The sequence below is a fragment of the Micromonospora sp. GCM10011541 genome (genome assembly GCF_042650725.1).
Taxonomy (GTDB): domain Bacteria; phylum Actinomycetota; class Actinomycetes; order Mycobacteriales; family Micromonosporaceae; genus Micromonospora; species Micromonospora sicca.
This window is the reverse complement of record NZ_JBHSBP010000009.1, coordinates 1-55,883: the sequence shown is the minus strand read 5'-3', so window position 1 is coordinate 55,883 and position 55,883 is coordinate 1. Positions and strand designations below refer to the sequence as shown.

The 55,883-nt window shown below is 75.4% G+C and carries 54 protein-coding genes and 1 pseudogene (1 of these 55 running past the window's edge); 38 read left to right on the top strand and 17 right to left on the bottom strand.

The window, feature by feature from the left end:
* The 12 genes and pseudogenes from ACFOYX_RS03145 to cobA all read left to right on the top strand — a co-directional run.
* Positions 1-1,903: pseudogene (locus tag ACFOYX_RS03145) on the top strand (VWA domain-containing protein) (its annotated part extends 344 nt beyond the left edge of the window); the annotation flags it as partial.
* A gap of 107 nt (positions 1,904-2,010) precedes the next feature.
* The gene (cobO, locus tag ACFOYX_RS03140; protein WP_322441932.1) at positions 2,011-2,622 is read left to right on the top strand and encodes a cob(I)yrinic acid a,c-diamide adenosyltransferase; all 612 of its coding nucleotides are present in this window, start codon (positions 2,011-2,013) and stop codon (positions 2,620-2,622) included.
* Positions 2,623-2,636: 14 nt separating this feature from the next.
* Positions 2,637-4,016, top strand: a complete 1,380-nt coding sequence (locus ACFOYX_RS03135) for a cobyrinate a,c-diamide synthase (RefSeq protein WP_377533816.1) — start codon at positions 2,637-2,639, stop codon at positions 4,014-4,016.
* A gap of 74 nt (positions 4,017-4,090) precedes the next feature.
* Complete coding sequence (gene cobI / locus ACFOYX_RS03130) at positions 4,091-4,831, top strand: precorrin-2 C(20)-methyltransferase (protein ID WP_322441977.1); 741 nt, start codon at positions 4,091-4,093, stop codon at positions 4,829-4,831.
* Positions 4,828-5,679: a precorrin-4 C(11)-methyltransferase gene (gene cobM, locus ACFOYX_RS03125; protein ID WP_322441931.1), complete on the top strand. Its 852-nt coding sequence runs from the start codon at positions 4,828-4,830 to the stop codon at positions 5,677-5,679. The genes cobI and cobM overlap by 4 nt, the downstream gene beginning before the upstream one ends.
* The gene (locus tag ACFOYX_RS03120; RefSeq protein WP_322441930.1) at positions 5,676-6,821 is read left to right on the top strand and encodes a cobalt-precorrin-5B (C(1))-methyltransferase; all 1,146 of its coding nucleotides are present in this window, start codon (positions 5,676-5,678) and stop codon (positions 6,819-6,821) included. The genes cobM and ACFOYX_RS03120 overlap by 4 nt, the downstream gene beginning before the upstream one ends.
* Positions 6,818-8,107 carry a precorrin-6y C5,15-methyltransferase (decarboxylating) subunit CbiE gene (gene cbiE / locus ACFOYX_RS03115; protein ID WP_322441929.1) on the top strand — a complete coding sequence of 430 codons (1,290 nt, stop codon included), beginning with the start codon at positions 6,818-6,820 and terminating at the stop codon, positions 8,105-8,107. The genes ACFOYX_RS03120 and cbiE overlap by 4 nt, the downstream gene beginning before the upstream one ends.
* 164 nt (positions 8,108-8,271) lie before the next feature.
* Entirely contained in the window at positions 8,272-10,068 is a 1,797-nt protein-coding gene (gene cobJ, locus ACFOYX_RS03110; RefSeq protein WP_322441976.1) for a precorrin-3B C(17)-methyltransferase, read from the top strand.
* Positions 10,065-10,307 carry a DUF362 domain-containing protein gene (locus tag ACFOYX_RS03105; protein ID WP_109800325.1) on the top strand — a complete coding sequence of 81 codons (243 nt, stop codon included), beginning with the start codon at positions 10,065-10,067 and terminating at the stop codon, positions 10,305-10,307. The genes cobJ and ACFOYX_RS03105 overlap by 4 nt, the downstream gene beginning before the upstream one ends.
* Positions 10,304-11,377 carry a HoxN/HupN/NixA family nickel/cobalt transporter gene (locus tag ACFOYX_RS03100; RefSeq protein WP_322441928.1) on the top strand — a complete coding sequence of 358 codons (1,074 nt, stop codon included), beginning with the start codon at positions 10,304-10,306 and terminating at the stop codon, positions 11,375-11,377. The genes ACFOYX_RS03105 and ACFOYX_RS03100 overlap by 4 nt, the downstream gene beginning before the upstream one ends.
* Positions 11,378-11,424: 47 nt before the next feature.
* Complete coding sequence (locus tag ACFOYX_RS03095; protein ID WP_322441927.1) at positions 11,425-12,021, top strand: precorrin-8X methylmutase; 597 nt, start codon at positions 11,425-11,427, stop codon at positions 12,019-12,021.
* The gene (gene cobA, locus ACFOYX_RS03090; protein WP_322441926.1) at positions 12,018-13,697 is read left to right on the top strand and encodes a uroporphyrinogen-III C-methyltransferase; all 1,680 of its coding nucleotides are present in this window, start codon (positions 12,018-12,020) and stop codon (positions 13,695-13,697) included. Before ACFOYX_RS03095 ends, cobA begins: the two co-directional genes overlap by 4 nt.
* Before the next feature lie 106 nt (positions 13,698-13,803).
* Here the strand turns inward: cobA and crcB are convergent, their stop codons facing one another.
* The 3 genes from crcB to ACFOYX_RS03075 all read right to left on the bottom strand — a co-directional run bounded on the left by crcB (position 13,804) and on the right by ACFOYX_RS03075 (position 15,993).
* Complete coding sequence (gene crcB / locus ACFOYX_RS03085) at positions 13,804-14,166, bottom strand: fluoride efflux transporter CrcB (RefSeq protein WP_377533783.1); 363 nt, start codon at positions 14,164-14,166, stop codon at positions 13,804-13,806.
* Positions 14,163-14,636: a CrcB family protein gene (locus tag ACFOYX_RS03080; protein ID WP_377533781.1), complete on the bottom strand. Its 474-nt coding sequence runs from the start codon at positions 14,634-14,636 to the stop codon at positions 14,163-14,165. Before ACFOYX_RS03080 ends, crcB begins: the two co-directional genes overlap by 4 nt.
* Positions 14,637-14,769: 133 nt before the next feature.
* On the bottom strand, positions 14,770-15,993 hold the full coding sequence (locus ACFOYX_RS03075) for an MFS transporter (RefSeq protein WP_322441924.1): 1,224 nt from the start codon (positions 15,991-15,993) through the stop codon (positions 14,770-14,772).
* A gap of 150 nt (positions 15,994-16,143) precedes the next feature.
* Between ACFOYX_RS03075 and ACFOYX_RS03070 the strand changes: the two genes are divergently transcribed.
* The 4 genes from ACFOYX_RS03070 (at position 16,144) to ACFOYX_RS03055 (ending at position 19,082) form a co-directional block, all read left to right on the top strand.
* Positions 16,144-16,593 (top strand): MarR family transcriptional regulator, encoded by a 450-nt coding sequence (locus ACFOYX_RS03070; RefSeq protein WP_322441923.1) that lies wholly within the window; start codon positions 16,144-16,146, stop codon positions 16,591-16,593.
* 119 nt (positions 16,594-16,712) lie between these two features.
* Positions 16,713-18,020: a phenylacetate--CoA ligase PaaK gene (paaK, locus tag ACFOYX_RS03065; RefSeq protein ID WP_322441922.1), complete on the top strand. Its 1,308-nt coding sequence runs from the start codon at positions 16,713-16,715 to the stop codon at positions 18,018-18,020.
* Between the two features lie 37 nt (positions 18,021-18,057).
* A complete protein-coding gene (paaI, locus tag ACFOYX_RS03060; protein ID WP_231929860.1) occupies positions 18,058-18,441 on the top strand; it encodes a hydroxyphenylacetyl-CoA thioesterase PaaI in 384 nt (127 codons plus the stop codon).
* A 74-nt stretch (positions 18,442-18,515) separates the two neighbouring features.
* Entirely contained in the window at positions 18,516-19,082 is a 567-nt protein-coding gene (locus ACFOYX_RS03055; RefSeq protein ID WP_322441921.1) for a dienelactone hydrolase family protein, read from the top strand.
* 28 nt (positions 19,083-19,110) lie between these two features.
* Here the strand turns inward: ACFOYX_RS03055 and ACFOYX_RS03050 are convergent, their stop codons facing one another.
* Entirely contained in the window at positions 19,111-21,372 is a 2,262-nt protein-coding gene (locus tag ACFOYX_RS03050; RefSeq protein ID WP_322441920.1) for an AAA family ATPase, read from the bottom strand.
* Between the two features lie 189 nt (positions 21,373-21,561).
* On the opposite strand from ACFOYX_RS03050, the gene ACFOYX_RS03045 reads away from it, so the two are divergent.
* The 3 genes from ACFOYX_RS03045 (at position 21,562) to ACFOYX_RS03035 (ending at position 25,764) form a co-directional block, all read left to right on the top strand.
* A complete protein-coding gene (locus tag ACFOYX_RS03045; protein WP_322441919.1) occupies positions 21,562-24,528 on the top strand; it encodes an AAA family ATPase in 2,967 nt (988 codons plus the stop codon).
* Positions 24,529-24,633: 105 nt separating this feature from the next.
* Complete coding sequence (locus ACFOYX_RS03040; RefSeq protein ID WP_322441918.1) at positions 24,634-25,404, top strand: DUF5995 family protein; 771 nt, start codon at positions 24,634-24,636, stop codon at positions 25,402-25,404.
* 54 nt (positions 25,405-25,458) lie between these two features.
* Positions 25,459-25,764 (top strand): hypothetical protein, encoded by a 306-nt coding sequence (locus tag ACFOYX_RS03035; protein WP_322441917.1) that lies wholly within the window; start codon positions 25,459-25,461, stop codon positions 25,762-25,764.
* Between the two features lie 4 nt (positions 25,765-25,768).
* Here ACFOYX_RS03035 and ACFOYX_RS03030 read toward each other — a convergent pair whose 3' ends face one another.
* Positions 25,769-26,317 carry a CGNR zinc finger domain-containing protein gene (locus ACFOYX_RS03030; RefSeq protein WP_322441916.1) on the bottom strand — a complete coding sequence of 183 codons (549 nt, stop codon included), beginning with the start codon at positions 26,315-26,317 and terminating at the stop codon, positions 25,769-25,771.
* 124 nt (positions 26,318-26,441) lie between these two features.
* Between ACFOYX_RS03030 and ACFOYX_RS03025 the strand changes: the two genes are divergently transcribed.
* The 3 genes from ACFOYX_RS03025 to ACFOYX_RS03015 all read left to right on the top strand — a co-directional run bounded on the left by ACFOYX_RS03025 (position 26,442) and on the right by ACFOYX_RS03015 (position 30,154).
* Entirely contained in the window at positions 26,442-27,305 is an 864-nt protein-coding gene (locus ACFOYX_RS03025) for a hypothetical protein (RefSeq protein WP_322441915.1), read from the top strand.
* A 175-nt stretch (positions 27,306-27,480) separates the two neighbouring features.
* Positions 27,481-27,927, top strand: coding sequence for a hypothetical protein (locus ACFOYX_RS03020; RefSeq protein WP_322441914.1), 447 nt, complete (start codon positions 27,481-27,483; stop codon positions 27,925-27,927).
* A gap of 124 nt (positions 27,928-28,051) precedes the next feature.
* On the top strand, positions 28,052-30,154 hold the full coding sequence (locus ACFOYX_RS03015) for an amino acid transporter (protein WP_322441913.1): 2,103 nt from the start codon (positions 28,052-28,054) through the stop codon (positions 30,152-30,154).
* A gap of 21 nt (positions 30,155-30,175) precedes the next feature.
* On the opposite strand, the gene ACFOYX_RS03010 is transcribed toward ACFOYX_RS03015, so the two are convergent.
* The 6 genes from ACFOYX_RS03010 to ACFOYX_RS02985 all read right to left on the bottom strand — a co-directional run bounded on the left by ACFOYX_RS03010 (position 30,176) and on the right by ACFOYX_RS02985 (position 35,550).
* Positions 30,176-31,135: a TIGR03557 family F420-dependent LLM class oxidoreductase gene (locus tag ACFOYX_RS03010; RefSeq protein ID WP_322441912.1), complete on the bottom strand. Its 960-nt coding sequence runs from the start codon at positions 31,133-31,135 to the stop codon at positions 30,176-30,178.
* 177 nt (positions 31,136-31,312) lie between these two features.
* Positions 31,313-31,519, bottom strand: coding sequence for a hypothetical protein (locus ACFOYX_RS03005; protein WP_109799819.1), 207 nt, complete (start codon positions 31,517-31,519; stop codon positions 31,313-31,315).
* A gap of 122 nt (positions 31,520-31,641) precedes the next feature.
* A complete protein-coding gene (locus ACFOYX_RS03000) occupies positions 31,642-32,847 on the bottom strand; it encodes a low temperature requirement protein A (protein WP_322441911.1) in 1,206 nt (401 codons plus the stop codon).
* 314 nt (positions 32,848-33,161) lie between these two features.
* Complete coding sequence (locus ACFOYX_RS02995; protein ID WP_322441910.1) at positions 33,162-34,100, bottom strand: hypothetical protein; 939 nt, start codon at positions 34,098-34,100, stop codon at positions 33,162-33,164.
* A 218-nt stretch (positions 34,101-34,318) separates the two neighbouring features.
* The gene (locus ACFOYX_RS02990; protein ID WP_322441909.1) at positions 34,319-34,666 is read right to left on the bottom strand and encodes a TcmI family type II polyketide cyclase; all 348 of its coding nucleotides are present in this window, start codon (positions 34,664-34,666) and stop codon (positions 34,319-34,321) included.
* Positions 34,667-34,749: 83 nt separating this feature from the next.
* Complete coding sequence (locus tag ACFOYX_RS02985) at positions 34,750-35,550, bottom strand: BTAD domain-containing putative transcriptional regulator (RefSeq protein WP_377533777.1); 801 nt, start codon at positions 35,548-35,550, stop codon at positions 34,750-34,752.
* Between the two features lie 416 nt (positions 35,551-35,966).
* Between ACFOYX_RS02985 and ACFOYX_RS02980 the strand changes: the two genes are divergently transcribed.
* Genes ACFOYX_RS02980 through ACFOYX_RS02945 form a run of 8 tightly spaced genes read left to right on the top strand, consistent with a single transcriptional unit; the run spans position 35,967 to position 43,611 of the window.
* Positions 35,967-36,299: a TcmI family type II polyketide cyclase gene (locus ACFOYX_RS02980; protein ID WP_109803333.1), complete on the top strand. Its 333-nt coding sequence runs from the start codon at positions 35,967-35,969 to the stop codon at positions 36,297-36,299.
* Entirely contained in the window at positions 36,296-38,071 is a 1,776-nt protein-coding gene (locus tag ACFOYX_RS02975; protein WP_322441908.1) for an acetyl-CoA carboxylase carboxyltransferase subunit alpha, read from the top strand. Before ACFOYX_RS02980 ends, ACFOYX_RS02975 begins: the two co-directional genes overlap by 4 nt.
* Positions 38,068-38,553, top strand: a complete 486-nt coding sequence (gene accB, locus ACFOYX_RS02970; RefSeq protein WP_322441907.1) for an acetyl-CoA carboxylase biotin carboxyl carrier protein — start codon at positions 38,068-38,070, stop codon at positions 38,551-38,553. The genes ACFOYX_RS02975 and accB overlap by 4 nt, the downstream gene beginning before the upstream one ends.
* The gene (locus ACFOYX_RS02965) at positions 38,553-39,989 is read left to right on the top strand and encodes an acetyl-CoA carboxylase biotin carboxylase subunit (protein WP_322441974.1); all 1,437 of its coding nucleotides are present in this window, start codon (positions 38,553-38,555) and stop codon (positions 39,987-39,989) included. Before accB ends, ACFOYX_RS02965 begins: the two co-directional genes overlap by 1 nt.
* Positions 39,986-40,699: an SRPBCC family protein gene (locus tag ACFOYX_RS02960; protein ID WP_322441905.1), complete on the top strand. Its 714-nt coding sequence runs from the start codon at positions 39,986-39,988 to the stop codon at positions 40,697-40,699. The genes ACFOYX_RS02965 and ACFOYX_RS02960 overlap by 4 nt, the downstream gene beginning before the upstream one ends.
* Positions 40,692-41,096, top strand: a complete 405-nt coding sequence (locus ACFOYX_RS02955; RefSeq protein WP_322441904.1) for a cupin domain-containing protein — start codon at positions 40,692-40,694, stop codon at positions 41,094-41,096. The genes ACFOYX_RS02960 and ACFOYX_RS02955 overlap by 8 nt, the downstream gene beginning before the upstream one ends.
* Positions 41,093-42,361, top strand: coding sequence for a beta-ketoacyl-[acyl-carrier-protein] synthase family protein (locus ACFOYX_RS02950; protein WP_322441903.1), 1,269 nt, complete (start codon positions 41,093-41,095; stop codon positions 42,359-42,361). Before ACFOYX_RS02955 ends, ACFOYX_RS02950 begins: the two co-directional genes overlap by 4 nt.
* A complete protein-coding gene (locus ACFOYX_RS02945) occupies positions 42,358-43,611 on the top strand; it encodes a beta-ketoacyl synthase N-terminal-like domain-containing protein (RefSeq protein ID WP_322441902.1) in 1,254 nt (417 codons plus the stop codon). The genes ACFOYX_RS02950 and ACFOYX_RS02945 overlap by 4 nt, the downstream gene beginning before the upstream one ends.
* On the opposite strand, the gene ACFOYX_RS02940 is transcribed toward ACFOYX_RS02945, so the two are convergent.
* Positions 43,550-43,912, bottom strand: a complete 363-nt coding sequence (locus ACFOYX_RS02940) for a DUF664 domain-containing protein (RefSeq protein ID WP_369292964.1) — start codon at positions 43,910-43,912, stop codon at positions 43,550-43,552. The genes ACFOYX_RS02945 and ACFOYX_RS02940 overlap by 62 nt on opposite strands.
* On the opposite strand from ACFOYX_RS02940, the gene ACFOYX_RS02935 reads away from it, so the two are divergent.
* Positions 43,853-44,329 carry a TIGR00725 family protein gene (locus ACFOYX_RS02935; RefSeq protein WP_161557870.1) on the top strand — a complete coding sequence of 159 codons (477 nt, stop codon included), beginning with the start codon at positions 43,853-43,855 and terminating at the stop codon, positions 44,327-44,329. The genes ACFOYX_RS02940 and ACFOYX_RS02935 overlap by 60 nt on opposite strands.
* Before the next feature lie 7 nt (positions 44,330-44,336).
* On the opposite strand, the gene ACFOYX_RS02930 is transcribed toward ACFOYX_RS02935, so the two are convergent.
* From ACFOYX_RS02930 to ACFOYX_RS02920, 3 genes are read right to left on the bottom strand one after another with little or no spacing between them, the layout of a single operon-like run.
* Positions 44,337-44,978 (bottom strand): HAD family hydrolase, encoded by a 642-nt coding sequence (locus ACFOYX_RS02930; RefSeq protein ID WP_322441901.1) that lies wholly within the window; start codon positions 44,976-44,978, stop codon positions 44,337-44,339.
* 56 nt (positions 44,979-45,034) lie between these two features.
* Complete coding sequence (locus tag ACFOYX_RS02925) at positions 45,035-45,427, bottom strand: MmcQ/YjbR family DNA-binding protein (RefSeq protein ID WP_322441900.1); 393 nt, start codon at positions 45,425-45,427, stop codon at positions 45,035-45,037.
* 51 nt (positions 45,428-45,478) lie between these two features.
* Complete coding sequence (locus ACFOYX_RS02920; RefSeq protein ID WP_322441899.1) at positions 45,479-45,946, bottom strand: nucleotidyltransferase domain-containing protein; 468 nt, start codon at positions 45,944-45,946, stop codon at positions 45,479-45,481.
* 50 nt (positions 45,947-45,996) lie between these two features.
* On the opposite strand from ACFOYX_RS02920, the gene ACFOYX_RS02915 reads away from it, so the two are divergent.
* Positions 45,997-46,413: a dihydrofolate reductase family protein gene (locus ACFOYX_RS02915; protein WP_322441897.1), complete on the top strand. Its 417-nt coding sequence runs from the start codon at positions 45,997-45,999 to the stop codon at positions 46,411-46,413.
* Positions 46,406-47,497 (top strand): alpha-hydroxy acid oxidase, encoded by a 1,092-nt coding sequence (locus ACFOYX_RS02910; protein ID WP_322441896.1) that lies wholly within the window; start codon positions 46,406-46,408, stop codon positions 47,495-47,497. Before ACFOYX_RS02915 ends, ACFOYX_RS02910 begins: the two co-directional genes overlap by 8 nt.
* 32 nt (positions 47,498-47,529) lie before the next feature.
* Here ACFOYX_RS02910 and ACFOYX_RS02905 read toward each other — a convergent pair whose 3' ends face one another.
* Positions 47,530-48,585, bottom strand: a complete 1,056-nt coding sequence (locus tag ACFOYX_RS02905; RefSeq protein ID WP_109802649.1) for a LacI family DNA-binding transcriptional regulator — start codon at positions 48,583-48,585, stop codon at positions 47,530-47,532.
* A gap of 89 nt (positions 48,586-48,674) precedes the next feature.
* Entirely contained in the window at positions 48,675-51,224 is a 2,550-nt protein-coding gene (locus tag ACFOYX_RS02900) for a GH32 C-terminal domain-containing protein (protein WP_322441894.1), read from the bottom strand.
* A gap of 237 nt (positions 51,225-51,461) precedes the next feature.
* Here ACFOYX_RS02900 and ACFOYX_RS02895 point away from each other — a divergent pair, with 237 nt between their 5' ends.
* From ACFOYX_RS02895 to ACFOYX_RS02875, 5 genes are all read left to right on the top strand, one after another.
* Positions 51,462-52,547, top strand: a complete 1,086-nt coding sequence (locus tag ACFOYX_RS02895) for a substrate-binding domain-containing protein (protein ID WP_322441892.1) — start codon at positions 51,462-51,464, stop codon at positions 52,545-52,547.
* A 97-nt stretch (positions 52,548-52,644) separates the two neighbouring features.
* On the top strand, positions 52,645-53,673 hold the full coding sequence (locus tag ACFOYX_RS02890) for an ABC transporter permease (RefSeq protein ID WP_109802646.1): 1,029 nt from the start codon (positions 52,645-52,647) through the stop codon (positions 53,671-53,673).
* Positions 53,670-54,512 (top strand): ATP-binding cassette domain-containing protein, encoded by an 843-nt coding sequence (locus tag ACFOYX_RS02885; RefSeq protein ID WP_201749716.1) that lies wholly within the window; start codon positions 53,670-53,672, stop codon positions 54,510-54,512. Before ACFOYX_RS02890 ends, ACFOYX_RS02885 begins: the two co-directional genes overlap by 4 nt.
* 49 nt (positions 54,513-54,561) lie before the next feature.
* Positions 54,562-55,509, top strand: coding sequence for a carbohydrate kinase (locus tag ACFOYX_RS02880; protein ID WP_322441889.1), 948 nt, complete (start codon positions 54,562-54,564; stop codon positions 55,507-55,509).
* 69 nt (positions 55,510-55,578) lie between these two features.
* Entirely contained in the window at positions 55,579-55,830 is a 252-nt protein-coding gene (locus ACFOYX_RS02875; protein ID WP_109802644.1) for a hypothetical protein, read from the top strand.
* Positions 55,831-55,883 lie beyond the last annotated feature (53 nt).

Here is a 55,883-nt window from a genome sequence, read left to right as displayed (position 1 = left end):
CGCCGCCGCCCACCGTGGCGTGCTCTACGTCGACGAGGTGAACCTGCTCCACGACCACCTGGTCGACCTGCTCCTCGACGCCGCGGCGATGGGGCGCTGCCACGTCGAGCGGGAGGGCGTCTCGGTCAGCCACGCCGCCCGGTTCCTGCTGGTCGGCACGATGAACCCGGAGGAGGGGGAGCTGCGCCCGCAGCTGCTCGACCGGTTCGGGCTCACCGTCGAGGTGGCCGCGAGCCGCGACCCCGCCGTCCGGGTCGAGGTGGTCCGCCGCCGGCTCGCCGCCGACGCCGAGCCGGCCGGCTTCGCCGCCCGCTGGGCGGAGGCCGACGCGGCGGTGGCCCGGCGGGTCGTCGCCGCCCGCGACCGGCTGGACCGGGTACGCCTGCCCGACCCCGCGCTGCGGCAGATCGCCGAGGTCTGCGCCGCGTTCGACGTCGACGGCATGCGCGCCGACATCGTCACCGCCCGGACCGCCGTCGCGCACGCCGCCTGGCAGGGCCGGGAGCGGGTGACCGTCGACGACGTCCGGGTCGCCGCCCGCCTGGCCCTGCCGCACCGGCGCCGGCGCGACCCCTTCGACACCCCGGGTCTGGACGAGAAGCGCCTCGACGAGGCGCTGCAGCGGGCCCGGGACGAGCACCCCGACGACGACCCGCCGGACGGCGACCCGACCGACGGGCCCGGGCCTGACGGCGGCCCTGGCGGGCCCGGGCCGGACGGCGGACCCAGCGGCGGCGGGCCCGGCGAAGGCGTCGACGGTGGCGACCGGGCGGGTGCCGACGAGGGGCACGGTTCCGCGGGCCACGGCGGGACCGACCGGCACGGGCCGTCCGGGGACCAGCGCCCGCCGGCACCCGCCGGCGCCGATGACCCCGTGGACCACGCCGACGCCGACGCGCCGGTCGACGGAGAACGGGGGAACGGCGACGACGGCCGGTCACCCGCCCGTGGCGACGGGGCGGCGTACGGCGACGACAGCTGGCCGGGCCGGCTCGGTGACCGGTCCTTCGGGGACCCCGACGGTGGACCGGACGGCCGGCCGGGCAGCCGCGGGCGGCGCGGCGACGCCCAAGGCGACCCGACCGGGGACCGGGCCGGCACGGCGGCGCAGCCGGTGGCCGTACCCCGAGGGGGCCTGAAGGCCCGGCTGCTCACCGCCCCCGGGATCGGCGACGGCGTGCCCGGCCGGCGGTCCCGGGCCCGGACCGGGCGGGGCCGGACCACCGGCGCGCGGGTGCCCCTCGGGCGGCCCGGAGCGCTGCACCTGCCGGCGACCCTGCGCGCCGCCGCCCCGCATCAGGCCGCCCGGGGCCGGGCGGCCGGGCCGCTCCGGCTGCGCCCGCACGACCTGCGCGAGGCCGTCCGGGAGGGCCGCGAGGGAAACCTCGTCCTCTTCGTGGTCGACGCCAGCGGCTCGATGGGCGCGCGGCAGCGGATGACCGCCGTCAAGGACGCGGTGCTCGCCCTGCTCACCGACGCCTACCAGCGCCGGGACAAGGTCGCGGTGATCGCCTTCCGGGGCGCCGGCGCGCGGACCCTGCTGCCCGCCACCTCCTCGGTGCTGGCCGCCTCGACCCGGCTGGCCGAACTGCCCACCGGTGGGCGTACCCCCCTCGCGGAGGGCCTGCTCGCGGCGGCCGACCTGCTGCGGGTGGAGCGGCTCCGCGACCCGAAGCGCCGCCCCCTCGTCCTCGTCGTCACCGACGGCCGGGCCACCGCCGGACACCGCCCGCTCGACCGGGCCGCCCGCGCGGCGGCCGCGCTCGCCGCCACCGGCGCGCCCTGCGTCGTCGTCGACTGTGAGACCGGCCCCGTCCGCCTCCACCTGGCCCGCCGCCTGGCCACCCACCTGTCCGCCGCCCACCACCCCCTCGACGCCCTCACCCTCGCCACCCTCACCACCCCGCCGCGATCTTGCACTTCGCGCCCCGGCGGATCGGACGAAAGCGCCGATATCAGGGGCACAAACCGCAAGATCGCGGGGAGTCGACCCGACAGGAGCGTTGCCTGATGCCGCAGGGGAAGCCTTCCTTCGTACCCGCCGACGGGTTGAGCACGCGGCAGCGGCGCCACCGGCCGCTGACCATCGTCCACACCGGACAGATGAAGGGGAAGTCGACCGCCGCGTTCGGGCTGGCGCTGCGGGCCTGGACGGCCGGGCTGCCGATCGGGGTGTTCCAGTTCGTCAAGAGCGCCAAGTGGCGGGTGGGGGAGGAGAACGCCTTCCGCGCCCTCGGCGAGGTGCACGAGCGCACCGGCCAGGGCGCCCCGGTGGCCTGGCACAAGATGGGCGAGGGCTGGTCCTGGATCCAGCGCGGCGGCGCGGCCGACCACGCCGCCGACGCCCTGGAGGGCTGGCGGCAGATCCAGCGCGACCTGGCCGCGCAACGCCACGGCCTGTACGTGCTCGACGAGTTCACCTACCCGATGAAGTGGGGCTGGGTGGACGTCGACGAGGTGGTCGAGACGCTGCGCAGCCGCCCCGGCTTCCAGCACGTCGTCATCACCGGCCGGGACGCCGACCCGCGGCTGGTCGAGGCCGCCGACCTGGTCGCCGAGCTGACCAAGATCAAGCACCCGATGGACGCCGGCCAGAAGGGCCAGCAGGGGATCGAGTGGTGACCGGGGCCTGGGCGCTGCCGCGGCCGGCGGTCACCGCACCGGCCGGCGCATGGGCGCTGCCCCGGCTGGTCGTGGCTGCGCCGGCCAGCGGGCACGGCAAGACGACCGTCGCCACCGGACTGCTCGCCGCGCTCCGCCACCGCGGCCTCACCGTCAGCCCGCACAAGGTCGGCCCCGACTACATCGACCCCGGCTACCACGCCCTCGCCGCCGGCCGGCCCGGCCGCAACCTCGACCCCTGGCTGGTCGGCGAGGAGCGGATCGCGCCGCTGCTGCGGCACGGCGCCAACGTCCCCACCCCCGCCGACATCGCCGTGGTCGAGGGGGTGATGGGGCTGCACGACGGCGCGGTCGGCCGCGGCGCGTACGCCTCCACCGCGCACGTCGCCCGGCTGATCGACGCGCCCGTGCTGCTGGTCCTCGACACCACCGCGCAGGGCCGCAGCGCCGCCGCGCTGGTGCTCGGCATGCGCGCCTTCGACCTCGCCGTGCGGATCGGCGGAGTCATCCTCAACCGGGTCGGCTCGCCCCGGCACGAGACCCTGCTCCGCGACGCGCTCGCCGAGGTGGAGGTGCCGGTGCTGGGGGCGGTCACCCGGGCCGCCGAGGTGACCGCGCCGTCGCGGCACCTCGGGCTGGTGCCGGTCGCCGAACGGGCCCCCGAGTCCCGCGCCGTCGTCGCCGCGCTCGCCGACCTGGTGGAGTCCACCGTGGACCTCGACGCGGTGCTGGACCTGGCCCGGACCGCCCCGCCGCTGACCGTCCCGGCCTGGGACCCGGCCGGCGCCGTCGGCGGCCCCGCCGGCACCGCCCGCCCGGTCGTCGCGGTCGCCGGTGGTCCGGCCTTCACCTTCTCCTACGCCGAGACCACCGAACTGCTCACCGCGGCCGGCGCGGACGTGGTGACCGTCGACCCGCTGCGCGACCCGGCGCTGCCGGCCGGCACCCGGGCCGTGGTGGTCGGCGGTGGTTTCCCCGAGGTGCACGCCGAGGCGCTCGCCGCCAACGCCGGGCTCCGCGCCGACCTGGCCGGCTTCGACGGCCCGGTCGTCGCCGAGTGCGCCGGGCTGCTCTACCTCGGCAAGGCCCTCGACGGGGTGCCGATGTGCGGGCGGCTCGACCACACCGCCCGGATGACCGGCCGGCTCACCCTCGGCTACCGCGACGCCGTCGCCGGCACCGACTCCCCGGTCCACCACGCCGGCGACCCGGTACGCGGCCACGAGTTCCACCGCACCGTCACCGACCCCGGCCACGGCGAGCGGCCCGCCTGGCGCTGGGACGGCGCCGCGCACGGCTTCGTCGCCGGCCGGGTGCACGCCTCCTACCTGCACACCCACTGGGCGGGCCACCCGCAGGCCACCCGCCGGCTGGTCGAGGCGGCGAGCCGGTGAGCGCGCGCGATGGACAGCGGCCGGCCGTCGAGGCCTCGGGGACCCGTTCCCACGCCCGACCGGCCGGCGCCGGAGTGCTCACCGGGGTCGGCGTCGGGCCGGGGGATCCGGAGCTGCTGACCCTCAAGGCGGTCCGGGTGCTGCGCGAGGCGGACATGGTGTTCGTACCGGTGCTGGACCGGTCGGCCGCCGACGGCGACGCGCCCCCGGGTCGCGCCGAGGCCACGGTGGCCGCGCACGTGGCCACGGACCGGTTGCGCCGGCTGCCGTTCGCCCTCGACGACCGGGGCGGGATCACCGCCCGCCGGGAGCGGGCCTGGGACGACGCCGCCCGGGCGGTGGCCGCCGCCTTCGACGCGGGCTCCCGGTCGGTCGCGTTCGCCACCATCGGCGACCCGAACGTCTACTCCACCTTCGGCTACCTCGCCCACGGCGTGCGCGCGCTGCGCCCGACCGTCGAGGTCCGCACCGTGCCCGGCGTCACCGCCATGCAGGAGCTGGCCGCCCGCAGCGGCGTCCCGCTCTGCGAGGGCCGGGAGCCGCTGACCCTGCTGCCGGCCACCGCCGGACTCGTGCCGGTCGCCGACGCCCTCGCCGGCCCCGGCACCGTGGTCGTCTACAAGGGCTGGCGCCGCCACCCCGAACTGGTCGACGAGCTGCGCCGGCAGGACCGGCTCGACGATGCCGTGCTCGGCCGGGCGCTCGGCCTGCCCGACGAGCGGATCGGGCCGGTCGACGAGGACGCCGACGACCTGCCGTACCTGTCGACGCTGCTGGTCCCGGCCCGCCGGGACCGCCGGGGAGGAAAACTGTGACCGCCACCGGAAAGGTGTGGTTCGTCGGGGCCGGCCCCGGCGCCGCCGACCTGCTCACCCTGCGCGCCGCCCGGGTCATCGCCGAGGCCGACGTGGTCGTCTGGGCGGCCAGCCTGGTCCACGCCGACGTCCTCGCCCACGCCCGCCCGGACGCCGAGATCGTCGACTCCTCCCAGCTGCCCATCGAGGGGGTGCTGCCGCTCTACCGGCGGGCCGCCGAACACGGGCTGACCGTGGCCCGGATCCACTCCGGCGACCCCGCGCTCTGGGGCGCGGTGCAGGAGCAGCTCGACCTGTGCCGGGCCCTCGGCCTGGCCGTGGAGATCGTGCCCGGGGTGTCCTCGTTCACCGCCGTGGCGGCGATCGTCGGCCGGGAGCTGACCATCCCCGAGGTGGCCCAGTCGGTGATCCTCACCCGCCTCGAAGGCGGCAAGACCCCGATGCCGCCGGGAGAGCGGGTCCGCGAGTTCGCCCGGCACGGCACCACCATGGCGCTCTTCCTCTCCGCCGCCCGCTCCGGGCAGGCGCAGGCCGAACTGCTCGCCGGCGGCTACCCGGCCGACACCCCGGTCGTGGTCGCGTACCAGGCGACCTGGCCCGACGAGCTGGTGGTCCGCTGCTCGCTGGGCCAGCTGGAGGCGACCGTCAAGGAGCACAAGCTCTGGAAGCACACCCTCTTCCTGGTCGGCCCGGCGCTCGCCGCCGGCGGTACCCGCTCGCACCTCTATCACCCCGGGCATTTCCACACCTTCCGCCGGGCCGAACCCGCCGCCCGCGCCGAGCTGCGCCGCGCCCGCGCCGGCCAGGCCGGCGCCGTCGACCCCGCCGGGCACGACGGACGCCCATGACGTACGTCGAACCGCCGCTGCGCGAGCCGGACCTGCCGCGGACCGCGAAGGTCCGTCCCACCGCGCTGCGCACCGGCTGGACCACCGGAGCGTGCGCCACCGCCGCGGCCAAGGCGGCGGTGACCGCCCTGGTCACCGGGGTGCCGCAGCAGGCGGTGGAGATCGGCCTGCCCGCCGGCCGGCGGGTCACCTTCGCGGTGGCCCGCTGCGACGTGGAGCCGCGCCGGCGGGCCGAGGCGGTGGTGGTCAAGGACGCCGGGGACGACCCGGACGTCACCCACGGCGCGGAGCTGACCGCCACCGTGGACTGGCGGGACGCTCCGGGGTTGCGCCTGGACGGCGGTCCCGGCGTCGGCACGGTCACCAAGCCGGGGCTCGGGCTGGAGGTCGGCGGGCCGGCCATCAACGAGACCCCGCGCCGCATGATCGGGCAGGCCGTGGCCGAGGTGGTCGACCTGACCGAGGTGGGCGTGCGGGTGGTGATCAGCGTGCCGCGCGGCGAGATCATGGCGCGGAAGACCACCAACCGGCGGCTCGGCATCCTCGGCGGCATCTCCATCCTCGGCACCACCGGGATCGTCCGCCCCTTCTCCACCGCCTCCTGGCGGGCCAGCGTGGTGCAGGCGGTGCACGTGATGGCCGCGCAGGGGGAGCGGACCGTGGTGCTCTGCACCGGTGGGCGTACCGAGCGGGCCGCCCGGGCGCTCCTGCCGGAGCTGCCCGAGGTCTGCTTCGTCGAGGTCGGCGACTTCACCGGGGCCGCCGTCACCGCCGCCGTCGGCGACGGCATGACCGGGGTGGTCTTCGTCGGCATGGCGGGCAAGCTGGCCAAGCTGGCCGCCGGCATCCTGATGACCCACTACACCCGGTCCAAGGTGGACCTCTCCCTGCTCGGCGCGGTGACGGCCGAGGCCGGCGGGGACGCCGACCTGGTCGCGGCGGTCGCCGCGGCGAACACCGGGCGGCACGCGTACGAGCTGTGGGAGGCGGCCGGCCTGCTGACCCCCGCCGGAGACCTGCTCTGCCGCCGGGTTCGCCAGGTCCTGCTCCGCTTCGCCGGGCACGCCGTCCAGGTCGACGTGGCCATGGTGGACTTCGCCGGTTCCCGGATCGTCGCCTCCTCCGGCCGGTGGGCCGCATGACCACCCCGCCGCCCGCCGCCGGGGCGCTGGTGACCGTGGTGGGGATCGACGCCGCCGGGCGGCCGGCGCACCCGGGGCTGGCCGAGGCGCTGGCCGGTGCCGGGCTGGTGGTCGGCGCGGCCCGGCACCTCGCCGCCGTACCGCTGCCGCCCGGCTGCGCCACCGTCGCCCTCGGCCCGCTCACCCCCGCGCTGGACCGGCTCCGCGCCGCCGTCGCCGCCGGCACCCCCGCCATCGTGCTGGCCAGCGGGGACCCCGGGTTCTTCGGCATCGTCCGGCGGCTGCGGGCGGCCGGCCTGCCGCTGCGGGTGCTGCCCGCGGTCTCCAGCGTCGCCGCCGTGTTCGCCCGGGCCGGACTGCCCTGGGACGGCGCGGCGGTGGTCACCGCGCACGGCCGTGATCTGAGGCCCGCGCTCAACGCCTGCCGGGCGCTGCCCGCCGTCGCGGTGCTCACCGCGCCCGGCGCCGGGGCGACCGAGCTCGGCGCGGGCCTGGTCGGTTGGCCGCGCCGCCTGCTCGTGGGCGAGCACCTGGGTACGCCCGACGAGCGGGTCACCTGGACCACGCCCGAGGAGGCCGCCGGGCGGGCCTGGGCCGACCCGCATGTCCTGCTCAGCCTCACCGACCCGCCGGCCCGCGACCCGCTGCCCGGGCCGGCGGCCGCCGCACTCCGAACCGGGGAAGCCGGCGTGCCCGTCTTCGGGGCGATGCGCGCCGACAACCAGCCGGCCGCCGCGCCGACCGGCGGGTGGGCGCTGCCCGAGTCCGCGTACGCGCACCGCGCCTCGATGATCACCAAAGCCGAGGTGCGCGCCCTCGTGGTGGCCCGGCTGCGGCCCCGACTCGGCCGGCTGATCTGGGACGTCGGGGCCGGCAGCGGCTCGGTCGGCATCGAGTGCGCCCTGCTCGGGGCGGCCGTCGTCGCCGTCGAGCGCGACCCGGCCGCCCCGGTCCGGGCCAACGCGGCGCGGCACCGCGTCGACGTCCGCGTGGTGACCGGCGGCGCGCCGGCCGTCCTGGCCGGACTGCCCGCCCCGGACGCCGTCTTCGTCGGCGGGGGCGGCACCGACGTGCTCGCCGCCGTCGCGGCTCGCCACCCGGAGCGGGTGGTGGTCACCCTCGCCGCGCTGGACCGGGTCGCGCCGGCCGTCCACCTGCTCCGCGCCGCCGGCTACGCCGTCGAGGGCAGCCAACTCGCCGCCGCCCGCCTCGCCGACCTGCCCGGCGGGTCGATCCGGCTCGCCGCCACCAACCCCGTCGTCGTCCTCACCGGAGAGCGCCCGTGACGTCCGCCCTGACCCCCCACCTCGGCACCGGCCCGGGAGGCCCCGCGCGCCACTCCCCGGACGGCGCCGCCACCGACGCGACGACCCGTCACCCGCTGGGCACCCGCTCCGGGGACCCGGTCGCCTCGCCGCCGGGGCGCGGCGCGAGCGGTGGTCCGGCCACCATCGGGCTGGTCGCGGCCACCGCCGCCGGCCGCCGGCGTGCCCGCACCCTCGCCGCCGCCTGGCCGCACGCCCGTCCCGTCGAGGGGGCGACCGTCGCCGACGCGCTGCGCGCCGCCTGGACCGGCTGTGACGCGGTGGTGGCCTTCCTGGCCACCGGGGCGGTGGTCCGCGTCCTCGCACCGCTGCTCGGCGACAAGCGCACCGACCCGGCCGTGGTGGTGGTCGACGAGGCGGCCCGGCACGCGATCGCCCTGCTCGGCGGCCACGCCGGCGGCGCGAACGCCCTCGCCGCCGAGGTCGCCGCGCTGCTCGACGCCCGGCCGGTGGTCAGCACCGCCACCGACGCGACCGGCCTGCCCGGGCTGGACACGCTCGGCTGGCCGGTCGAGGGGGCGGTGGCCGCGGTGACCCGCGCCATCCTCGACGGCGAACCGGTCCGGCTCGTCGCCGACGCCACCTGGCCGCTGCCCGCGCTTCCGGAGAACGTCCACCTCGCCCCGCCGCATCTGCCCGCGATGACCGGACCCACGTCGGCTGGCCCCGCGTCCGCCGCTCCCGCGCCGGCATCTACCGGTACCGGACCGGTCGTGCCCACGCCGCCCGGGGACGACCAGCCGGGCGGGGACGACCAAGGCTGGCGGCTGCTGGTCACCGACCGGATCGTGCCGTTGGACGGGCGGACCGCCGTGCTGCGCCCGCCGTCGCTGGTCGCCGGGATCGGCTCCAGCCGGGGCGCGCCCGCCGTCGAGGTGACCGACCTGCTGCACCGGGCCCTCGCCGACGCCGGCCTCAGCCCGGCCAGCCTGCGCTGCCTGGCCAGCGTCGACCTGAAGGCCGACGAGGCGGGCATCGTGGCGACCGCCGACGCGGTCGGCGTACCCCTGGAGACCTGGCCGGTCGCGGAGCTGGCGGCGGTGGACGTGCCGCATCCCAGCGAGGTGGTCCGGGCCGCGGTCGGCACCCCCAGCGTCGCGGAGGCCGCCGCGCTGCGCGGCGGCGGCACCCTGCTGGTGCCGAAGACCGCCTCGGCGATGGCCACCGTCGCGGTCGCCCGGCACGCTCCGCGCGGCCGGCTGGCGATCGTCGGCCTCGGCCCCGGCGCGGCCGACCTGCGCACCCCGCGCGCGGTGGCCGAGCTGCGCCGGGCCGCCGTGGTCGTCGGCCTCGACCAGTACGTCGACCAGGTCCGCGACCTGCTCCGGCCCGGCACCCGGGTGCTGGCCAGCGGGCTCGGGGCGGAGGAGGAACGGGCCCGGGCCGCGGTCGCCGAGGCCGCCGCCGGGCACGCCGTCGCGCTGGTCGGTTCCGGCGACGCCGGGGTGTACGCGATGGCCAGCCCCGCCCTCGACCACGCCGACGAGCGGATCGACGTGGTCGGCGTGCCCGGGGTGACCGCCGCCCTCGCCGCGTCCGCGCTGCTCGGTGCGCCGCTCGGCCACGACCACGCCTACCTGAGCCTGTCCGACCTGCACACCCCGTGGGAGGTCATCGCGCGCCGGGTCGCCGCCGCCGCCGAGGGGGACTTCGTGGCGCTGCTCTACAACCCGCGCAGCCGGGCCCGGGACTGGCAGCTCGGCGCGGCCCTGCGGACCTTCGCCGCGCACCGCCCGCCGCACACCCCCGTCGGCGTGGTGCGCAACGCCAGCCGGCCCGGCGAGCGGGTGCACCTGGCCACCCTGGCCACCCTCGACCCGGCGCTGGTCGACATGTACAGCGTGGTCGTCGTCGGCAGCTCGCAGACCCGGATCGTGGCCGGCCGGATGGTCACGCCCCGCGGCTACCGGTGGCACCCGTGACCGCCGGCCCGCCGCCGGCCCCGCCCGCGCCCGTCGGCGCCGGGCGGACCGCGCCGGTGACCGTCGACGCCTGCCAGGGCTGCGGCGCCTGCCTGCTGACCTGCCCCGAGCACGCCCTGCGCCCGGTGCCCGGCGGCCTGACCGTCCGCGCCGACCGGTGCACCGGCTGCCTGGAATGCCTGGAGATCTGCCCCGTGGACGCCATCCGCGTCAACCCCGAGAACCGAGGAGAACGATGACCCAGACCACCTTCGCCCCGCCCACCGGCCGGTGGAGCCGAGCCGAGCGGGTACGCCTCGGCGGCATCGTCTGCGCCGTCGCCATGCTGCACGTCGTCGGCGTCAGCCTGTACCTGTACTGGAACCACCAGCCGGTGGCGGCCGGCGGGCTGGCCGGCGCCGGCACCCTGGCGTACCTGCTGGGGGTGCGGCACGCCTTCGACGCCGATCACATCGCCGCGATCGACGACACCACCCGGCTGATGCTGCTGCGCGGCCGGCGGCCGGTCGGCGTCGGCTTCTTCTTCGCCCTCGGGCACAGCGCCGTGGTGCTGCTGCTCGCCCTGGTGATCGGCCTCGCCTCGGCGCACTTCACCGGCACCGGGCTGACCCGGATCCGCGAGGTCGGCGCGACGATCGCCGTGGTCGCCGCCACGCTGTTCCTGGCGCTCGTCGCCGTGCTCAACGCCGTGGTGCTGACCGGGCTGGTCCGGCTCTGGCGGCGGCTGCGCGGCGGGGCGCTGGACGAGTCCGAGCTGGACCTGCTGCTGCTCAACCGGGGGCTGCTGCACCGGGTGCTCGGCGCCCGCGCCCGGACGCTGGTCCGCTCCTCGTGGCACATGGCCCCGGTCGGATTCCTCTTCGGCCTCGGCCTGGAAACGGCCAGCGAGGTGACCCTGCTGGCGCTCTCCGCCAGCACCGCGGCGGCCGGTGGCCTGCCGGTGCTGGCCCTGCTCACCCTGCCGCTCCTCTTCGCCGCCGGAATGTCCGCCATGGACACCGCGGACAGCCTGCTGATGAGCCGCGCCTACTCGTGGGCGTACCGGCAGCCGGCCCGGCGGCTCTGGTACAACCTGGCCACCACCGGGATGACCGTGCTGGTCGGCGGCCTGGTCGCCAGCGTCTACCTGGCCGCGCTGCTCACCGACCGCTTCGGCGTCACCGCGCTCGCCGGGTACGCCTCGATCGCCGACCACTTCGAGCAGCTCGGCTACGCGGTGGTGGCGCTGTTCGCGCTGGCCTGGGGCGGCGCGATCGTGGTGTGGCGGCTGCGCGGCTTCGACCGCCGGTACGGGCAGGCGGGCTCGTGAGCGCGAGGAGCGAGCCGGGTTTGCGAGCCCCGCAGTCGCGAACTGAGGTGGCACCGACTCGCGTCGTGCACCCCATCGAGCAGGAGTCCTACCGCATCCTGCGGTCCCGGGTCGACCTGACCCACTTGCCGCCGCTGACCCGGGCGGTCACCGAGCGGGTGGTGCACGCCAGCGCCGACCTCGACTACGTCACGGGCCTGGTCTGCGACGAGGCCGCCCTCGCGGCCGGGCTGGCCGCGCTGCGGGCCGGCGCGCCGGTCGTCACCGACGTCTGGATGGTCGCCGCCGGCATCACCGGCCGGGACGTCGTCTGCCCGCTCGCCGAGCCGGCCGTCGCCGTACTGGCCCGGCAGACCGGCCTGACCCGCTCGGCCGCGGCGGTGCGGATCGCGCACCACCGGGTCGGGCCCGGCGCGGTCTGGGTGGTCGGCTGCGCGCCGACCGCGCTGGTCGAGTTGATCGCCCTCGACGCGGCGCCCGCGCTGGTCGTCGGGCTGCCGGTGGGCTTCGTCGGCGCCACCGAGTCGAAGGAGGCGCTGCGGGCCAGCGGCCTGCCCGCGGTGTCCAACGTGGGCGAGAAGGGCGGCTCCGCGGTCGCCGCCGCCGCCCTCAACGCCCTGTTGTACCTGAAGGAGACGCCGTGACCCCGGACCGCACCCCGCTGCTGATCGTCGGGCACGGCACCCGCAGTGCCCCCGGCGTGGCCCAGTTCGCCGCCCTGGTCGACCGGATCCGCCGCCGGGGCGTCGTCGACGACGTCGAGGGCGGCTTCATCGAGCTGTCCCGGCCGCCGCTGACCGACGCGGTCGGCGCGCTGGTCGGGCGGGGACACCGGAACCTGGTGGCGCTGCCGCTGGTGCTCGCCGCCGCCGGCCACGGCAAGGGCGACATTCCCGCCGCGCTGGCCCGGGAGAAGCAGCGCCACCCCGGCCTGTGGTACGCCTACGGCCGGCCGCTCGGGCCGCACCCGCTGCTGCACGAGATCCTCGCCGCGCGGATCGACGCCGTGCTCGACGGCGACGACCGGGCCGGCACCGGGATCGCGCTGATCGGGCGCGGGTCCACCGATCCGGACGCCAACGCCGAGGTCGCCAAGGTGGCCCGGCTGCTCTGGGAGGGGCGCGGCTACGCCGGCGTCGAGCCCGGGTTCATCTCGCTCGCCGAGCCGTCCGTGCCGGCCGTGCTGGAGCGGCTGCGCCGGCTCGGCGCCCGGCGGATCGTGGTCGCCCCGTACTTCCTCTTCGCCGGGGTGCTGCCGGACCGGATCGTCGCGCAGTCCGACGCGTACGCCGCCGACCATCCGGAGCTGGACGTGCGGGTGGCCGACCTGATCGGCGACTGCGACGCGCTGGCCGACCTGGTGCAAGAGCGGCACGCCGAGGCGCTGCGCGGGGACATCCGGATGAACTGCGACACCTGCGCGTACCGGGTGGCGCTGCCCGGGTTCGCCGACAAGGTGGGCCGGCCGCAGACCCCGCACCACCACCCCGACGACCCGGCCGGCGGCCACGGTCACCACCACCATGACCACCACCACCACTACCCGGGGCTGCGCCCGGGCCAGGTCGCCATCGTCGGCGGCGGGCCCGGCCCCGACGACCTGATCACCGTACGGGGGAGGGCGCTGCTGGACGCCGCGGACGTGGTGGTGACCGACCGGCTCGCCCCGACCGGCCTGCTGTCCGGGCTGCGCCCCGAGGTGCTGGTGGTGGACGCGGCGAAGGTGCCGCGCGGGCCGTCGGTGGGGCAGGACACCATCAACGACACCCTCGTCGCGCACGCCCGCGCCGGCAGACGGGTGGTCCGGCTCAAGGGCGGCGACCCGTACGTCTTCGGCCGTGGCCACGAGGAGGTCCAGGCCTGCGCGGCGGCCGGGGTGGAGACCGTGCTGGTGCCGGGGGTGAGCAGCGCGCTCGCCGCTCCGGCGCTGGCCGGCGTGCCGGTCACCCACCGGGGGGTGGCGCACGACGTCACCGTGGTCTCCGGCCACCTGCCGCCCGGTCACCCGGACTCGTTGGTGGACTGGCCGGCGCTGGCCCGGGCCAGGGGGACGGTGGTGCTGCTGATGGCCGTGGACACCGTCGCGAAGATCGCGGCCGTGCTGATCGAGCACGGCCGGGACCCAGGGGCACCGGTGCTGGCGGTGCAGGACGCCGGCCTCCCGGGCCAGCGGGCGCTGCCGAGCCGGCTCGACGAGGTCGGTGCGCTGACCGTCCGGGAGGGGGTCCGGCCACCGGCGGTCTTCGTGCTCGGCCCGGTGGTGGCGCTGCGCGCCCCGGCCCGGCAGCCGGCGGCCCGCGGTCAGCAGCCGCCCCGCTAGTGGTGGCCGGCCGACGACCCGGGGGCGGGTCCCGAGTAGCCGACGTCGGTGGCCGGCGGGCCGGGCGCGTGGCGCGTGGCCGGCCGGCCGGGCGCGTGGCGGCGGGTCAGCCGGTCAGCGCGTGGGCGAGGGCGTAGCCGAGCGAGGCGGCGCCCAGCCCGGCGACCACGCTGGCCAGGGCGTTGGCCACGGCGTGGAAGCGGGCGCCCTCCCGGGTCAGCCGCAGCGTCTCGTAGCTGAGCGTGGACCAGGTGGTCAGCGCGCCGCAGAACCCGGTGCCGACCAGCGCGGTCACCGCCGGCGCGGCCGGCACCGCAGCCACCGCGCCGAGCAGCAGCGACCCGGCCACGTTGACGGTCAGGGTCCCCCACGGGAACGGCGAGTCGTGCCGGGCCTGCACGGCCCGGTCGGTCAGGTAGCGCAGCGGCGCGCCGAGCGCCGCCCCGAGCGCGATCAGCAGGACGGTCACCGCGCCTCCCGCCGCGCCAGCAGGCGGGCGGCCGCCGCGTCCCCGACCTGGACGGCCAGCAGCGCGCCGACCAGCGTCGCCGCGAGGTACGCCAGCGCGATGCCGGCCGCGCCGGCGGTCACCGCCTGCTGCGCGTCGACGGCGTACGCGGAGAAGGTGGTGAAGCCGCCGAGCACCCCGACGCCGAGGAACGGCCGGACCAGCGGGTGGGCCGGTCGGGCCCCGAGCACCGCCATCAGCGCGCCGATCAGCAGGCAGCCGGCCAGGTTGATGCCGAAGGTGGCCCACGGGAAGCCGGTCGGCGGGTGCGGGAACGCGGCCTGGATGCCGGCCCGGGCCAGCGCCCCGAGCACGCCGCCGGCGGCGATGGCCCCGAGCACCGTCGCGGGGTGGGCGGTCAGCTCCGCCCGGTCGGCGGGTACGTGCAGGTCGACGTCCGGGTCGACGCGGAACTCGGGCGCTGGTGTCACGGTGCCTCCCCACCAGGACGGGCATCACTGGCAGGGACCGTTGGCGAGCGTGTCGCGGTTCTCCCGACGTCACCCGGGACGGCGGGCCCCACCGCCGCTTCTCGCCCCGAGGATAACCCGCGCCGGGTCCGGGTCAGGCCGCGGCGTCGACCAGTTCGACGGGGGCCGCCGGGCGGGCCGGCGCGCGTCGGGCCAGCCGCTCGGCGACCAGCAGCACGACCAGCCCGAGCAGGGTGAGGGCGGCACCGGCCCAGATGGGCGCGGTGTAGCCCAGCCCCGCGCTGATGGTGACCCCGCCGATCCAGGCCCCCAGGGCGTTGCCGACGTTGAAGGCGGCGATGTTCGCGCCGGAGGCGAGGGTGGGCGCCTGGTGGGCGTACTTCATGATCCGCATCTGCAGCGGCGGCACGGTGGCGAAACCGAACGCGCCCATCAGCAGCAGGGCGGCCACGGTCAGCACCGGGCTGGTGGCGGCCAGCGCGAAGCCGACCAGGACCACGGTGAGCACCGCCAGCACGGTGACCAGGGTGCGGGACAGCGACACGTCGGCCGCCCGCCCGCCGGCCAGGTTGCCCGCGAAGAGCCCCACCCCGAACAGCACCAGCAGCCACGGCACCGTCGCGGTGGCGAAGCCGCTCACCTCGGTCAGGGTGTACGCGATGTAGGTGAAGGCGCCGAACATGCCGCCGAAGCCGAGGATGGTGATCACCAGCGAGAACCACACCTGCCGGCGGGTGAAGGCGCGCAGCTCGCCGCGGAGCCCGCCGGCGGGCGCGGCGTCGGTGGCCGGTCCGCGACCGGGCACCAGCAGGGCCAGCCCGATCAGCGCCACCACACCGACGCCGGTGATCGCCCAGAAGGTGGCCCGCCAGCCGAGGTGCTGGCCGAGGAACGTGCCGAACGGCACGCCGAGCACATTCGCGGTGGTCAGGCCGGCGAACATCAGCGCGATCGCCCCGGCCCGCCGCGCCGGTGCGACCAGGCCGGCGGCCACCACCGCGCCGATGCCGAAGAACGCGCCGTGGCAGAGGGCGGCGACGATCCGGCCGGCCAGCATCGTGGCGTAGTCGCCGGCCAGGGCGGAGACCAGGTTGCCGGCGATGAAGAGCACCATCAGGCCGAGCAGGACGTTCTTGCGGCGCAGCCGGGTGACCGCGGCGGTGAGGGCCACCCCGCCGACGGCCACGCTGAGCGCGTAGCCGGAGATCAACCAGCCGGCGACCGACTCGGTGACCGCGAAGTCCGCCGCGACCTGGGGGAGCAGCCCCATGATCACGAACTCGGTCAGCCCGATGCCGAACGCCCCGATCGCGAGGGCGATCAGGCCGCCGGGCAGGGCGGAGGTGCGCTGAGACATGACGTCCCCATCCGTGTGTCGGAATTCGTGCCCAAGAAGACAAGCAGCGCGTGCAACTACCCGCGCTGGCAACGAAATCGTTGCACGCGCCTGCTATCGGCGCAAGCGTGCTAGCCTGAGAGGCGTCCACGTCACACCGGAGGGGGCGTCATGGGGATCGGCGACGACGCGGTCGAGATCCGCGCCCAGGGCTGGCGTACCCTCGCCGCCCTGCACGGCCTGATCGAGACGGCGCTGGAGCGCGCCCTCCAGGCCGAGCACGACCTCTCCGTCGTGGAGTACACGGTGCTGGACGCCCTGTCCCGGCAGGACGGCTGGCACATGCGGATGCGGCAGCTGGCCCGGGCCGCGGCGCTCTCCGGCAGCGCCACCACCCGCCTCGTCACCCGACTCGAGGACCGCGGCCTGCTGACCCGGATCCTCTGCGAGGACGACCGGCGCGGCATCTACACCGAACTGACCCCGGCCGGCTCCGAGCTGCTCGCCCGGGCCCGGCCCACCCACGACCGGGTGCTGGCGGACGCCCTGGCCGAGGGGGAGCGGACCCCCGAGCTGGCGCCGCTGGTGGACGCGCTGCACCGGCTGCCCGCCGCCCGCTGACCCGCGTCGCTCCCGGTGCGCGCCACCTGACCTGGCACCACGAGCCGGTACGGGCGTACGGTACGCAAAATCGCCCGGCGCCCGAGCGGCGTCGGGACACCGTCGCGCAGGAGGCAACCGTGCAGGACCGCACCCCTCGTCCAGAGGAGCTGGAGCCCGTGGAACGGGCCGGCGTCGACGAGCTGCGGGCGCTGCAACTGGACCGGCTGCGCCGGTCGTTGCGGCACGCGTACGACCACGTGCCGCACTACCGCCGGGCCTTCGAGGCGGCGGGCGTCCACCCCGACGACTGCCGGGAGCTGGCCGACCTGGCCCGCTTCCCGTTCACCGGCAAGGCCGACCTGCGGGAGAACTACCCGTTCGGCATGTTCGCCGTGCCCCGGGAGCGGATCGCCCGGCTGCACGCCTCGTCCGGCACCACCGGCCGGCCCACCGTCGTCGGGTACACGAAGGAGGACCTCGCCACCTGGGCCCGGCTGATGGCCCGGTCCATCCGGGCCGCCGGCGGCCGGCCCGGCGACCGGGTGCACGTGGCGTACGGCTACGGCCTGTTCACCGGCGGGCTCGGCGCCCACTACGGCGCCGAGGAGTTGGGCTGCACAGTCATCCCGGTCTCCGGCGGCATGACCGAGCGGCAGGTCATGCTGATCCGCGACTTCGAGCCGGACGTCATCATGGTCACCCCCAGCTACATGCTGGCCATCGTGGACGAGATGGAACGGCAGGGCGTCGACCCGAAGTCCACCTCGCTGCGGGTCGGCGTCTTCGGCGCCGAGCCGTGGACCGAGGACATGCGCCGCGAGATGGAGCAGCGGCTCGACATGCACGCGGTGGACATCTACGGGCTCTCCGAGGTGATGGGTCCCGGGGTGGCGGTCGAGTGCGTGGAGACCAAGGACGGCCTGCACCTGTGGGAGGACCACTTCTACCCGGAGATCATCGACCCGGTCACCGGCGCGGTGCTGCCCGACGGCGAGCAGGGCGAGCTGGTGCTCACCTCGCTGACCAGGGAGGCCATGCCGGTGGTCCGCTACCGCACCCGGGACCTCACCCGGCTGCTGCCCGGCACGGCCCGCACGATGCGCCGGATCGAGAAGATCACCGGGCGGACCGACGACATGATGATCGTGCGCGGGGTGAACGTCTTCCCCACCCAGATCGAGGAGCTGATCCTGCGTACCCCGGCGCTGTCGCCGCACTTCCAGTGCGTGCTCGACCGGCAGGGCCGGATGGACACGCTCACCGTCAAGGTGGAGCGCCGGACCGGGGTGGCCGCCGACGAGGCCGCCCGGGCCGGGGCGGCGCTGGTGGAGCAGGTCAAGAACACCATCGGGGTCAGCGTCGCGGTGCAGGTGATCGAGCCGGACGGGGTGGAACGGTCGATGGGCAAGATGCGCCGGATCGTGGACCAGCGGCGGGGGCGCTGACGTGGGGGAGCGGGGCGACCGTACGGCGGCCCACGAGATGTTCGACGCCGACGTGGCCTCCAAGGGGCTCGGCATCGAGCTGGTCTCCGCCGCCGACGGCGCGGCCGTGGCCCGGATGCGGGTCACCGCGGCGATGCTCAACGGCCACGCCATCGGCCACGGCGGCTTCGTCTTCCTGCTCGCCGACACCGCGTTCGCGCTGGCCTGCAACAGCCACGGGCCGGTGACCGTCGCCGCCGGCGGCGAGATCAGCTTCCTCCGCCCGGTCCGCGAGGGCGACCTGCTGGAGGCCCGGGCCACCGAACGCACCCGGTACGGCCGCAGCGGCATCTACGACGTGACGGTCTGGCGGGACGACGAGGTGGTCGCCGAGTTCCGCGGCCGCAGCCGGACCCTGGCGTCCCGCGCCGAGCCGGGCTGAGCGGCCGGCGGATCGTCGCCCGCCACCCGGCCCGGCGGCGCCGCGCCGTCGGAGAGCTGCGGCACGATGGCCGGATGGGACAGATCCTGCTCTTGCATTCCGTGTACGGGCTGCGCCCCGCGGTGCTCGCCGCCGCCGACCGGTTGCGTGCCGCCGGGCACCAGGTGGTCACCCCCGACCTGTACGGACTACCGGCCGCGAGCACCGTCGAGGACGGCTTCGCCCTGCTCGACAAGGTCGGCCGGGACACCGTGCTCGACCGGGCCCGCGCCGCAGCGGCGGACCTGCCGGCGGAGACGGTGCTGGCCGGCTTCTCGATGGGCGCCGGGGTGGCCGGGGCGCTGCTCGCCGAGCGGCCCGCCGCGGCGGCCCTGCTCCTGCTGCACGGCACCGCGGGCGCGCCGGCGGCGGTGCGTCCGGGGCTGCCGGTGCAGCTGCACCTCGCCGACCCGGACGAGTACGACCCGCAGGACGAGGTGGACGAGTGGCAGCGGGCGATGACCGCCGCCGGGGCGGACCTGTCGGTGTACCGCTACCCGGGGCCCGGGCACCTCTACACCGACCCGGACGTGCCCGACCACGACCCGGTGGCCGCCGAGCGCACCTGGGCACGCGCGCTGGCGTTCCTCGCCGGCCGCTGACCCGCTCCCGGACGCCTCCGCCGCTGGCTCAGGCGGCGGCGCGGAGGATCGGTCCGGCCGCGGCGGGCCCGGTTCGACGGCGCCGGACCGTGGCGTCGGACAGCCTGACCGGGGACCCGACCGGTACGGACGGCGCCGCGTTCCCGACCGGGGCGACCGGCCGTCGCCGACGGCTCGACGGTGCCGGCCGCGGTGATCCGACGAGCGGGACGACCGTGCCCGGCCGTCCCGTGGTGGACCCCGCCGCCGGTGGCCCGACGGTCGCCAGGCCGGGCGGGGTCCCGCCGCCCGCCGCCCGGACCGGGGTGGACGAGGCCGGTCGGAGTCGGTGGACCGGCACGGGCGGGATGATCTCGGCATGCCCCCCGGCCGCGCCGATCCCCGCCCGTGCCGGTCCGGTCCGGTCCGGCGTGACCGCGCCGGAGTCGGTGGTCCGCTCGCGCCGCGCGGGCCGGGAGCGGGTGCCGGCGAGCGGTGTCCGTCGGGGCATGACCTCGACCGGGTGCCGCGGCTGACGGCCCCGCGCCGGCTGTGCGGGCTCGGCGAACCCGAGCCGCGCCCCGGCCCGCCGGGCGAACTCCGCCCGGACCGCGCGGGTGAGCCGGTGCCGCGCCACCTGCGCCACCGCCGGCTCGGCCACCGCGTACCCGTCGCGGGCCGGCCGCCGCAGCAGACCGCGCGCGACCAGGCCACGCAGCACCGGCCCGGCCCGGCCCGGCGCCCAGCCGAGCAGCCGCTCGACGGCGCCGGCCGCGAAGCGGGCGCCGAGCGCGGCGCCGGCCATCAGCACCGCCCGGTGGTCGCCGTCCAGCCGGTCCAGCCGGGGGTCGACGATCCGGCGGACCGGGTCGGGCACCGGCCCGGCCGGCGCGCCGCCGTCCTCGTCGAGCGCCCGCACGTACGCCGCGGCGACGGCCGGGTTCCCGCCGACCAGCGGCAGCAGGTCCCGGGCCAGCGCGGCGGGCCGGCCGGCCCCGCCGAGCAGGTGTCGCAGCAGCCGTCCGGTGTCGACGGTGCCGAGCGGGGGCAGCGGCACCCGGCGACGCCGGTCGCCCGCGCCGGGCACCAGGTCGGCCCAGCCGGAACCGTGGGTGGCGACCACCGCCAGCCGCAGCCGCCGCTCGGTCGCCGCGGCGAAGAGCCGGTGCAGGAAGCGGTTCATCGCCGGCGCCGCCCGGTCCAGGTCGTCCACCGCGACCACCACCGGCCGCCCGGCGGCCAGCTCCAGCAGGACCAGCCGCCAGGCGTCGGCGCCCCGGTCCGCCGCACCGCTGTCCTCCGGCGCGGCGACCAGCTCCGCCAGCGCGTACGCCGCGGGACCCCGGGCGGCCGGCGGGAGCAGCCCGTCGAGCGCCGCGGCCAACCGCCGGCGTACGGTCGCGGGCAGGTCGCCATCGCGCACCCCGGCGAACCCGCGGACCATGTCGGCCAGCGGCGCCAGACCCCCCTGGGCGTACGGCGGGCAGTGCGCGACGCACCAGCGCACCGGCGTTCCGTCCACCGTCGACACCGCCCGGGCCAGCTCGTGCAGCAGGCGGCTGCGCCCGCTGCCGGCCGGGCCGGCCAGCGAGATCCAGCGGGGCCGGCGGTCCCGGACCGCCCGGGTGATCTCGTCGCCCGCGGTGGCCAACTCCCGGCGCCGGCCGACCAGTGGGCCGTGGTGCGGGGCGGGACGGGTTCGGCTCGTCCCGGTCACCCGCCAGACGTCCAGCGGCAGCGCCTTGCCGGCGACCGTCATGGACGCCAGCGGCCGCTGCTCCAGCAGCCCGGCGGTGGCCCGCCGGGTGGCGGCGCAGACCACGACGGCCCCCGGCGGGGCGTACTCCTGCAGGCGGGCCGCGGTGGTGATCACCGCGCCGCTGGCCGTGCCGTGCCCGCCGTCGCGGGTGGCGGCGAGGTCCACCAGCACCTCGCCGGTGGCCACCCCGACCCGGACCCGCAGCCGGACGCCGGCCGGCGTCCGCCGGTCGACGGCCTGTTGGATCTCCAGCCCGGCCCGCACCGCCCGGTACGCGTCGAAGCCGTCGGAGGCGTGCGCGCCGAAGAGCGCCATCACCGCGTCGCCGATGTACTTCTCCACCACGCCGTTCCACCGGCGCAGCACCCCGGCCACGGTGTCGAAGTACACCCGTTGCAGGGCCCGCACGTCCTCCGGGTCGAGCCGTTCGGTCAGGCCGGTCGAGCCGACGATGTCGGCGAAGAGCACGCTGACCGTGCGCCTCTCCTCCGGCACCGGCCAGCGGGCCGAGCTGACGTGATCCCGACTTCCCACCGTCGTCGACATTGGCATCGCCTCCACCCTTCCCCCGCTCCGGTGCCTGATGACCTCCGGAGAGTTCCACCACCGGGTTCTCGGGGGATCGGCAGAACGACGTATGTCGGCCACCCGCAACCTTTAGTCGCAATGTCGACGCGAGGAGTACCACAACGGCACTGAGCCCGTAGAACGGTCCGGGAGTCTGTGATTAGGCTGCGAGCCATGGCCAGCGATGTGGACACGGCACCGCTCGTCGGCCGTGCCGACCAGCTCGCGGCGCTGCGGTCGGCGCTGCTCGACGACGTCGCCCAGGGGCACACCGCGGCGGTCTTCCTCACCGGCGAGAGCGGGGTCGGCAAGACCCGCCTGCTCACCGAGGTCAGCGCCCGGCTGCGGGACGCGGGCGCGCTGGTGCTGACCGGCACCTGCCTGGACATCGGCGACGCCTCCCCGCTGCACCCGCTGCGGCAGGCCCTGCGCCGGTTCGACGCCGAGCTGACCGCCGCCCAGGCCCGCACCTCCTCGGCGGTGCGCGGCCTGCTGCAGATGTTCGACGACGAGACCCCGGGGCCGGACGGCGCCGGCGCGCTGCTGGAGCGGGTCTCCCGCGGCCTGCACCTGGTCGCCGGCGGTCGCCCGCTGGTGATCGTGCTGGACGACCTGCAGTGGGTCGACCGGAGCACCCGCCAGCTGCTGCTCTACCTGCTCGCCGGCCTCGGTGACCTGCAACTGTCGGTACTCGCCGCGATCCGGGCGGAGGCGCTGCAGGGCGCCCACCCGCTGCGCCGTGTCCTCACCGAGCTGCGCCGGCTGCGGTCGGTCCGGGTGGTCGACCTGGCGCCGCTGGACCGGGCGGACACCGACCGGCTGGCCGCGGCCGTCGTCGGCCGGCCGCTGACCCCCGACGCGGCCGAGCTGGTCTGGCAGCGCAGCGGCGGCAACCCCTTCGTGGCCGAGGAACTCGCCCGGGCCCTGCGCGACGGCCGCGACGGGCTCTCCGACACCCTCCGGGAGATCTTCCTGGCCCGGGTCGACGCCCTGCCGCAGCACGCCCACGCGGTGGTCCACGCGGTGGCCGCCGGGGTCGAGCCGGTCGAGCACTGGCTGCTGGCTCAGGTCGTCCGGCTGCCGGAGGAGGAGCTCATCGAGGCGGTCCGGGCCGCCGTGGCGCACCGGCTGCTGGTCGGCGCCGACGAGGGCTACCGGCTGCGGCACCGGCTGGTCGCCGAGGTGCTGGCGCACGAGCTGCTGCCCGCCGAGCGGTCCGCCCTGCACCGGCGGTACGCCGAGGCGCTGACCTCGGCCACGGCGGAGCTGCACCAGGCCCGGCTGGCGCACCACTGGCGGCTGGCCGGCGAGCCGGGCCGCGCGCTGCCGGCCGCGATGGCCGCCGCCCGGGAGGCGGAACGCCTGCACGGTTACGCCGAGGCGCACCGGCACTGGTCGGCCGCGCTGCACCTGGCCGACGCGCCGGCCGTCGTACCGCCGGACCCGGACCGGGCCACCCCGGTCCAGGTCGACCGCGCCGAGCTGCTGGAACACGCCGCCGAGGCGGCGCACCACTGCGGCGAGCACGCCCGGGCGCTGGCCCTGCTGGAGGAGCTGGCCGGGGATCCCGACGGTCCGCCGGCCTGCGCCCTGCACATCCGGCGGGCCCGGTACCTGGCCGCCGCCGGCCGGTCCGCGCCCGCCGAGGCGGAGTACCGCCGGGCGCTGGCGGCGGCCGACTGCACCGCGCGGGAGCGGGCCACCGCCGCCGCCCACCTGGCCGAGCTGCTGCTGCACCTCGGCCGGTACGCCGAGGCCGGCGAGCAGGCCAGGGAGGCGTTGCAGCTCGCCGCCGCGGTCGAGGGCTCCGCCTCGGAGGTGGTGCTGGCCAGCGCCGCGCTCGGTTTCAGCGACGCCTTCCTGGAGGATCCCGACGCTGGGCTGGCGGTGATGCGGGAGGCGGTGGAGATCGCCGAGCGGTCTGGCCGGCCGGAGGACGTGGCCTGCGCGTACCTGCATCTGGCGGAGCTGCTGACCGGTCCGCTGAACATCCTCGAGGAGGGCGTGGTGGTGGCCCGCCGGGGCGCGGAGCGGGTCGCCGAGCTGGGGCTGGGCCGCACCTGGGAGACTCGGCTGCTGGCCATCGCCACCAACGGCCTGTTCCGGGTGGGGCAGTGGTCGGAGGCGGAGAAGGTGGTCGCGGCGGCGCTGCGGCACCGCCCGTCCGGCGCGGACGCGGTCGAGCTGCTGCTGGCCCGCTGCCGGCTCTCCGTCGGGTACGGCGACATCGAGGCCTCCGACCGGGATCTGGAGGCGGTGGCCACCGTGCTGGCCGGCGGCGGCGCCCGGCACGTGCTGCCGATGCTGATCCTGCGCGCCGGGCTGTCGATGTGGGAGGGGCGGCACGACCTGGCCCGGCAGGCCGTCCAGCGTGGCCTGACCGAGAGCCGCTCCGACGACGTCATCGTGCTGGCCACGCTGGCCTGGCACGGCCTGCGGGCGGAGGCGGAGGCGCACGCCAGCCGCACCATCGCGGTGGACGAGACGGCGGTCCGCCGGCTGCGCGAGGTGGTCGACCGGGTGGCCCGCAAGAGCGAGCACGCCGGCCGTCCGGTGCGCTACATCGTCGACGGCTTCCTCGCGCTCTGCGCGGCCGAGCTGAGCCGGCTCGACGGCCGGGGCGACCCGGAGCTGTGGGGCCGGTCGGCGGCCGAGTGGGACCGCCGGAACCATCCGTACCCGGCGGCCTACTCGCGGCTGCGGCAGGCCGAGGCGCTGCTGGCCCGGCGTAGCCGGGTGGCGACCGCCGGCAAGCTGCTGCGCCAGGCGTACCAGATGGCGCAGGGCCTCGGCGCGGTGCCGTTGAGCTCGGAGATCCGTACCCTGGCCGGCCGGGCGCGGGTGACGCTGGAGGAGCGGCCGGCGCCCGCCGGCGGACCGCCGGCGCCGGCTCCCCGCCGGCCCGCCGCGGCGCCGCCCGCCGAGCCGGCGGTGGACGAGCTGGCCGTGCTGACCGCCCGGGAACGGGAGGTGCTGGCCGCGGTCGCCGAGGGGCTGACCAACAAGGAGATCGGCCAGCGGCTGTTCATCAGCGAGCGGACCATCGGGGTGCACGTCTCGCACATCTTCGACAAGCTCCAGGTGCGGACCCGGGTGCAGGCGAGCGCGATCTTCCTGCGCAACCGCGTCGAACAGTCGTAGGGCCGGTCACCCGACATACGTCGTTCTACTGATCCCGGGCACAGGCGCGGCTGGAAGGCTGTCCACGTCACCGGTACGGGGGTGGCCGGCCACAGTGGAGGAGAGATGACCGAACCGGTCTGGGGTCCAGTGCACCAGGACATCGTCGGGCTGCTCGCCGACCACCCGGCCGACGTGCCGGCGGTCGTCGACCACCTGACCAAGCTGCAGGACCTGCTGGTCCGGCTGCCGCCGCTGGAGGCGAGCTGTCCCCTGGCGGACTTCAACAAGCTCTACCTGACCATCACCAGCACCGTGCTGGACGGCCTCTACGACGACCGCTTCGCCGATCCGGCCTTCCTGGCCCGGCTGGACGTCGAGTTCGCCACCCGCTACTTCGACGCGCTGCGGTTCTGGACGGAGTCCAGCCCGAGCACGCCGAAGGCCTGGTCCTGCCTGTTCCAGCGGATGCGCGGCCCGGACGCCCGGCCGCTGCCGTCGGCCGCCGCCGGGGTGAACGCGCACATCAACTTCGACCTGCCGTTCGCGGTGGTGACCACCCTGGAGAGCCTGGAGTCCGAGCCGGTCGACGACAGCGACCAGCACCGCGACTACCTGGAGATCAACAAGATCTTCGCGGAGCGGATCCCCGAGCTGCGCCGGGGCTACCTGGACCACTGGCAGCTCATGATCGACATGGTGAACGGCGACATCGACGACTGGTACCAGGGCGAACTGGTGGAGTACACCCGGAACGTGGCCTGGCGTAACGCGCAGAAGATCTGGCGCTGCCGGCACGATCCGGAGGCCCGCGAGTGTGAGCGGACGCGGTTGGACGACAACGCCGCGCTGCTCGGTCGGCTGCTGCTCTCGCCCCTCGGGGCGTTTCTGCAGTAGCCGCGACGGGGGGTCCCCGCGTTCCGTCGCCCGACGGAACGCGGGGACGTCGTCGTGGTGTGGGAGCTGGCGTACGCGGCGCAGAGCATGGCCGGCATGCGACCGGACCGGCCGGTGCGGGAGTCGGCGCAGCGGCTGCGGGTCTTCGTGGACGGCTACGGGCTGACCGGGGCGGGCCGTCCGGCGCTGGCCGGGCTGCTGGGCCGGCGCGCCCGCGCGATGTACGACCTGCTCCGCCGGGGCGCCCGGGACGGCGTGCAGCCCTGGGCCCGGATCCACGCCGAGGACGGCGTGTACTGGCGGGACACCGCCGCGTACCTGGACGCGCACGTCCCGGTCTGGACCGCGGCGCTGGAGTGACCGGTCAGGACCCCCGGGTCCGGCTCCGGTACGCCGCCGCGGCGGCCCGGTTGTTGCACAGCTCGCAGCAGAAGCGTTGCCGTCCGGCCCGGGTCCGGTCGAGGTAGGGGGCCCGGCAGGGATCGGCCGCGCACACCCCGAACCGGTCGGCGCCACCGGTCACCGCGGCCCGGGCCAGCGCCCCGGTGACCAGGGCGGCGAAGGGTCCGACCGGGCCGGCGTGCGGCAGCGGCGCCAGCCGCAGGGTGCCGTCGGGCGCCGCCTCGACCGCGGTGCCGTCGCTGACCTCGGCCAGCACCTCGTTGAGGGTGGCGATCCGGGCGGCCGGGTCGGGCGCGGCGAAGACCCGGTAGAGCCGCTCGCGCAGCTCCCGCAGCCGGGGCAGGTCGGCCTCGGTCAGCGCCCCGGTGACCTCGGCCAGGCCCAGCTCGCGGCCGGCGGCGTGAAGCCGGGCGACGGTGAGCTGGTCGACCGGTTCCTGGAGCACCCAGTAGCTGTGCAGCAGCGCGACGGCCAGCCGCAGCGCGGGCTCCAGGGGCGGCACGGCGCTCATCCGGGCCCGTCCCGCCGTCCGGTTGTCGACACGTCCCGCCGTCCTTCCGCCCTTGACCGATCGCCGTCCGTCATCCTAGCGTCATCAGTTATAAACCTGCTTTAGAAACTGATGGAGGTGGCTCGTGCGACGTCTGCCCGCACTGCTGTCCACGGCACTGCTCCTGGTGACCGGCGCGCTTGCCGGCGCGGGCGGGGCACGCGCCGAGGTTCCCGCCGGCGCCGCGCCGACCCGCCGGGACGCGGTCCTGGTCCGGGACATCGAGATCCCCGTGCCGGGGCAACCGGCCGTCCGGGCGTACCTGGTCCGGCCGGCGCACCCCGGCCGGCCGGACCGGCTCGCCGGCGTGCTGGCCCTGCACTGGTTCGAGCCGGGGCGGGCCGACCAGGACCGCACCGAGTTCCTGGCCGAGGCGACCGCCCTCGCGGGACGCGGGGTGGTCTCGGTGCTGCCCCAGCTGACCTTCCCGTGGGCCGCCGACCCGGTGGGCGACGCCCGGGACCGGGCCGCGGTGAGCGCGCAGCTCGACGCCGTCGGACAGGCCTGGCGCCGGCTGCTCGCCGAGCCCGGCGTGGACCCGCCCCGCACCGCGGTGGTCGGGCACGACTACGGCGCGATGTACGCCGCCGACCTCGCCGCCCGGGAGCCGGGCGTCCGGACCGCGGTGCTGCTCGCGCCGGACGCCACCTGGGCGAACTGGTTCGACCTCTACTGGCTGCGGCTGCCGGCCGGGGAGCGGGCCACCTACCGGGCGGTCTTCGCCGGGCTCGACCCAGTGGACGTGGTGGGGCGGCTCGGCGCCGGGGCGTACCTCCAGTTCGCGGCCGAGGACCGGTTCGTCGGCCCGACGACCCGGGTCGCCTTCGCCGCCGCCGCGCCCGACGCCCGGGTGTCGCTCTACCCCGGTGAGGAGCACGACCTGGGCGGTACGCGGGTCCGCGACGACCGGGTCGCCTGGCTCGCCGACCGCCTCGCGCTGGCCGGCTGAGCCGGAGTGCGGGACCGGCCGGCCCGGGGGGTGCCGGCCGGTCCGGGTTCGCGGGGGGAGTGGACCGGCCGGCCCGGGGGGTGCCGGCCGGTCCGCGATCGCGGGGGGAGCCGGGCGAGCCGGCCGGTGCGGGCGAGACGGGTGTCGGCCCGCCGGCACCGGGTACGCCCGGCGCATGACGACCAGCGAACCGGACCGGCCCGCGCCGGCCCACCCGACGACCGGCGGAACCCCCCGCCGGTACGGATTCCGCTTCGACCCGGCGTTCCGGCTGCCGCTCGCGCTGCTCGGGGTCCGGCCGGCGACGGCCGTTGTCGAGCTGGACGCCGACGCGCTGACGGTCCGGTTCGGCCCGTGGCGGCTGCGGACCGCCCGGAGCAACGTCACCGGGGCCGAGCGCGCCGGGCCGTACCGCTGGTGGCGGGTGGTCGGGCCGCACATCTCGCAGGTCGACCGTGGGGTGAGCTTCGGCACGAGCACCGCGGCGGGCGTCTGTGTCCGCTTCGCCACCCCGGTGCCGGCCCTGTTGCCCGGCAGCTGGCTGCGCCACCCCGGGCTCACGGTGACCGTCACCGAGCCGGACGAGCTGGTCCGCGCCCTGCGCGCCCCGGCCCCGGACTGACCGGGCAGGACGCCGCCCCGGCGGTAGGATCCCTCGCGCCCTGATGATCTCCCGGCTTGCCGGGTTCCGACGGGTGACGCCGTGGGTACCGCCTACGGTCGGGTCAGGGCCTGAAGGGGTGCAGATGTCGGACGGGCGGGACGGGGGGCAGCCCCGGCGTACGCGGGGGCGGCGCGACCAGGCGCGGTCGCACGGGCGCGCGCCGCGCGCGGGCCGCGAGCCGGAGCGCGGCGAGCGGGCCGGTCGTGGCCCGCGGGCCGTCCCGGAGTGCGTGGACACCCCCGTGCGGCCGGCCGAGCCGGCCAGCCGACTGAGCCGGTGGCTGTTCCAGCACCGGGTGCAGCCGGTCGGCCCGGAGACCCGGGAGCCGGAGGCGAAGGCGCACCCCTGGTGGCAGGTGATGTGCCTGACCGGCGTGGACTACTTCTCCACCCTCTCCTACCTGCCCGGCATCGCCGCGTTGGCCGCTGGCGCGCTCTCCCCGCTGGCCACCCTGCTGATCGTGGCGCTGACCCTGCTCGGGATGCTGCCGATGTACCGGCGGGTGGCCCGGGAAAGCCCGCACGGGCAGGGCTCGGTGGCCATGCTGGAACGGCTGCTGCCGTTCTGGCGCGGCAAGATCTTCGTGCTGGTGCTGCTCGGCTTCGTGGCCACCTCGTGGATCATCACGATCACCCTCTCCGCCGCCGACGCCACCGTGCACCTGCTGGAGAACCCGATCCTGCCGGCGTCCTTCCCGCACGGCGCCACGGCCGCGGTCGCGGTGACGGTGGCGCTGCTGCTGATCCTCGGCGGCGTGTTCCTGCTGGGCTTCAGCGAGGCGGTGCAGGTCGCCATCCCGCTGGTGGCGGTCTTCCTCGGGCTCAACGCGGTGATCGTGGTCGTCGGGCTGGCCGAGGTGGCCGCCGACCCGGCGGTGCTGAACGGCTGGACCCACGCCCTCACCGCCCGGGGCGCCGGCGTTGGCGACCTGCTCGGGCCGGCCGTGCTGGCCTTCCCGCTGCTGGTGCTGGGGCTCTCCGGCTTCGAGACCGGCGTCAGCATGATGCCGCTGATCAAGGGCGAGGGCGCCGACCCGCGGCAGCGGCTGGAGAACCGGATCCGCAACACCCGCAAGCTGCTCGCCACCGCAGCCCTGATCATGTCCGTCTATCTGATCGCGACCACCTTCGTCACCACCATGCTGATCCCGGCGGAGGAGTTCCAGCCCGGCGGGGCGGCCAACGGGCGGGCGCTGGCGTTCCTCGCCCACGAGCACCTGGGCGAGGCGTTCGGCACTGTCTACGACATCAGCAGCGTGCTGATCCTCTGGTTCGCCGGCGCCTCGGCGATGGCCGGCCTGATCAACATCGTGCCGCGGTACCTGCCCTCCTACGGCATGGCGCCGGAGTGGTCCCGCGCGGTCCGGCCCGTGGTCATCGTCTACACGCTGATCAGCATCGCCATCACCGTCGCCTTCCGGGCCGACGTCAACGCCCAGGCCGGCGCGTACGCGACCGGGATCCTGGCGATGATGGTCTCCGGCGCGATCGCGGTGACCATCTCCGCGTACCGGTCGCGGCACCCGTTCGCCGGGGCCGGCTTCCTGGTGCTGACCCTGGTGCTGCTCTACGCCCTGACCGAGAACGGGATCGAGAAGCCGGACGGCATCACCATCTCCGGCTTCTTCATCGCCGGCATCATCGCCGTCTCGCTGATCTCCCGGGTCACCCGGACCACCGAGCTGCGGGCCGAGCGGATCGAGTTCGACGAGGCGGCCCGACGGTTCATCGCCGACTCGCTGACCCACGACGGCCGGCTGCACCTGATCGCCAACAAGCGGCAGAGCGGCTCGGTGAAGGAGTACCGGGTCAAGGAACGGGCGCAGCGCGCGATGAACCCGGTGCCCGGGGCGGCCGATGTGCTCTTCCTCGAGATCGACGTGGTCGACCCGTCCGAGTTCAGCCACGTGCTGCGGGTGCACGGGGTGGAGGTCGACGGGTACCGGGTGCTGCGGGCCGGCAGCCCGGCCGTGCCGAACGCGATCGCGGCGATCCTGCTCGCGCTGCGCGACGGCACCGGCGTCCGCCCGCACGCCCACTTCGAGTGGTCCGAGGGGAACCCCCTCGCGCACCTGCTGCGCTATCTGATCCTGGGCCGCGGCGACACCCCTCCCGTGGTCCGGGAGATCATCCGCAAGTCCGAGCCCGACCCCACCCGCCGCCCCGGCATCCACGTCGGCGGCTGAGGTCCGGGCCGGGCCGCCGGCTCAACCGAGCGCGCGCAGCCGGGCGTTGAGGTCGCCGGCGAAGAACTCGAGGAAGCCGTCCGGGTCGGGGCCGGCGTTCTGCATGACGATGTGGTCGTAGCCCGCCTCGACGTAGGCGCGCGCCTTCGCGACGTGGACGTCCGGGTCCGGGCCGACCGAGAACTGCCGGCGGACGTGGTGGTCCTCCACCCAGGAGGTGGCCGCGTCGAAGTTGACCGGGTTGGGCAGCTCGCTCATCACCTTCCACCCGGTGATCGCCCACCGGCTGGTCTCCCGGGCCGCGCGGACCGCCTGCTCCTCGTCGGTCGCCCAGGCGATCGGCACCTCCGCGTAGCGCGGGCCCCGCCCGCCGGCCTGCCGGTAGTGGTCGGCGATCGACGACTTCGGCTCGGTGGCGAAGAGGCCGTCGCCCAGCTCGGCGGCCATGGCGGCCGAGGCCCGGCCGCTGGCCGCGACCGCGATCACCGGCACCGTCTCCGGCAGGTCGAAGACCCGGGCGTCCTCCAGCTGGAGGTGCCTGCCCTCGTACGACTGGTAGCCGCCCTGCCAGAGCAGCCGGATGATCTCCAGTGCCTCGCGGAGCCGTTCGTGCCGCCCGCGGACGCTCGGGAAGCCCTGCCCGACGACGTGCTCGTTGAGCCGCTCGCCGGCGCCCACCCCGAGGGTGAACCGGCCGTCCGAGACCAGCGCCATGGTGGCGGCGGCCTGGGCGATGATCGCCGGGTGGTAGCGCACCGTCGGGCAGGTGACGCCGGTGGCGAGCCGGAGCGTGCTGGTCTTGGCGGCGATCGCGCCGAGCACGCTCCAGGTGAACGGGGAGTGCCCCTGCACCTCGAGCCAGGGGTGGTAGTGGTCGCTCATCTCCACGAAGTCGAAGCCGGCCTGTTCCGCGCGGACCGCCTGCCGGATGAGCTCCTGTGGTCCGAAGGCCTCCGAGGCCAGTTTGTAGCCGATCTGCATCGCCGGGTCTCCCGTTCCGTCCGCGGTGGACCTCGGCCCTTCCCGGCAGGTCGGCCGGCAAACGCCAGCCGGGAACCCAGCCTCCTAGGACGCACTGCGGGTGGTGACGCGACCGGCCCGGCGCACGCAGCGGCCCGCGCCGCGGGGGGAGCGGGCGCGGGCCGGAGCAGTGAGGGATTACTTGGACGGCTCGGGGAGCGTGCAGTCCACCTTGGGGTTGGCGCCGATGTAGTTCAACGGGCCGGCCACGATGGTCACCAGGATGGTGCCCGCCTCCGCGCAGTTCTTGTCGTCGCTGCTGTAGTAGCCGCGCTGACCGGCCGCGATCGCGCCGATGATCAGCCAGATCACGACCAGGACGCCGACTATCGAGGTGCCGCGCATGGGTTGCCTCCAGGGGTGTGGTGGATTTCGAGGTGCCACCCCTGTACCCAATCCGCGCGTTCGGCTAACGGAGGCGGGGACCGGGCGGACGGCCGTTTACGACCATGCCCGGGAGCTTCGGCTCAGTGCGGCGGCTTCGGGGACTCCGGCGGCCGGCCCCGGCTGCGTCGATAGTCGGCGACGGCCACCCCGGCGAGCACCAGCATGGCCCCGGTCGCGGCGACCAGCGGCGGCAGGAAGAGCACGGCCGGGGCGATGGTGAGCAGCGCCAGCAGCCCGCCGGGGCGAGACAGCGAGACCCGGCTGAACACCTCGTACTCGAAGAAGGACCGGCCGACCAGGAACAGCGCCGGCCCGCCCAGGATGACCGCCGCCCACGCCGGCGGCGTACGCCCCGTCGGCTCGTGCAGCACCAGGTCGAAACCGGCCGCGGTGACCACCACCCCGGCCACGATCAGCAGGTGGGTGTAGGGGGCGGTGTTCAGGAACCGGCTCGGCTGCTTCGAACTGGAGATGGCGTGCGGCAGCAGCTCCCCGGACTTGTGCACGTAGATCCGCCACAGCAGCAGGGTGGTGATGAAGGCGACCGTGAAGGCGCCGATGTTCTGCGCCTCCGAGTGGTAGATGCTGAAGATCATGCCGGTGGTGAGGATGGCGTCGCCGAGCGCGATGATGAAGAACTGCTGGTAGCGCTCCGAAAGGTGTTCAGCCGTGACGTTGCGCTGGGCGTCCGGCACCACGCCGAGGCCGGGCACCGGGTACGCGAGCCGGAAGCCGACATAGTCGAGGGCGAGCGCCAGCGCCCACAGCGCCTCCCGGGCGTGGCCGTGGACGAACCCACCCGCGATCCACGGCACGGCGGAGACGGCGAACCAGATGAAGATCCGCGCCGCCCGCCGCTGGGTCTGCCGGTGGTGCCGGACCGTCGGCATCAGGAACAGGCCGCGACCGAGATGGATCGCGACGTACGTCGCGGCGAAGACCAGCCCTCGGCTGGCGAACGCCTCCGGGATGGTGGTGGTCATCAGCAGCGCCCCGAACATCACCGCGATGATCAGCAGCTTGATCTCGGTGCGCTCCGGGTCGTACATGTCGGTGACCAGGGTGGTGATCGCCCAGGTCCACCAGAGCGCCATCAGGATGAGCAGGGCCTGCAGGGCGCGTTCCCAGTTGAGATCGACGACCATGCCGCGCGAGACGAGCGCCAGCGCGACCACGTAGACCAGGTCGAAGAAGAGCTCCAGCAGCGTCACCCGGCGGGGTGACTCGGGGTCGCGCACCGGGGGCCGGCCTCGTCGCGAGGGCTGCTCGGGCGAGGCGAAGGGCACGAGTTGCTCCTGCGGTGCGGGATCGGCGCGACGGGCCGGTGGTCCTCACCGACGCTAGTGCTTTCACCACAAACGTTGGCCGGGTTGGTCGGGGTTGGGAAATGTCGCAGGGCTGGTGTTGGCGATGTGTGGGCGTGTGTGTTGGAGGTCGACGCGTGCCGGCGCCGGCGGCGGGACGCGCCGCTGGTGGGCTATCAGCAGTTGTGTCGGGAGCTGTCCGGGTCGGGGCCGGGCACCTTCGGAGAACTGGACACCACCGGTGCCCCCGGGCCGGTGGCGACGACGGATCGCCACCACCGGCCGGGGTACGGACCTCAGGCGTCCTCGCCGGCCCCCGCCGGGAGCACCCGGTCGGCCTCGGCGCCGGCGCCGGCCAGCACCCTCGCCTGCTGCGGCCAGGTGGCCAGGCTGGGCGCGGCGCGCAGGCCGGCGGCGCGGACTGTCTCCCGCAGCGCCGCCTCGTCCAGGTCGCCGAGCTGACGGTACGTGCGGATTCCGGCGGTCTGCAGGGCGGCGGCCAGCTTCGGTCCGATGCCCTGGATCCGCCGGAAGTCGTCCGCGGTCTCCGCGGGGGCGGCGCCGTTCGTCGCCGCGACGGCGACCGGCTCCGGCTGGGCCGGCGTGGTCGGGGCGGGCGGCGTGAAGTCGTCCTCGACGGCGGCCCGGGGAGCCGGGACGACGACCGGCGCGACGACCTCCTCGGCCTGCGGCGTGTGCTGCTCGGCCGGCTCGGCGTCCGCGACCACGCTGGCCGGACGTGCGGCGGGCTCCGCGTCCTCGGTCGACTCGACCTCGGCGGTCACCGGCGTCGCCGGCTCGTCGGCGTTGCTCGGCTCGACCTCGGCGAGCGGTGCGGCGTCGACCTCGGCCGGCGCGGTGGCCTCCGACGCGGCGTCGACCTCGGCCGGTGCCGCCTCGGTGGCGTCGGCCCGCTCGGCGTCGGCCGGCGGCAGGGCGGTGGCGTCGGCGGCCAGGGTGGCGGTCGCCGGGGGAGCGTCGTACTCGGCCGGGGCCGGCTCCTCGGTGACCGCGGCGGGCGGGGGGACCTCGTCCGCGACGGCCGCCGGCCGCTCGTGGTCGGCGGTGGCGGTGGTCGGGGCGCTGACCTCGGCGGCGTCCGCCACCGGGTCACCCTCCACGATGGGCGCCGTCGGGCCGTCGGCCGCCTGGCGACCCCACAGCAACCACCCGCCGGCGAGGCCCACCAGCAGGGCCAGGATCAGGATCAGCCATTGCCCGAAAGTCGACGGCACGGCAAACCTCCCTCTTATGTACGTGAACGACAGTCGTGAGAAAACCGGGGGCAGCTTCGCACACGTGCGTCGTGGACGACAGGGAGGTCGGCGGCTTGCGTCCCTGCTGGGATACGTCGTGCCGGGGGGTGGTGACGGGATGACCGAGCGTGTGCCGTCGCGACGGACCGGCGGGGGCGCCCCGGACCGCGGTGCAGGACGGGCCCGGGGAGTCGGTGTCAGCGCACCGGGTCGGACGCCGGCGCGGTGGTGGCGTCCCAGGTGTAGAAGCAGCCGGCGACGGCGTCCCGGGGGGAGCCCCAGGTCGGCAGGTACGGCGACGTGTGCGCGGAGAGTCGTTCGTTGACCTGCCGGTAGAGCGGGTGGTTGCGCACCCCGGCCACCGCGTCCGGGTCGACGTCCGCCGTCTCCACCAGGTGTACGCACAGGTCGTGCAGGCAGTACAGCGACCGGTGCCGGACGCCGGTGAGGCCGGGCAGCTCCGTCGCGTCTGACTCGGCGAAGATCTGCGCGACCCGCCCCTCCGCTCCCGGGACGATCCGGCTGACGATCAACAGACGACTCATCGGGGGACCCCTCTCGCCGGTGGTGCCCCTGACCCAGCCCGAGGACGTCGGACACCTTGTCGGGCCACCATGCCCGGCCGCTGTCACCTCTCCGTCACGCGGGGAGAGCGGCCGGTGACGCCGGAGCGGGGTGCGGGTGGCCGGCTGGCGTGCCGGATCGGGGCGAGGGTCTCGTCGAGCAGCGCGCACATCGCCGGGGAGGGCTCCAGGCGCAGCTCCCGCAGCAGCAGGTCGCGGTAGACGTAGAAGGCGTGCACCGCCTCGAAGGCGTTCCCTTCCGCGAGGTGGATCCGGACGACCAGGCGGTGGGGCGTCTCGCGGAGCGGCTCGGCGGCCATCGCCTCCAGGGCGGCCTCCAGCGCCTCCCCGTGCCGGCCCGCCGCGAGATGGTTGCCGGCGAGTTGTTCGAGCATGTGCAGCCGGAGCTGGCGCAGCCGTTCGCGTTCCAGCAGGACCCAGTCGTCGTACCAGCCGGGGAGCAGGTCGTGGCGGCCGGCGACGCGGACGGCGTCCGGCACCTCCCCGTCGCGGACCCGGGCCGCGACGTCGACCAGTTCGTCGGTGTCGAGGTGGACGGTCGGGTCGAGCCGGACGGTGTCCCCGTCGGTGAGCAGCGGGCAGCAGGGGTCCTGGCGCAGCCGCCACAGCGCGGTACGCAGTGACGACAGCGCCCGCTCCTCGGACGTCTCCGGCCAGAGCAGTCCGGCCAGGTGGCTGCGGGTCGCGGCCGGGCGCAGGCCGATCAGGGCGATGACCCGTTGCAGTCCCCGCGGTACCACCACCGGCACGTCGTCGTGCAGCAGCCGGAAACCGCCGAGCAGCTGTAGCGACACCCGCGGCGCGGGTCCGGCGCCGGCCGTCGGCAGTTTGGAATGACCGGTCACCGGCGCACCCCCTGCCCCGGACTCCTCGTCCCGACCGTCCTCGTTGCCCCGGTGCGCGGCTGCCCGCGACGCCGATGTCGGAACGGCTCCGCCGCGGCGGCGACGTCGGATGTCCGGCGCCGTCCGGGCTGACCGAGACGGAGATTATCAATGATGATTACACTCAGTCAACCTATTCGTCGTTAATGTGACCGTCCAGTACGGTCGGTTCGCAGCGGTCCTGAACTGCGAATATTTGTCGCTATGCGCTGGGTGTCGCAAGGGGACGCATAGCCCCGGCACAGTTTGCGTCAACACAGCGTCACCGAATCTCTACCTCCCGCGCTCAGCTCGGGTGACGCTGCGGTGACGTCCCCGTCGGCATCGTGTCGGCAGTCGTCCGGCCGACCGGAACCCGCCCGAGGGGGAGACGCTTCATGGACCGTTCGCTCATCGTCGCGAAGGTGCTGCCCACCGCCGAGGACCAGGTCGCCGAGATCTTCGCCGAGTCCGACGCGACGGAGCTGCCGCGTCTGGTCGGCGTGCGGCACCGCTCGCTGTACCGGCTGCACGACCTCTACGTCCATCTGCTGGAGACGGAGCTGCCGGCCGAGGGCGCGGTGGAGGACGCCCGCGGGCATCCCGAGTTCGTCCGGATCAGCACGCGGTTGCGGCCGTTCATCTCGCCGTACCTGCCGGACTGGCGCTCGCCCCGGGACGCCATGGCCCACTGCTTCTACCGGTTCGACGCGCCCGGGCGGCGGCCGTGACCACCACCGCGCCCCGCGACGAGCAGCTCTGGTCCCGCTGCGCCGGCTGCTCCTCGCTGCTGTACCGCAAGCGGCTGCGCCGCAACCTCGACGTCTGCCCCGAGTGCGGCACGCACTCCCGCCTGGACGCCCCGGCGCGGGTGGCCCAGCTGGTCGACCCGGACTCGTTCACCGCGCTGCCCGAGCGGGCGGTGGAGGTGGACCCGATCGGCTTCGTCGACGCGCTGCCGTACCCGCACCGGCTGACCGCGGCGCGGGCCGGCACCGGGCTGGACGAGGCGGTGGTCTGCGGCACCGCCGCCGTCGGTGGGCACCGGATCGCGCTGGCGGTGATGGACTTCCGGTTCCTCGGCGGCAGCCTGGGCTGCGCGGTCGGCGAGCTGATCACCCTGACCGCCGAGCGGGCGCTCGCCGAGGAGGTGCCCCTGGTGCTGGTCACCGCATCCGGCGGGGCCCGGATGCAGGAGGGGGCGCTGTCGCTGATGCAGATGGCCACCGTGAGCCAGGCCGTCGCCGGGCTGCGCGAGGCGGGACTGCTCACCGTCAGTGTGATCACCGATCCGACGTACGGCGGGGTGGCGGCCTCGTTCGCGACGAACACCGACGTGGTGCTCGCGGAGAGCGGGGCGCGGATGGGCTTCGCCGGCCCACGGGTGATCCGGCAGGTCACCGGCGCCGCGCTGCCGGAGGGCTTCCAGACGGCCGAGTTCCTGCTGCGGCACGGGCAGGTCGACATGGTGGTGCCCCGGCACGCGCTGCGCGGGCGGCTGACGGCTCTGCTCGCCGCCGCCCGGGACGGTCGCCGGGCCCGCCGGCGCCCGCCCGTACCCCGGCAGGAGCCGGCGCCCCGACCGGCGCCGCGAGCCGACGCGCCGCTCCCGGCGACGGCGGCCGGCCCCGGGCCGCTCCGGGCGACCGACGCTCCCGCGCCGGCCCCGGCGGTGGACGGCTCCGGGCGGGACGCCTGGGACACGGTGCGCACCGCCCGCAACCCGGGCCGGCCCACCACGCTGGACTACCTGGACAGCGCCTTCGACGGCTTCGTGGAGCTGCACGGCGACCGGCTCGGCGCGGACTGCCCGGCGATCGTCGGCGGGCTGGCCCGGATCGGCGGCCGGCCGGCGATGGTGATCGGCCACCAGAAGGGACACACCACCGCGGAGCTGGTGGCCCGCAACTTCGGCATGGCCAGCCCGGCCGGGCACCGCAAGGCGCTGCGGCTGATGCGGCTGGCCGCCCGGCTCGGCCTGCCGGTGGTGACCCTGGTGGACACCCCCGGGGCGGACCCGGGGGTGGGCGCGGAGGAGCAGGGCCAGGCGGCGGCGATCGCCGAGAACATCCTGGCGCTGAGCGTGCTGCCCACCCCGGTCGTCGCGGTGGTCACCGGCGAGGGCGGCAGCGGTGGCGCGCTGGCGCTGGCCGTCGCCGACCGGGTGCTGATGCTCGAACACGCCGTCTACTCCGTGATCAGCCCGGAGGGCTGTGCCGCCATCCTCTGGCCGGACAGCTCAGCCGCCCCGCAGGCCGCCCGCGCGCTCCGGCTCACCGCGCCGGACCTGTGCCGGCTCGGCGTGGTCGACGAGGTGGTGCCCGAACCGGCGCCGGCCGCCCACCAGGACCCGGCCACCGCCGCCGAACTGCTGGCCCGGGCGGTGGCGGCGAACCTCGCCCCGCTGCTCGACGTGCCGCCGGCCACCCTGGTCCGCCGCCGGCGGCAACGCTTCCGTCGGTACGGCGCCGCCCGCGCCGGCGTCCCGGCGGTGCGGCGATGAGCGCCGGCCAGGGCCCGGACGCCGTGCTCGACGGGCTGCGGCGGCACGCCCACCGGCTCGTCGCCGAGCTGGCCGGCCCGGTGCGGCGGGTCCGGCTGCGCAGCGGCGAGACCGTGCTCGAGGTGGAGTGGCACGTGCCCGCCCAGGCCGCGCCCGGGACCGAGCCCGTACCCGCAGCCGTACCCGAACCGGAGCCGGCCGCCGGCACGCCGCCGCCCGACCCCGGCCGGCTCACCGTGCGGGCGCCCGTGGTCGGCACCTTCTACCGGGCCCCGGAGCCCGGCGCGGCGCCGTTCGTCTCCGTCGGCGACCTGATCCGTCCCGGTCAGGTGGTCGGCATCGTCGAGGCGATGAAGCTGATGAACGAGGTGACCGCCGACCAGGCCGGACGGGTGGTCGAGGTGCTCGTGGACGACGGCCAGCCGGTCGAGTACGACCAGCCGCTGCTCGCCCTGGAGCCGGCCGGGCAGCGGGGTGGATGATGTTCGAGAAGGTGCTGATCGCCAACCGGGGCGAGATCGCGCTGCGGGTGCTGCGGGCCTGCCGGGAACTGGGCGTGCGCACGGTGGTGGTGCACTCCAGCGCCGACGCCGACTCGCTGCCGGTGCGGATGGCCGACGAGACCGTCCGGATCGGACCGGCGCCGAGCCGGCAGAGCTACCTCAACGCGGCCGCGATCGTCGAGGCGGCCCGGCAGACTGGTGCCCAGGCCGTCCACCCCGGTTACGGCTTCCTGTCCGAGGACGCCGACTTCGCCGAGATCTGCGCCGAGAACGGCCTCGTGTTCATCGGGCCGCCGCCGCAGGTGATGTCCGCCCTGGCCGACAAGTCCACCGCCCGGGCGCTGATGAGCCGGGCCGGGCTGCCGCTGCCGCCGGGCAGCGTACGGACCCTGCCGACCGTCGCCGAGGCCCTCGAGGTGGCCGCCGAGGTGGGGTACCCGGTGATCGTGAAGGCCGCCGCGGGCGGCGGCGGGCGCGGGATGACCGTGGTCCGCTCCGCCGGCGCGCTGCCCCGGGCGTACGCCCGCACCCGCGCCGCCGCCCAGGTCGCGTTCGGCGACGACCGGGTGTACGTCGAGCGGTACCTGACCGACGCCCGGCACGTCGAGGTGCAGGTGCTCTGCGACGGCCACGGCAACGGGGTGCACCTGGGCACCCGGGACTGCTCGGTGCAGCGCCGGCACCAGAAGCTGGTCGAGGAGGCGCCGGCTCCGGGGCTCTCCGTGGCCACCCTGGCCACCCTGGCGGAGACCGCGCTGCGTGGCGCCCTGTCGGTCGGCTTCACCGGGGCGGGGACCGTGGAGTTCCTCGTCGACGAGGCGGAACGGTGCCACTTCCTGGAGATCAACTGCCGGATCCAGGTGGAGCACCCGGTCACCGAGATGGTCACCGGCGTCGACCTGGTCCACGAGCAGTTGCACATCGCGGCCGGGGTGCCGCTGCGGTTGCGGCAGGAGGAGATCCGGCTGCACGGGGTGTCGGTGGAGTGCCGGGTCAACGTGGAGGACCCGGACCGCGACTTCGCCCCGGCCCCGGGGCGGCTGGAGCGGTTCCGGCCGCCGGGCGGGCCGTTCACCCGGGTCGACACCCACGGCCACCCCGGTTACCTGGTCAGCCCGCACTACGACTCGCTGCTGGCCAAGGTGGCGGTCTGGGCGCCGGACCGGGCGTCCGCCCTGGACCGGCTGGAACGCGCGCTCGGCGAGTTCGACATCGCCGGCCCCGGCGTGCGGACCACCATTCCCTTCGTCCGGCGGGTGCTCGACGACGCCGCCTTCCGCAAGGCCGGCCACACCACCGGCCTGGTCGACCGGCTGCTCGCCGACCGCGCCCCGACCGGCGCGCCCGTACCGGCGCCCGCCGCCCCCGCCGCCGCCGCCAACCAGCCCGGCACATCCGTCAGGAGGACCCGATGACCGTCGCTTCCGATCGACCGCTCACCACGGAGATAACCGACATCCTGGTCACGCACTGCGGCCTGGACGCCGACACCGCCGCCCGGAGCCCCGCCGCCAGCCTGGAGGAGCTGGGCATGGACTCGCTGGCCCTGCTCGAACTCTCCGCCGTCGTCGCCGACCGGTGGCAGGTACGCATCCCGGAACAGGCCGGCCGGCTCAGCATCGCGGGCGTGGCCGACCTGGTGGCCCGCCGGGCCGACCCGCCGCCCGGGCACACCGAGAACAGCGTGGTCATCGACGCGCCGCTGCCGCTGGTCTGGCGGGTCACCAACGACGTCGCCCGGTGGACCGAGCTGTTCACCGAGTACGCCGTGGTGGAGATCCTGGACCAGACCGGCGACACCGTCCGGTTCCGGCTCACCATGCACCCCGACGAGAACGGGGTCTCCTGGAGCTGGGTCAGCGAACGCACCGCGGACCCGGCGACCCGGCAGGTGCGGGCGCACCGGGTGGAGACCGGCCCGTTCGAGTACATGCGGATCCACTGGCGCTACGACGAGGTGCCCGACGGCACCCGGATGACCTGGGTGCAGGACTTCGCGATGAAACCCACCGCGCCGGTGGACAACGCGGGCATGACCGACCGGATCAACGCCAACAGCAAGGTTCAGCTGGCGGTCATCAAGGAGCGGATCGAGCGGCTGCCCGCCGGAGGCGACGATGAGTGAGATGGTCACCGGCGTCATCGCCGCCCGCGACGTCGCCGCCGACCGGCGGCGCGGCGGGGAACTGCGGGTGCTGCTCGGGCCGAAGACCGTCGGCAGCACCTCCGGCTTCATGGGGGTGGCCGCGCTCGCGCCGGGGGAGCGGATCGCCGAGCACTACCACCCCTACAGCGAGGAGTTCCTCTACGTGGCACGCGGCGCCATCACCGTGGACCTCGACGACGAACCGGTGCCGCTGGCGGCCGGGGAGGCGCTGTTCGTGCCGCGACTCGTGCGGCACCGGCTGCGCAACACCGGCGACGAGACCGCCGAGGTGGTCTTCCACCTCGGCCCCCTCGCGCCCCGGCCGGAGCTCGGCCACGTCGACACCGAGGTCGCCCAGCAGCGGGGCCCGTCGTGACCGGCCGGCGCACCGTCGTCACCGGCATCGGGGTGGTCGCCCCGGGCGGCGCCACCCGGGACCGGTTCTGGAAGACCATCACCGAGGGGCGCACGGCCACCCGGCGGATCACCTTCTTCGACCCGGCGCCGTTCCGCTCCCGGATCGCCGCCGAGTGCGACTTCGACCCCGACGCCGCCGGGATCACCCTCGCCGAGCGGCGGCGCGCCGACCGGTACGTGCAGTTCGCCCTGGCCTGCTCGGCGGAGGCGCTCGCCGACAGCGGCCTGACCCTCACCGACGCCGAGCGGGAGCGCGCCGGGGTGGTGCTCGGCACCGCCGTCGGCGGGACCATGGCGCTGGAGAAGGAGTACGTCCGGGTCAGCGACAGCGGCCGGGACTGGCTGGTCGACCACACCCTCGGCGGGCCGTACCTCTACCAGGCGCTGGTCCCGAGCAGCCTGGCCGCCGACGTGGCCTGCCGGCACGGCCTGCACGGCCCGGCCCAGGTGGTCTCCACCGGCTGCACCTCCGGCATCGACGCGATCGGGTACGCCCACCAGCTCATCGCCGACGGCGAGGCCGACGTGGTGCTCGCCGGGGCGGCCGACTCGCCCATCTCGCCGGTCACCGTCGCCTCGTTCGACGCCATCGGGGCGACCAGCCCGGACAACGACGACCCGGAGCACGCCTCCCGGCCGTTCGACGCCGACCGGCACGGCTTCGTCCTGGCCGAGGGCGCCGCGGTGCTGGTGCTGGAGGAGGCCGGGCACGCCCGCCGCCGGGGCGCGCACGTCTACTGCGAGCTGGCCGGCTACGCCAGCCGCAGCAACGGCTTCCACATGACCGGGCTGCGTCCCGACGGGGTCGAGATGGCCCTCGCCATCGGCGACTCGCTGCGGCAGGCCCGGCTCGCCCCGGGCGACGTGTCGTACATCAGCGCGCACGGCTCCGGCACCCGGCAGAACGACCGGCACGAGACCGCGGCGTTCAAGCGGGCGCTCGGCCCGGCCGCGTACCGGGTGCCGATCAGCTCGATCAAGTCGATGGTGGGGCACTCGCTCGGCGCCATCGGCTCGATCGAGATGGCCGCCTGCGCCCTCGCCATCGAGTACGGCGTGGTGCCGCCGACGGCGAACTGGACCACCCGGGACCCGGAGTGCGACCTGGACTACGTGCCCAACGAGGCCCGCGAGCTGCCGGTGGACGTGGCGCTGTCGGTGGGCAGCGGCTTCGGCGGCTTCCAGTCCGCGATGGTCTTCCGGCGGCTGGCGGCAACGGCATGACCGCGCGGGCGGTGGTGACCGGGATCGGGGTGGTGGCGCCCAGCGGTGTCGGCGCCGACGCGCACTGGTCGGCGGTGCTCGCCGGCACCCGGCGCACCGGGCCGATCAGCCTGTTCGACCCGGCCCGCTATCCCACCCGGGTCGCCGGGGAGGTGCCGGACTTCGACCCCACCGGCTTCGCCGACGGCCGGCAGCGGGTGCAGACCGACCGGTGGACGCACCTCGGGTTCGCCGCCACCCGCCTCGCGCTGGACGACGCCGGGCTGCCCGAGCGGGCCCCCGACCCGTACGGGTGGGCGGTCACCCTGGCCAGCTCGTCGGGGGGGAACCTGTTCGGGCAGCGGGAGCTGCAACGGCTCTGGGGCGGTCCGACCCGGACGGTGGGGGCGTACCAGTCGATCGCCTGGTTCTACGCGGCCAGCGTCGGGCAGCTCTCCATCCACCACCAGTTCAAGGGGCCGTGCGGGGTGCTGGTCGCCGAGTCCGCCGGCGGGCTGGACAGCCTCGCGCACGCCGTCCGGACTGTCCGTCGGGGCACCCCGGTGGTGATCGCCGGGGCGACCGAGTGCCCGCTGAGCCCGTACGCGTTGGCCTGCCAGCTCCGCTCCGGCCTGCTCAGCGACGTGGCCGACCCGGAGCGGGCGTACCGGCCGTTCGACGTCGCGGCCGCGGGGTACGTCCCCGCCGAGGGCGGCGCGGTCTTCGTGGTGGAGGAGCTGGGGCACGCGCTGGCCCGGGGCGCCCGGATCTACGGCGAGGTGACCGGCTGGGCGGCCACCCACGACGCCGCCCCCACCGACCCGGACGCCGGCCCCGACCCGACCCACTACGCGCGGGCGCTGCGGCTGGCCCTGGACCGGGCCGGCGTCCGGCCGCACGACGTGGACGTGGTCTGGCCGGACGCGCTCGGCGTGCCCGCGCACGACCGGGCCGAGGCGGCCGCGCTGCGCGCGGTGTTCGGTGACCGGACCCCAGCGGTGACCACCCAGAAGCCGCTGACCGGCCGGGCTCACCAGGGCGGGTCGGCCCTGGACGCGGCGACCGCGCTGCTCGCCTTCCGGCACGACCTGCTGCCCGCCTCCGCCGGTCCCGAGCAGCCCGCGGAGGGCTGCGAGCTGAACTTCCTGCGGGCGCCCCGCCGGCCGCGCAGCCGCATCGCGCTGGTCGGCGCGCGCGGATTCGACGGTTTCAACAGCGCGCTGGTGCTCCGCGGCGCCGCGCCGCCACCGCCGACGGGCCAGGGGAGCTGACCGGGCCGCTGTGGACCGGGATCGAACGCAGGTTCACCGGCGCGCCCCATCTCGTCCGGACCACGTCGTCCAGGCTCCCGGCGGCCACCATCGCCCGCGCCTCGGCACCGACGTCCAGATAGGACGCGACCAGCACGTCGGCCGTCTCGTCCGAGCCCACGGTGAACTCCGCGTCCGGGTCGACCGGACCCGCCGGCCGGCCCGCGTACGTCTCGATAGCCTCGATGGCGGAGGTGGGGCGGTGAGATTCCAGGTGGCGGTGTGCGGGCCGGCGGAGGCGACGGAGACGGAGTTGACGCACGCGCGACGGGTGGGGGAGCTGCTGGCCGAGCGGGATGTCATCCTCCTCTGCGGAGGAGGCGGTGGGGTGATGGCGGCGGCCGCCGCCGGCGCCCGCTCCCGCAACGGCCTCGTCATCGGCGTACGCCCCGACGACGGCGCCGACCCCGGTCCGGCCGACGTGTCCGCGTCCGTGGTGACGAACATGGGGCAGGCGCGCAACGCGATCCTGGTGTGGAGCGCGGACGCGGTGATCGCCGTCGGCGGCTCCTGGGGGACCCTCAGCGAGGTGGCCCTGGCGATGTGGCGGGGCACCGTCCCGGTGGTGCTTCTCGGCGGCTGGCGGGTCCTCGGTCCCACCGGCGAGCCGGTGCCCGGGCCGCGCCCCGTCCACACCCCGGAGCAGGCGGTGCAGGCGGTGCTCCCGCCCGGGCCGTGACCTGTGCTCAGCCGAGCAGCGCCAGCAGATCACGAGGATGGCCGGCGGTACGGTCCGCCGGCTCACCCGGCTCGTACTGATGGCCCCAGCCGGCGGCCACCGCCAGCGCGCCGCTGCGGCGCGCCGCCCGAGGGTCGAGCGGCGAGTCACCGACGTACGCGGTTCGGGAGGGATGGACGCCGAGCAGCCGGCAGGCCAGCTCGACGCCGTCGGGCTCGGGTTTGGGTCGCGCGACCTCGTCCCCGCCGACGACGACCTGGAAATGCCCGAGCAGACCGACCCGGTCGAGCAGGATCTCGGCCGCCTGGTGGCTGGCGCCGGTGAAGAGACCGACCGCCCCCCGTCCGGCGACGCCGGCGAGCAGGTCGGCCACCCCGGGATAGACGGTGACCTGCGTGGCGAGGGCGATCAGGTGGGCGTGGTAGCGGGCGAGGTCCCGGTCGGTGGCCGGCCGTTCCAGCAGGTGCGTCAGCAGTGCGGCCGGTGGCCCGAGCGGGTACCCGGCGATGATCTCGGCGTCGGAGAGCAGCGGTCCCCCGGCGTCCATGATGGCGGCGCGGTAGGCCGCGGGCACCACCGCGTGGGACTCGATCAGCGTGCCGTCCATGTCGAAGACGATCGCGTCCACCCGCTCGTGTGCCGCCCGCACGGGCAGATGCTAGGGCAGCCGGGCGGATCCCATCGGACCCGGACGGCGGGGGAATCTCAGCCGGCCGTCGTCCTGAACTGGGCGGCGAGCCGCTTCGGGGCGCGGGCGTACCAGGCCTCGGTGACCAGCTCGGTCAGCTCCTCGACACCGATCCGGTCGAGCCGGACCAGCACCGCCGGGTACCCGTCGAAGTGCGGCGTGGTGAAGTAGACCTCGGGATCGTCGGCGAGAAGCGCCTCCTTGGCGCCCTCGTCGGGCACCCGGGCGCCGAGGATCGGCCCGTCCGGCGCGGCGTCGCCCAGCGCAGCCAGGTCACCGCGGCGCAGCGGCCGTTCCCAGACGAAGAGCTTGTCGCGGACCCGCCACGCGGGCAGGTCGTCGTGGGAGCCGCGCTCGGTGGTCTCCGGCAGGGCGAGCGCGATCCGTCGTACGTCGTCCCAGGTCGCCATGGCCCGACCGTACCCCCGCCCACCGACACCACGGTGCGGCCGGCGAATTGGTCATAGCCCGCGCAGCAGGTTGATGTCGTGGCGGTCGACCTCCCGCGGCGGGTAGCCCTCCCGGAAGCGGAGCTGCTGGCCCACCGACAGGCAGGGCACCGGGCGGCCGTCGATGACGCCCTCGGCGAAGCCGTCCGCGGCGTACGCGAACGTCGCGCCGTCCAGTCCGGACTGCACTCCGCTGCCGTCCGGGCGGAACGCCACCGGGTGGATGTCGACCTTGCGGCCGTCCGGCGCGGTCAGCTCGGCGCGGACCGGCAGCCAGTCCACCGTGGTCACGAAGCCCAGCCGGTCGAGCAGCGCGAGCAACTCCGCCTGCTGGCTCGCGTCGATCGCCAGGTCGAGGTCGGCGTGCGGCCGGGTCTGCCGGCCCACCACCGCGTCCACCGCCCAGCCGCCGGCCACCCAGACCCGCAGCCCGTCCGCGGCGAACTCGTCCAGCAGTGCGGTCACCTGGTCCCCGTTCACCCCTGGACCTTGGCAGACTGACGGTCTGCCCGCGAAAGGGAAGGATCGTGATGCGCCGGATCATCGTCTGGATGTCCGTCTCCCTCGACGGCATCATCGAGGGACCGAACCGGGAACTCGACTGGCACCGGGTCGACGAAGAGCTGCACCAGCACGTCAACGACGAGCTGCGGACCAAGGGCGCCTTCCTGCACGGCCGCCGCACATACGAACTGATGGCCGGCTTCTGGCCGACCGCCGACCAGGACCCGGCCGCCAGCGCGACCACCCGGGAGTTCGCCGGGATCTGGCGGGAGATGCCAAAGGTCGTCTACTCCCGGACGCTGGCCCGCGCGGGCGTGCCGCTCAGCGTCACCCCCGCCGCGAACGTCATCCGGCGGGGCAGCCGCGTTCCTGCGGCAGAGGTTCGGGCTGGACCCGGTCGGCCGGCGGCCGGTGCGACGGACGGCGGGCGCGCCGATGGCTGAGCCGCTGCTGCCGGCGAGCCTGGCCGACTTCGCTGGGCTCGCCCGGGCCGCGCTGCCGCCGGAGGTGTGGGACTTCGTCGAGGGCGGCAGCGGGACGGAGACCACGCTGACCGCCAACCGGGCCGCGCTGGACCGGGTCGCCGTGCTGCCCCGGGTGCTGACCGGCGTGGACCGGCCGCGGACCGACGCGCCGCTGCTCGGCCGGCCACAGGCGATGCCGGTGGCGGTCGCGCCGATGGCGTACCAGCGGCTGGTGCATCCGGACGGCGAGCCGGCGCTGGCGGCCGCCGCCCGCGCGGCCGGGGTGCCCTACGTGGCCAGCACGCTGAGCAGCACCCGGATCGAGGAGATCGGCGCGGTCGGTGGGGAGGTCTGGTTCCAGCTGTACTGGCTGCGCGACCGGGGCATGGTCGCCGACCTGCTGGACCGGGCGCACGCGGCCGGCTGCGCCGCGCTGATGGTCACCGTCGACGTGCCGATCCTCGGCCGGCGGCTGCGCGACGTGCGCAACGGCTTCGCCCTGCCGCCGCACGTGACCGCGGCGAACCTGCCGGGCGGGCGGGACGATCTGGCCCACCAGGGGACGCCCGGCGTGTCGGCGGTCGCCGTGCACACCGGCGCGGCCTTCGCCCCGGCGTTGAGCTGGGCGGACCTGGCCTGGCTACGCGGTCGTACCACGCTGCCGCTGCTGGTCAAGGGCGTGCTCGACCCTCGCGACGCGGCCCGCGCCGCGGAGACCGGGGCGGACGCGGTCGTGGTGTCCAACCACGGCGGCCGGCAGCTCGACGGCACCCCGGCCACCGCGACGGTGCTGCCGGAGGTGGTGGCCGCGGTGGGTCAACGGTGCGAGGTGCTGCTGGACAGCGGGGTGCGGGGCGGCGTGGACGTGCTGCGGGCGCTGGCGCTCGGCGCGACCGGGGTGCTGGTCGGCCGCCCGATGCTCTGGGCGCTCGCGGCGGGCGGCCGGGCCGGCGCCGAGGCGGGCCTGGCGCTGCTCGCCGCCGAGCTGCGCGACGCGCTCACCCTGACCGGCTGCGCCGACCCGGCCGCCGCCCGGCACCTGCGCACGACGACCGGAGGCTGAGCTCGGCGCCGCCGGGGCGACCGGTGCGCTCATCAGCCGCGGTGCGGTCCCCTGATCTCGCCGGAGCCGCGGGGGATCAACCGGGTCGCCACCAGATGCGTCCGCGGTCGCCACTGCTCGCCGTCCAAGCGCCGGAAGATCAGCGACGCGGCGACCCGGCCCATCTCGGACGGGTCCTGTGCGACCACCGTGACGGCCGGCTGGAGCAGGTCGGCGAGGGGGAAGTCGTCGAAGCCCACGAGGGCCACCTCGTGCTGCCGGCCGAGCTGCTGGAGGGCCCGGATGGCCCCGATGGTGACGAGGTTCTGCGAGGTGAACAGCGCGGTGGGCGGGGACCCGGCGGACAGCAGCCGGCGTACCGCCGCCTCCGATTCCCGCTCGGTGTGCAGGTCGTGCACGGCGGGGGCGGCGGACGGTCGGATGCCGTGATCGGTGAGGGCCTCCCGGAAACCCTGGAACCGCTGGCGAGCGGTGGGGATCGTCTGCAGGTCGCCGAGGTAGGCGATGTCCCGGTGGCCGTGCGCGACGAGGTGGTGGACGGCCGACGCGGCGCCGTCGTGGTTGTCGGCGAGCACGGCGTCGACCGGCAGGCCGACCGGCGGCCGGTCGACGAAGACCACCGGGGTGCCGGCGTTGACCTCGCCGGCCAGGTAGCTCTGGTCGTCGCTGGCCGGCACGACGACCAGGGCGTCGGCCTGCCGCATGGTGAAGGCGTGGATGAGGTCCCGTTCCCGTTCCGGGTTCTCGTCCACGCTGCCGGCGAAGATGAGCACGCCCCGATCCCGCGCGGCGTCCTCCAAGGCGCGGTGCAGGGCGGCCGAGAAGGGGTTCGCCAGGTCCTCCAGGACCGCGGCGATGGCCGCGCTGCGGCCGCTGGACCGGCGCAGGCTGCTCGCGGTGAAGTTGGGCCGGTAGTCGAGCTGGGCGATCGCCCGCTGCACGGCGGCGGTCTTCGGGGCGGAGACGCCCGCCTCGCCGTTGACCACCCGGGAGACGGTCTTCGGGCTGACGCCGGCGAGCAGTGCGACGTCCCGGAGCGTGGGCCGGGCCTTGGCGCCGGTCGACGTAGCGGGGGCGGCAGCGTGCATGGGCGCTCCTACCGGGCGGGGTGCTGCGGTGGCGGTCGGGGACCACGGCGTACGCCGTGGCCCCCGACCGATGGTGATCGACGGTCAGGTTATCGCCACACCGACCGCAGCGGCCGGATGGTGAGCGAGCGCACCACCACGTCGCCGCCCTCGGCGAACAGGCGCGTCCGGTCGCTGGTCGGCGCGGGGAAGATCTGATCGGTGATGGTGGTCTGTCCCGCCCCGCCGAACACCTCCACCGACGAGCGGTCCACGTACACCGTCATCCGCACCCGGTCGCCGTCCACGGACAGCGGGCCGGAGTGCACGCCGGGGAAGAGCGGACCGACCTCCACCTGCCCGGAGCGCGTCCGGTCGACGTAGAGGCGGCGCGCCCCGGCGTCGTACCCGACCACCGTCCGTTCGTCGTCGCCGCCGCGTACCTGGAGGCCGAAGCGGTCGGCGTCGCGGAGTTCGAACTCCGCCCGGATCTCCAGCACGGCGCCGTCCGCCGCCGGGGGCAGATCGAGCACTCCGGGCCGTACGGTGGCGTCGCGCAGGGTGAACACCTCGCCGCCGCCGCGGAGGGCGGTGAGCTGCGCGGTCGGCTGCTGGACGAGGCGCACCGCGCCGTCGACGGTCTTCAGCGCGAGCTCCCGGGGCAGGGCCATCGCGCCGCGCCACGGTGCGGTCGGCACGCTGCCGGCGTACTGCCAGTTGTTCATCCAGCCGATCGCGACGCGCTGTCCGCCGGGGGCGTCGTTGTAGGTGACCGCCGCGTAGTAGTCCTTGCCGTGGTCGAGCCAGTCGTAGCGTTCCAGCTCGCTGGCCGCCGGCCGGTCGGCGAACATGACGTGGTCGACGAGGAGGTGGCCCCAGCCGCCGGAGTTGAAGTCGTTGATCTCCAGGTGGGCCCGCCGGCCGGCGAACTCGCGGACGTCCCAGCCCACCCAGTCCAGGCGTTCGCTGTCCTTCCCGGTGGCGGTCCGGACGACCTGGCCGTCCACGACGAGGTTGACCGCGGTCTCCACGGACCGGGGCAGCACCGGTTCGTCGGTGGCGACGAGGTGGTCGACCAGCAGGTGTCCCCACCCGCCGGTGTTCTCGTCGACGATCCGCAGCTGGGCGGTGCGACCGCGGAACTCGGTCACGTCCCAGCTGCGCCAGTTCATGAAGCCGGAGAAGTTGCCGGTGGCCGTGCGCACCACCCGGCCGTCCACGAGCAGCTCGACCGCCGTGTCGCCGGTGCCGTCGTTCAGGTGGCCGCCGGCGCCGACGAGCAGGCTCAGGTGGTTGCGGTCGATGGTGAAGCCGGGCGAGGTGAGGGTGCCCGTGGTCGAGTCGGCCTCGAAGAAGGTGGTGAGCAGCTTGTCGCCGACGTGGCCGCGCTCCGACCGGGCGGGGCCCGCCACCGGCGCGCGGTCGCGCAGCCCGCCGGTCGCCGTCCACCCCGCCTGCTCGTACGTCCGGCCGTCGGGGAACTCGAAGTCGATCACCGGCTCGGCGTCGGCCGGTACGAAGGCGGTCGTCGTGCCGGGCAGGTGCGGATGGGCGCCCCCGCCGACGAGCAGGTTCAGGTAGTCCTGGCCGACGGTGAAGTCGGGGGAGACCATCCGTCCCGTGGGCGCGTCGAAGCCGAGGAAGCTGTTGACCAGGGACCGGCCCCGGAACCCGCTGACCTGCTGCTGTCCGGGCACGGTGCCGGGGTACGGGCCGGTGCCGAAGGGCCCGGGCCCCAGGGCCGGGTCGTTCTCCACCGTCCAGCCGGCGTAGTCGTGTTCGAAGTCGGCGAAGAGCGTCCCGGCGGGCGGCTCCGGGTCGCCGGTGACGATGTTGTCGGCGGTGAAGCGGGTGCCGTCCCAGTCGCCGATGAAGTACTGCGCGCCCGATCCGCCGGCGACCGCGCCGGGGTTCAGGTTGACCACCAGCACCCACCTGGTGTGCCGCGGATCGCCGTCGACCGGCAGTTCGAACAGGTCCGGCACCTCCCAGACGCCGCCGACGGCGTTGGCCGGCCCGAAGTCGCTCAGGTGGGTCCAGGTCCGCAGGTCGGGGGAGCCGTAGAAGCTCACCTTGTGCTCGGTGGCCAGCACGACCGCCATGGTCCACCGGCCGGCTTTGGTGTCCCAGAAGACCTTCGGGTCGCGGAACTCCCGGGAGCCCAGGTCCAGCACCGGGTTTCCGGCGTACTTCGTCCAGGTGCGCCCGCGGTCGGTGCTGTACGCCAGCGACTGCGCCTGGCTGCCGGTGGCCGGATATGAGCTGGTGTAGACGGCGACCATGGCCGGCGCGCCAGGGCGGCCGAAGCCGGCGGTGTTCCGCTCGTCGACGACGACGGACCCGGAGAAGATGTGCTCGTCGGCCGAGTAGGGGATGGCGACCGGCAGTTCGGTCCAGTGCAGCAGGTCGCGGCTGACCGCGTGTCCCCACGACATGTTGCCCCACTGCGCGCCCTCGGGGTTGTACTGGAAGAACAGGTGCCACTCGCCCTGGTACCACACCAGGCCGTTCGGATCGTTCATCCAGTTCCGCTCGGGGCTGAAGTGGAGCTGTGGTCGGTGGGGCTCGTCCCTGGTTGGGTTCGGCGCCGCGTGCGCGCCGGGCGCCGGCGCCAGGAGAGTCGCGGCCGCGCAGGCGGCCAGCCATCGGCGGATCCTCATCCACATCCTCCGTCCATCGGGGACTTCTCGTCGCCCGGTCCGGGTCCCGGGCGCCGACCGTGGGGCGAATCGTGCGCGTGCCTGACATCGATGTCAAGAGTTACCTACGGGTTTCGTCCTGGTTATGAGAAAGCACGGGCGAAGCCATTGACATCTCTCCGGCGCTGACCCGAAACTGCCCTGACATCGTTGTCAGTGCGGTCCCGGTCCGGCCGGGGAGTCTTTGAGGGAGAACACATGATCCAGCGCATCGGCCGCCGCCGCGCGGCCCTGCTGGTCGCCGCCGCAGCGGCGACCGGCATGGTCGTCAGCGGGTGCGGCGACAGCTCGGGCGGCGGCTCCGGAGACGGTGACAAGAGCGTGGCCGTCTCGCTGATCACCAAGAACTCCACGAACCCGTTCTTCGTGACCATGCAGCAGGGCGCGAAGAAGGCCGCCGAGGCGGAGGGCGTGAAGCTGACCGTCGCCGCCGGCAAGGAGGACGGCGACGAGGCCGGCCAGGTGCAGGCCATCGAGGACGCGATCGCCCGCGGCGACGCGGGCATCCTGATCACCCCGAACGGCCCCGGCGTGAACCCCGCGATCAAGAAGGCCCGGGACGCCGGGCTCTACGTCATCGCGCTGGACACCCCGCCCGACCCGGCGAACACCGTGGACATCACCTTCGCCACCGACAACTTCAAGGCCGGTGAGCTGATCGGCAAGTGGACGGCGACCCAGCTCGCCGGCAAGCCGGCGACCATCGCCCTGCTGGACCTGTTCAACGACAAGGTCGTCTCCGTCGACTACAACCGCGACCAGGGGTTCCTGACCGGCATGGGCATCGACACCGCCGACAAGAAGAAGAACGGCGACGAGGCGAAGACCGGCAGCTACTCCGGCGGCAGCTACACGATCGCCTGCAACGAGCCGACCAACGGCGCCGAGGACGGCGGCCGGACGGCGATGGAGAACTGCCTGACCAAGAACCCCGACATCAACGTCGTCTACACCATCAACGAGCCGGCCGCGGTCGGCGCGCACAAGGCACTGCAGGCGGCGGGCAAGACCCAGGGCGTCCTGGTCGTCTCCGTTGACGGCGGGTGCGACGGCGTACGGCAGGTCAAGGACGGCGTCATCGGCGCCACCTCGCAGCAGTACCCGCTGAAGATGGCCGAACTGGGCGTACAGGCGATCAAGAAGATCGCGAACGACGGGGAGAAGCCAAAGGTCTCCGAGGGCCTCGACTTCTTCGACACCGGCGTCTCCCTGGTCACCGACAAGGCCGCCACCGGGGTCGAGAGCATCACCAGCGCCGACGGCGCCCAGCGCTGCTGGGGCTGAACCACCACCACCACGGTCGAGGGCCCGGGGCAGCCACCGCTCCGGCCCTCGACCGGGCAGATCGTCCGCCACCGCCGACCTCGGCAGGGAGCCCGCCGTGACCACCACGACACCACCGACCACCGCCGCGCAGCAGTTCGCCCTGCGCCGGCACTCGCCACTGCAACGCGTCCAGCACCTGCTGCACGCGCACCCCGCGATCAGCCCGTTCCTCGTGCTGGTCATCTCGTTCGTCGTCTTCTCCACCCTCAACCCGCGCTTCGCCTCGCCGAACTCGCTCTCGCTCGTCCTGCAGCAGGTGGCGGTCATCGGCGCGCTCGCCGTGGGGCAGACCCTGATCATCCTGACCGCCGGCATCGACCTGTCGGTCGGCGCCGTCGCCATCCTGGCCATGATGCTCGCGGCCAAGCTGGCCGAGGGGCAGGGGCTACCGGGCGCGCTCGCCATCGCGCTGGCCATCGCGGTCGGCGCCGCGGCGGGCGCGCTCAACGGCGCGCTGGTGACCCGGCTGAAGCTGCCGCCGTTCATCGTCACCCTCGGCACGCTCAGCGTCTTCACCGCCCTCGGGCTCCTCTACTCCGAGGGCCAGAGCGTCCAGGCCACCGACCTGCCGGCGGTGCTCAGCTGGACCGGCGAGTCCTTCCCGGTGGGTCGGTTCCGGATCACCGTGGGCGTGGTCGCCGTCGTCCTGCTCTACCTCGCGGTGGGCTTCGCCCTGGCCAAGACCGCCTGGGGCCGACACGTCTACGCGGTCGGCGACGACAAGGAGGCCGCCCGGCTCGCCGGCATCCGGGTCGACCGGGTGCTGCTGAGCGTGTACGTCGTCGCCGGCGCCATCTACGGCATCACCGCCTGGATCCTGATCGGCCGGGCCGGCGCGGCCAGCCCGAACGCGATCACCGACGCCAACCTGGAAAGCATCACCGCCGTCGTCATCGGGGGCACCAGCCTCTTCGGTGGCCGCGGCGCGGTGCTCGGCACCCTGCTCGGCGCGCTGATCGTCGGCTTCTTCCGCAGTGGCCTCTCGCTCGCCGGGGTCGACGACCAGTACCGGGTACTCGCCGTCGGCCTGCTGGTGATCCTCGCCGTGGCCGTGGACCAGTGGATCAGGAAGGTGAGGTCATGACCGCCACCACCACGCACACCCCCGCCGGCCGCTCCGGCGCGGCGGACAGCGGGCAACGCTCACCGGTGCTGTCGGCCCGCGGCCTGGTCAAGACGTTCGGCAAGGTCGTCGGGCTCGACGGGGTGGACCTCGACCTGTACCCGGGCGAGGTGCTCGCCGTCATCGGGGACAACGGCGCGGGGAAGTCCACGCTGATCAAGTGCCTGACCGGCGCGCTGGCGCCGGATGCCGGGGAACTGTTCCTGGAGGGGAAGCCGGCCCAGTTCAAGCGGCCGCAGGACGCCCGGGACGCCGGCATCGAGACCGTCTACCAGACGTTGGCCGTGGCACCGGCGCTGGACATCGCGAGCAACCTCTTCCTCGGCCGGGAGAAGCGCCGCCGCGGCGTGCTCGGTTCGGTGTTCCGGATGCTCGACCAGAAGGGGATGCGCCGGGAGGCCGCGCAGGCCCTCGCCGACCTGGGCATCGGCACCCTGCAGAACGTGGCGCAGGCGGTCGAGACGCTCTCCGGCGGACAGCGTCAGGCCGTGTCGGTGGCCCGGGCCGCCGCCTTCGGCAGCAAGGTGATCGTGCTCGACGAGCCCACTGCGGCGCTCGGCGTCAAGGAGTCCAACCAGGTGCTCCGGATGATCGAGGAGGTCCGGTCGCGGGGGCTGCCGGTCATCCTCATCAGCCACAACATGCCGCACGTGTTCGAGGTCGCCGACCGTATCCACATCCAGCGGCTGGGCCGCTGCGCGGGCGTGGTCACGCCGGCGTCGCACACCATGCCGGAGGCAGTGGCCATCATGACCGGCGCGACCACCCTCGAGGAGACCCCGGGCCGGACGGCGGGCTGAAGCCCGCCGCGGACGTGACCGGGCGATCCAGGCCCGGGAGAGGAAGACTGTGATCACGGTTGTCGGCGAGAGCCTGGTGGATCTGATCGAGGACCCGTCCGGGGAGGCGGTCGCCCACCCGGGAGGCAGCCCGGCGAACGTCGCCGTGGCGCTCGCCCGCCTCGGTCAGCCCACCACCCTGCTCACCCAGCTCGGTGCCGACGCGCACGGGCGGCTGCTCCGCGCCCACCTGGCCGGCAGCGGCGTACGGCTGGATCCGGCGTCGGTGCCGGACCTGCCGCGCACCAGCGTGGCCCGGACCCGGGTGGGCGCGGACGGGCAGGCCCGGTACGACTTCGACATCGCCTGGCGGTCCTTTCCGGAATCCCTGACCGGTGTCGGGTCACGGAGCGACTGCCTGCACACCGGCTCGCTCGCCACGGTTCTCGAGCCGGGCGCCGGCGACGTGCTGGCGCTGGTCCGGGCCCGGCGGGCGACCACGATGATCAGCTACGACCCGAACTGCCGGCCCGACCTGATGGGCGACCGGACCGCGGCCCGGCACCGGGTCGAGCAGCTGGTGGCGGTCAGCGACGTCGTCAAGGTCAGCCTGGAGGACCTGGCCTGGCTCCACCCGGGCCGCGGCTACCAGGAGGTGGGGCGGGCGTGGCTGAAGCTGGGGGCCGTGCTCGTGGTGGTCACCCTCGGCGACGGCGGGGCCTGGGCGGCCACCCGGCGCGGCACGGTACGGGTGGAGGCCCGGCCGGTGCGGGTGGTGGACACCGTCGGCGCGGGCGACGCGTTCACGGCCGGGCTACTGGCCGCGCTGAGCGAGCGGGACCTGCTCGGCGCCCCGCGGCGTCCGGCGCTCGGCGGCGTCGGCCGGGACACGCTCGGCGCCGTCCTGGCGGAGGCGGCCCATGTCGCCGCCCGCACCTGTGCCCGGCGGGGTGCGGATCCACCCACCCGGGCCGAGCTGGCCGTCGACCAGCCGGCCGTGCTCGCACCCGGAAGCTGACCGCGTGCTGTCGCCGTTCCACCACCACCCGTGCTCGGACGTCCGCTTCGCACCGTAGATAATGGACCGATGGTTGCCTGGGAGTACGCGTTGCTTGTCCGTCGCTATCAGGGGCAGGGCCGCAATTTCCACGTCTCATTCGTCTGGTACGGGCCCGACGGCTCACGCACCGACATCACCGCGTACGGCGACACCGCGATCGCGCACCTCAACCGGGCCGGCCGGGAGGGCTGGGAACTGGTCTCCGCCGCCGAGGACGTCAACAACGTCCAGGGCAGCACCGAGGTGCACCGCTACCACCTGAAGCGCCCGCTGGCCTGACTGTGAGCATGGCGGGGTCGGTTCAGCAGTGGTGAGCTGACAGTTGGCAGCGG

Excerpts from the sequence above, each read along its gene's own strand:
- cobO (WP_322441932.1), top strand. The coding sequence starts at position 2,011 with ATGCCGCAGGGGAAGCCTTCCTTCGTACCCGCCGACGGGTTGAGCACG.
- ACFOYX_RS03120 (WP_322441930.1), top strand. The coding sequence starts at position 5,676 with ATGACGTACGTCGAACCGCCGCTGCGCGAGCCGGACCTGCCGCGGACC.
- cbiE (WP_322441929.1), top strand. The coding sequence starts at position 6,818 with ATGACCACCCCGCCGCCCGCCGCCGGGGCGCTGGTGACCGTGGTGGGG.
- ACFOYX_RS03100 (WP_322441928.1), top strand. The coding sequence starts at position 10,304 with ATGACCCAGACCACCTTCGCCCCGCCCACCGGCCGGTGGAGCCGAGCC.
- ACFOYX_RS03075 (WP_322441924.1), bottom strand. The coding sequence starts at position 15,993 with ATGTCTCAGCGCACCTCCGCCCTGCCCGGCGGCCTGATCGCCCTCGCG.
- ACFOYX_RS03070 (WP_322441923.1), top strand. The coding sequence starts at position 16,144 with ATGGGGATCGGCGACGACGCGGTCGAGATCCGCGCCCAGGGCTGGCGT.
- paaI (WP_231929860.1), top strand. The coding sequence starts at position 18,058 with ATGTTCGACGCCGACGTGGCCTCCAAGGGGCTCGGCATCGAGCTGGTC.
- ACFOYX_RS03055 (WP_322441921.1), top strand. The coding sequence starts at position 18,516 with ATGGGACAGATCCTGCTCTTGCATTCCGTGTACGGGCTGCGCCCCGCG.
- ACFOYX_RS03050 (WP_322441920.1), bottom strand. The coding sequence starts at position 21,372 with ATGCCAATGTCGACGACGGTGGGAAGTCGGGATCACGTCAGCTCGGCC.
- ACFOYX_RS03045 (WP_322441919.1), top strand. The coding sequence starts at position 21,562 with ATGGCCAGCGATGTGGACACGGCACCGCTCGTCGGCCGTGCCGACCAG.
- ACFOYX_RS03040 (WP_322441918.1), top strand. The coding sequence starts at position 24,634 with ATGACCGAACCGGTCTGGGGTCCAGTGCACCAGGACATCGTCGGGCTG.
- ACFOYX_RS03030 (WP_322441916.1), bottom strand. The coding sequence starts at position 26,317 with ATGAGCGCCGTGCCGCCCCTGGAGCCCGCGCTGCGGCTGGCCGTCGCG.
- ACFOYX_RS03020 (WP_322441914.1), top strand. The coding sequence starts at position 27,481 with ATGACGACCAGCGAACCGGACCGGCCCGCGCCGGCCCACCCGACGACC.
- ACFOYX_RS03015 (WP_322441913.1), top strand. The coding sequence starts at position 28,052 with ATGTCGGACGGGCGGGACGGGGGGCAGCCCCGGCGTACGCGGGGGCGG.
- ACFOYX_RS03010 (WP_322441912.1), bottom strand. The coding sequence starts at position 31,135 with ATGCAGATCGGCTACAAACTGGCCTCGGAGGCCTTCGGACCACAGGAG.
- ACFOYX_RS03005 (WP_109799819.1), bottom strand. The coding sequence starts at position 31,519 with ATGCGCGGCACCTCGATAGTCGGCGTCCTGGTCGTGATCTGGCTGATC.
- ACFOYX_RS02990 (WP_322441909.1), bottom strand. The coding sequence starts at position 34,666 with ATGAGTCGTCTGTTGATCGTCAGCCGGATCGTCCCGGGAGCGGAGGGG.
- ACFOYX_RS02980 (WP_109803333.1), top strand. The coding sequence starts at position 35,967 with ATGGACCGTTCGCTCATCGTCGCGAAGGTGCTGCCCACCGCCGAGGAC.
- accB (WP_322441907.1), top strand. The coding sequence starts at position 38,068 with ATGAGCGCCGGCCAGGGCCCGGACGCCGTGCTCGACGGGCTGCGGCGG.
- ACFOYX_RS02965 (WP_322441974.1), top strand. The coding sequence starts at position 38,553 with ATGTTCGAGAAGGTGCTGATCGCCAACCGGGGCGAGATCGCGCTGCGG.
- ACFOYX_RS02960 (WP_322441905.1), top strand. The coding sequence starts at position 39,986 with ATGACCGTCGCTTCCGATCGACCGCTCACCACGGAGATAACCGACATC.
- ACFOYX_RS02955 (WP_322441904.1), top strand. The coding sequence starts at position 40,692 with ATGAGTGAGATGGTCACCGGCGTCATCGCCGCCCGCGACGTCGCCGCC.
- ACFOYX_RS02945 (WP_322441902.1), top strand. The coding sequence starts at position 42,358 with ATGACCGCGCGGGCGGTGGTGACCGGGATCGGGGTGGTGGCGCCCAGC.
- ACFOYX_RS02925 (WP_322441900.1), bottom strand. The coding sequence starts at position 45,427 with ATGGCGACCTGGGACGACGTACGACGGATCGCGCTCGCCCTGCCGGAG.
- ACFOYX_RS02915 (WP_322441897.1), top strand. The coding sequence starts at position 45,997 with ATGCGCCGGATCATCGTCTGGATGTCCGTCTCCCTCGACGGCATCATC.
- ACFOYX_RS02910 (WP_322441896.1), top strand. The coding sequence starts at position 46,406 with ATGGCTGAGCCGCTGCTGCCGGCGAGCCTGGCCGACTTCGCTGGGCTC.
- ACFOYX_RS02905 (WP_109802649.1), bottom strand. The coding sequence starts at position 48,585 with ATGCACGCTGCCGCCCCCGCTACGTCGACCGGCGCCAAGGCCCGGCCC.
- ACFOYX_RS02900 (WP_322441894.1), bottom strand. The coding sequence starts at position 51,224 with ATGAGGATCCGCCGATGGCTGGCCGCCTGCGCGGCCGCGACTCTCCTG.
- ACFOYX_RS02895 (WP_322441892.1), top strand. The coding sequence starts at position 51,462 with ATGATCCAGCGCATCGGCCGCCGCCGCGCGGCCCTGCTGGTCGCCGCC.
- ACFOYX_RS02885 (WP_201749716.1), top strand. The coding sequence starts at position 53,670 with ATGACCGCCACCACCACGCACACCCCCGCCGGCCGCTCCGGCGCGGCG.
- ACFOYX_RS02875 (WP_109802644.1), top strand. The coding sequence starts at position 55,579 with ATGGTTGCCTGGGAGTACGCGTTGCTTGTCCGTCGCTATCAGGGGCAG.